A 55,116-nucleotide genomic window follows, 5' to 3' on the forward strand; every position below is an offset into this window, starting at 1 on the left:
GGTGCCCGCCCTGCGCGGGGTCTGGAGCCGCGGCGCCCGGGTGGCGTGAGGCGCCGGCGGGGATCAGCCAAGACCGGTCTGCCAGGCAGCGAACGGGGAAAGCGCCCGCCCGCCTGGGCGCGGGCGTGCGCTGCCCGGCTGCGCCGGGCGGGGCGGGGCGGGGCTCAGCCCGCGCGGTAGAACATGTAGCGGCCGGGCTGGATGCCCTCGGGGCCTGCGATTTCCTCGAAACCCGCGAGCGGCTGGCCCGAAACGATGATCCCGCCCGGCGCCATCACTTTCGCGATTGCGGGCGACAGCGCGGCGGCCTCGGCCACGTCCTTTTCCTTCACGCCGAAACCGAAGTCGTAATGTGCGAGCGCGATCCGGTGGCCGGAAGCGGCAAGGCGGTCGAGCATCGGCCGCGCTTCGCCCTGTAAAAAGTCCTGCTCGGGCGGCACGCAGGAGGGGTGGCATTGCAGCACCCGGTCGATCACCCAGACGCGGCGGTCCGGCAGGATTTCGCGCAGGTGGTCGTAGCTGCGGCCGTTGCCAAGCCCCATGTCCAGCGCGTCGCCCGCGATGGCGGCGCTTTCCCTTGCGGCCCAGTTCAGCCCGTCGCGCTGGGCGGTGAGCCGCCGCAGCATGGACTCGAGACGGCTCATGCGCTCATCCTTTCGTCATAGATCCAAGCCTCGCCCGGACCGGCCAGCAGCCGCGCGGCCAGGGCCCCGGTGAATTCCCAGACCGCATCGTCCTGCGCCAGGTGGTGGGTGAGCAGCCCGTAAGGCTCGCCATTGTCGGCCTCGCCCAGGCGGCGGTCGCGCAGCTGGCGGGTGACCTGGCGGATCAGGTCTTCCGGCGGCAGCAGGCCGCGCCCGGCGTGCCAGGCGATGGGGTCGAGATGCGCGTTCACCCTGAGCAGCCCCGGCGCGGGCTTGGCAGCGCTGCGCGGCGTGAAGGTGGAGATCGCGGTAAAGCCGGCGCCCGCAAGCCAGGGCAGCATCTGCGCATCGAGCCGGTTCCAGGGCGGCACGAACATCGGCCGCAGGCTGGCGCCGAACAGGTCCTGCAAGCGGGTCAGGCCGCGCTCTGCCTCCTCCAGCAGCACGTCCAGCGGGCGGTGGGGGCCGAACTCGGCCTTCTTCTCGCCCGCGGGGGCGTGGTTCTGATGCGCCCAGCCATGCACCACCGGGATCAGCTGGGGGGTTTCGGCGGTGAACCGGGCGAGATCGGGTGTGGCCCCCTGCGGGATGACCGCCAGATGCACGGGCAGGTCCAGCGTCTGCGACAGCGCGGCGAGCCGGTCCAGCTCGGGTGATTGCGCCATCGCGTCATCGTCGCGCCACCACAGGGGCAGGGTCTTCCCTGCCGCCTGCCATTGCGCCAGCTCCTTATCCAGCTCGCTCCAGTCTGGTGTCATGCACATCCCCCCAGAAGTCCCGCAGCAATCTCCACCGTCCGGGCAGCGCCGTCAAACTGGAAACCGCCCGAAGGCCGCCCTGGGGCTTGCATGGCCGCCTTGAGCGCAGCGCATAGGTGATGGGGGGTGAGTTCCGCCGCTTTCACCACGGCGATCCCGTCCAGCGGAGCAAGGCTCTGCGCGCGCAGCGATTGTTCGGTTTCGCCGCCGGCATCGAAGGGCACCAGCACCGCAGGGGTGCCCGACTGCAACAGGTCGAGCGCGGTGTTGTAGCCGCACATGCTGACCGAGGCGGCAGCACCTTCCAGCATCTGGCGGAAATCGGGGCGCGCGGGCTCCAGGATGGCGGGGGAGGGGCGCTCGCTGAGCGCCTTGATCCTCGCCGCCGCATCGCTGCCGCCGACCAGCAGCCGCCAGCGGTGGTCCGGCATCAGCCGGGCGGCCTGCTGCGCGCAGGCAAACAGCGCATCGCCCACACCGCCGCCGCCGGCGCTCACCAGGATCTCACCCTTGCCCGCGCCTTCAGGGTGCGGCGCGGCAGGCGCAGGCGCGACATAGCCGGTGTAGTGCAGCTTCTCCGCCAGCAGGGGAGAGACCGGCCAGCTTGCCTCCAGCCGGGTGGCGGCAGGGTCGGAATGCACCAGCACCGCGTCGTAATGCGCGGCGATCACCGCATCGGCGGCCTCGGCCTTTTGCGGCTTGGAGGGCGGGGCGAGGATGTCGCGCACCGAGGCCAGAACCACCAGCCGGCGCGGCAGGGTGCCCGCGGCCTCCAGCAGTGCCAGGAATTCCGGCGCGAGGGAGCGGCGGCCGAAGGGGTAGAGCTCGGTGATCAGCACATCAGGCTGCATGTCTTCAAGGGCCGCGCAAAGTGCTGTGCGGCGGCGGGCGAGGTATGCCCCATCGGCCAGTGCTCCGCTCTCGCCCAGGAGCCGCGTGAACGCCACCCCATCCGAGCGCAGCGGCGGCAGCTGCACCAGATCAACGCCGGTGCTGTCGAGCTGCGGCGCCGGGAAGCCGCCGGAGGCGACGCGCACGGCATGGCCCTCGGCGGCAAAGGCGCGGCCGAAGGTCAGTGCCCGCGACAGGTGCCCGGTGCCGAGGAGGTGGGTGACGGCGATCAGCACCTTCATGCCGCATCTTCCTTGCGCAGGAGCCGGACCGGCTCCTCCCAGGGGGTGAGGCTGCGGTCCGCGATTTCCACCACGAACAGACGGTTGCGCTTGATACGAAAGGGCGCGGGGCCTGCGAAATCCCAGCCGTAAGCACGCGCCAGGATCATCCGCATGATGCCGATATGGCAGACCGCGACCGTGTCCTGCGTAAGGCCCGCGAGCCAGGGTTCGATGCGCGCCCAGACCTCTGCCGGGCTCTCGCCGCCGGGCGGGCGGTAGTCCCAGCCCCAATCCTCGATATCGCGAAAGCCGCTTTGCGGTTCGGCTTTCAGATCGCGGCCGTGCAGGCCCTCCCACTCGCCCCAATTCATCTCGGTCAGCTCCGGTGCTGTGTGCGGCGCGCGGCCTGCGACCAGCCGCGCGGTTTCCGCCGCGCGCAGGAGCGGGCTGGACCAGAGCGCGGCTTTGTCCCAGGGGGCGGGGAGGACGTAGCCTGCGAGCTCGGCCCGAGCGCCGCCGTCCAGCGGGATGTCGCTGCGGCCCTGGATGCGGCCCGCGCGGTTCCAGGCGGTATGGCCGTGGCGCAGGAGGGCAAGTCGGATCATCGGGAGGTCTCCAGAAGCGGGGTGACAGTCTGCCAGAAGCGGCGCGCGGCCGCGGGGAGGAGGTGGGTGTTTGCGATGAAGGCGCGGGCGGCGGTGCTGCGTTCCCTGCGCAGCTCCGGGCTCGCGATCAGGGCCGAGGCCATTGCGGCCAGCGCTGCGGGGCCGTCCTCGGGCGCGGGGTAGCGGCCAGGCAGCAGCACGTCGCGCACGCCGGGCCGGTCCTGCGCCACCACCGGCAGCCCATGCGCCTGCGCCTCCAGGTAGACCATACCGAACGCCTCGTTCACGCCGGGCCACAGAAAGAGGCTCGCGCGGTTGTAGGCAGCGGCGAGATCTTCGCGCGAAAGCTGGCCGAGGAAACGCACGCGGTCCCCGAAGGGCGCCATCAGGGCCTCCACTCCGGCGCGCGCGGGGCCGCCGCCTGCGATTTCCAGCTTCCAGTCTCCCGGGATACGCGCCAGCGTTTCGGCGATCAGCCGGTAGGAGGCCAGCTTGTCCCCCGCCCGCATCATGCCTGCCGCCAGCATCGGGCCGTTCAGGGTTGAAGGCGCAGGCAAGGCAGCGAGCGGCAGGAAGGGCGGCAGATGCGCCACGGCCTGCGCGCCGCACCGGTCGCGCTCCAGCGCGAAGCGGTCCTGTTCCGTAAAATAGAAAACCGCCGCGGCGGCATCCGCGGCGTCATGCGCGGCCTCGGCGAACCCGGCCCAGGGGCCGGTTAGGCGCTTCTTCGCGCGGGTCGACTCGATCTGCACGTAAGGGAGGCCGCGGGCGCGGGCGACGGCGGGGCCGATCAGGTCGGGGGCCTTGTAGTAGTTGTGGTAGGTGATCCAGAGGTCGGCGGCGGGCAGCTCCGCGGTCAGCCGCGCCACCTCCGCCGCGGCCTGGGCGCGCAAGCCGGCCTGCCGCGCCGCATCGCCCGCCTTGTCGTAGATCCTGAGTTCCGAGGCCAGCAGCACCTGCGCGCCGCTGGCGGTGAGCATCCCGGCAAGGGCGCGCGCCATCTCGCGGTCGCCGGAGGGCACCGGGTGATGCGGCGGCTTCATCGGCGCGTAGAAGGCAACCCGCTTTCCCTCCCCGGCGGACATGGCGCGTCAGCCTTGCCCGATGAGCGCGTTCAGCCGCAGCGACAGCTGCGCGATGCCGGGCGCCATGCCGAAGCCGCTGCGCAGCCGCTTCAGCGCGGCTGCGGCCATCGCGTCCAGCGCGCGCGGGTGGCGTGTCGCGTAGAGCAGGCTTTCGGCCAGTGCTTCGGGCGCGTCTTCGCTCAGCAGGCCGTGCCGGCCGTGGGTGATGAACTCGGGGATGGCGGAGACCGGGGTGGAGAGCACCGGCAGGGCTTGCGAGGCCGCCTCCATCAGCACGTTCGGCAGCCCGTCGCGGTCACCGTCCGAGGCCACCCGGCTTGGCAGCACAAACAGGTCGGCAGCGCGCATCGCGTCGATCACCTCGGGCTGGTCGCAGGCGCCGCGCCAGGTGATGCGATGGGCGATGCCCGCATCCTCGGCCATGCCTTCGAGCAGCTCGCTCATGCCGCCGCCGCCGATATGTGTCCAGTGCCAGTCCAGACCTTCGGGCAGCAGCGCGAGCGCCGCGATCAGCCGGTCGAAGCCCTTCTTTTCCACCAGCCGGCCGACCGACAGGAAGCGCATCGGATCCTGCGGCTGCCGGGGCGCGCGCGCAGGCGGCGCCGGGAAGCGGGAGAGGTCGAGCCCGTGGTAGACCAGATCGATCCGGGCGGGATCGCCCGCCAACTCCTGCAGGTGCTTGGCGCCAAAGCCGGTGCAGGTGGCCCCGAAGGCGGCGCCGTGACCGCTGGCCGAGAGCTTCTCGCGGATCTCCCAGTCCGGCGAGGTCCAGATGTCCTTGGCATGGGCCGAGAAGCTCCACGGCAGGCCGCGCATGATCGCGGCATAGCGCGCCACCGAGGACGGCGTGTGCAGGAAATGCGCATAGAGCCCAAGCACTTCAGCGGGCATCTCGGCGGCCAGAACACAGGCCTGGCCGAAGCGGCGGATGCGGTTCGGGGTGGCATCGCGGCGCAGGTCGGCGCGCCAGATGCGCCAGGCCTCGCCGTACCCCGGCATAGACTGCGCCGCGGCGCGGGCGCGCCAGACCCTTTCGGGTTCTTCGTAGAGGTATTCCGGCAGGTAATGCACCCGCGCCTGCAGCTGGTCGTGCAGCGGATGGCGCTTGATGTCGGTGGGGTGGCGCAGCGACCAGATCTCAAAGGCATGGCCGGCCGCCTCGAGCGCCACCAGCTCCTGCGCGATGAAGGTCTCCGACAGGCGCGGCCAGCCCTTGACCACCACTGCGAGCGGCGGGCGGCGGGCGCTCATGGCAGGGCCTCGCGCCGCGGCTGGGTGGCGAGCAGCGTCTCGATCCGTCCGGTCACGTAGTCGAGCCCGTCCAGCAGCCCTTCGGAACCGGCAGCCGAGGGCGGCGCCTGATGCGCCAGCGCGCGGATTGCCCGGGCCATCGCCTCCGGCGTCCAGCCGTCGCGGGCCTCGTCCAGCATCGCGGTCAGCCCCAGCTGCTCGGCCCGGCTGGCGCGGATCCACTGCTCCAGCCGCGGCGTGGTGCGCGGCACGATAACCGCAGGCTTGTCGAAGGAGAGCACCTCGCAGAACGTGTTGTAGCCGCCCATGCAGACCACGCCTTGAGCGCCGGCAAACAAGGTCTCGATTTGGGAATCAAAGCCTACCGCGGTGACCCGCCCGCCGAGCCGCGCCACCCGGGCCTCGAAGTCCTCGCGGGTCTCGCCCGACAGGAACGGCCCGTAGACCAACAGCGCGCGGGGTTTGAGATCCGGATCCGCCTCATAGGCCGACAGCGCCAGGTCCACCATCATCGCCCCGTCGCCGCCGCCACCGGGGGTGACGAGGATATAGGGCTGCGCGGGCGGGTCGCCCGCCGGGCCCAGCTCGCGGCGCAAATACCCGGTCCAGTGCATCCGCGCCTGCACCTCGGGCGGCAGCGGCAGACCGGCGGCGGGGTCGTAGATGCCGCGCTGGCCGTAGACCCAGATCTCGCCGTAGAAATCGCGGGTCGCCGCCACAGCGCCCTTGCGCTCCCACTCGGCGGCCAGCACCGCCGGCTCGTCCAGCACGTCGCGCAGGCCCAGCACCATCCGGCAATGTCCGCGTGCCTTCAGCCCCTCCAGCGCCGGGATCAGCTCGCCGCGGAAGCCCGTCGGCTCCTTGTCGGCGATCAGCACATCGGGGGCGAACTGTTCCACTGTGGAGCAGATCAGCGCCGCGCGCAGCTCGGTGGTTTCCTCGATGCTCATGCCCATGGTGCGCGACGCATAGGAGCCGTCGGCGCGCTTGATCACACCGGGCAGGCGCACATGGTCGACGCGGTTCGGGAAGGAGAAGCGCCCGGCCACCGGCGATCCGGTCAGGATCAGCGCCGAGGCATGCGGGTTGGCGGCGGTGATCGCGCCCGCCAGCGCCCGCGAGCGGCGCAGGTGGCCCAGCCCGAAAGTGTCGTGGCTATAGAGCAGGATGCGGGGCCCGCGCGCCCGCGGAGCGGCTGCCGGGGTCGAAGTGCCAGTGTCGGTCATCAAGAAACCTGATCGGATGAGAGGGCAGTGCGGCGCAGCAGGCGGGCAGAGGAGCGGACAGGGACCCGGACAGGCGCGCGGGCCTGCAAACGGGCAGGCAGCCTTGTGCCGGCGGTTGCGCCCGGGCGCTTGCTCCTGTGCTCGGCCATTGTCCGCCTCGAATTCTGCGGGCCCGGGCCGGCATCGGCGCGGGCGTTGTCGGTGGGTCGTGCTGCTGCCTGCCGCAGCCATGGGCTCCAAGACCGCGTGATCCAGCGGCTGGCGCCCGGCAGACGGCGTCCAGGCGTGTATAGCTTCTGCCCCGCGCGCTGGCAATCGCCGGCGCCTGCGCGGCAGCGCACATGAATTTGCGCACGCGCTATTTGCGCAACGCCCGCAGCATGGTCTAATTTGACACAGGTTTCCAAACGGATAGGCCCCCATGCTGCATGTTCTCCTCCGGCTTCTGCTTTGCGCCGCGCTTGCCATGGGTCTTGCCGCTCGCGCCGGCGCACAAGAAAATGATCCCGCCGGAGCCGAGGCGCTGGCGCAGGCGATCGAACAGGCAGCGGCGCGCGGCACCGGGGTGATCGTGCTGGACACTTCCGGCCGGGTGCTGGCGGCGCCGCCGGAGACGCCCCCTGCAACGCAGCAGCCAGCCGCCGCCGCCGCCGGCACAGAGGCCGGTGCGGGCGGCGGCGCGATGGAGCAGCCCTCGGTGCTGATGCGGGCGCAATCGCGGATCCGCACTTTCCGCAGCGAGCTTACCAGCCGCCTGGAGGCGCTGCCCTACTCGCTGTTCGAAATGCGCTACATTCTGCGGCAGACCAGCCCGGACGGGCGCATCATGACCTATGTTGAAGTGGTCGGCTGGAATGTGCTGTTCCTGTTGGCGGGGCGCTGGCTGTCGGTGCAGGTCTACGGCAAGCGCATCGCCAAGCGCCATGTGGTGGCGCGCATCAAGGAAGATCCGAAAGGCTACCGCGAAAAGATGCCCTTCCTGGTGTTCCGCTTCCTAATGGGGGTGGGGGCAACGCTGTTTGCGATGATCTTTGCACTGGCGCTGTCCTATCTGCTGTTCGGCCCCTCCGGCGACAGCTCGGTGGAGCTGACGGTGGCCGCGGTCTATACTGCCTACTTCCTGGCCAGCACCGTGTCGGATCTGTGGCGCATGGTGCTGTCGCCCTATCTGACGCAATACCGTATTCCGGTGTTTTCCGACCGGGACGCGCGGCGGCTCTACCTCTGGGCCTCGGCGCTCGCGGCCTATGACATCTGCGCGGTGCTGTTTGCCACCTGGGTCGGCGATTTCGGGCTGAACTACAACGTCTACGCACTGCTCTACGGGCTGCTGGCGCTGGTCGGCACACTGGGCAACCTTCTGATGGTGCTGGTCAACGGCCGCGCGATCTCCAATGCGATCCGGGCCGGGCGGAACCTCTCGGACTGCGCCTGGCTGCTGCGGGTGCTGTCGCTGGCCTGGGCACCGGTTGTGATGGCTTACATGGTTTTCGGCTGGCTGAAGCTCGCTTTCGACCTGGTGCTGGAGGCCGAGGTGCCGGTGCCGGTGATGGCGGGCAGCTACCTGGTGCTGACCTCGATCCTGGTGGTCTACGGCGTGATCGGCTACGCGATCGAGCGCTACTTCGCCCGCCGCCCCGCCGCCAAGGCTGACGTGCCGGACGCGGAAGCAGGGGAGGCCGGGGCGCTGGATAGCGGGTTGGAAGAGGCGGACACCCCGCCGCCGCCCCGCCACCCGATCGCCAGCTACGAGGACCTCGCCCGCCGCCTTGCGGGCATCCTCGCCTTCGTGGCGGGGGCCTATGCGCTGCTGGTGGTCTGGAACCCCGAGGCCGCCTGGATGAAAACTGCCGCCGCCGAACGCGCCATCGACGTTACCGTGATCCTGTTCATCGGTTACACGGTCTACCACCTGTTCCGGATCTGGATCGACAGCAAGATCGACGAGGAGGGCGGCGACTTGCCCGCGGGCGAACTCGGCGACGAAGGCGGCGCGGGCGGGGCCAGCCGCCTGGCGACGCTCTTGCCGCTGTTCCGGGGCGCGATCCTCGCCGTGGTGCTGGTGTCGATCGTGCTGATCGTGCTGCTCGAGCTGGGCGTCAACGTAAGCCCCCTGTTTGCCGGCGCGGGCGTTGTCGGGCTCGCCGTCGGCTTCGGCTCGCAGGCGCTGGTGCGCGACATCTTCTCGGGCGCCTTCTTCCTGATCGACGACGCCTTCCGCAAGGGCGAATACATCGACATCGGCGACGTCAAGGGCACGGTGGAAAAGATCTCGGTCCGCTCGTTCCAGCTGCGCCACCACCTCGGCGCGCTGCACACCATCCCCTTCGGCGAGATTAAGGTGCTGACCAACTACTCCCGCGACTGGGTGATGATGAAGCTGCCGCTGCGGGTCACCTATGACACCGATGTGGAGAAGGTGCGCAAGCTGATCAAGAATCTGGGCCAGGAGCTGCTCGACGATCCGGTGATCGGCGCCAATTTCATCCAGCCCCTAAAGTCGCAGGGGGTGATCGAAATGCAGGATTCGGCGATGATCATCCGGGTGAAATTCATGACCAAGCCGGGCGATCAATGGCTGGTGCGCAAACGGGTTTACCAGGAAATCCGCGAGCTCTTTGCCCGCGAGGGCATCAAGTTTGCGCACCGCGAAGTGACGGTGCGGCTGGCCGCCGACCAGGCGGAGGACGCCACGCCCGAGCAGAAACGGCTTGCCACCGGCGCGGTGCAGGCGGCAATCGACGAGGATGCGTTCGACCTCGACGGCAGCGGCGAGCGCGAGGCCTGACCCGCACCGCTCCCGCCCCCGCCCGGCCCGCTGACGCGCACCGCGCGGCGTTGGGCCTGGCGCCGCGCTCACGCGCGGCGGCGCCTGTGGCCACTTCCCGGAAGACCAAATCGCCGGAGGCTTCTTCTGGCCGAAAATATCCCGGGGGAATTGGCCGCAGGCCAAGGGGGCAGTGCCCCACTGTCCAGTCCGGCCGGGCGGAGCGCTGCCGCAGGCGAAGGCCGGTCCGCGCGGCCCCGCGCCGGTTTGCGACGGCAAGCGGGCAGCCCCGATTTCCTCTTGCCAGAAATATCCCGGGGGGAATTGGCCGCCAGGCCAAGGGGGGGCAGCGCCCCCGCTACCCGTCCCACTCCGGCGCAGCGCTGCCGCAGGCGGCGGCGGGCCGCGACCAGTGCATCCCGGTGCCTGTGAGGGCGAGCGGCGGGCGCAGGCGGCGGCCGGGACCCCAGGAGGTGTCTTCCACAGCATCGGCGTAGTCGGCAGGAGCGGCTCCGTCGATCTCCGGCCCCTCGGGGCGGGCATCCAGCGCCGAAAGCTCTTCAGCAGTGCGGGCGAGCGAGAGCCGGGCAGCCGGAACCGGCGCGCCGCCGGCGGCTGCGGACAGCGCCGAGAGCACCGCCGCGGCCATCAGCCAGCCGGTGGCGTGGTCCAGCGCCTGCACGGGAAGCGGCACCGGGCGGTCCGCGCCCGCCCAGGCGCGACCCGTGTCGGCAATGCCGCAGCTCATCTGCACCAGGCTGTCGAAGCCGCGGCGGCCTGCCCAGGGGCCAGTCCAGCCGTAGGCGTCGAGCGTGACCTCCACCGCATCCGGAGCGATCCGGCGGCGTGTGTCCTCCCCGTAGCCCAGCCCTTCCAGCGCGCCGGGGCGGTAGCCGTGCACCAGCACGTCGGCCTGCGCCAGCAGCGCCTCGAAGCAGGCGCGGTCCTGCGTTGCGGTGAGATCCAGCGCTGCCATGCGCTTGCCGAGGGAGATGTCGGGGATCACGCCGGGCTCGTCCCAGCCGGGCGGGTCGATGCGCAGCACTTCGGCGCCGAAACCCGCCAAGGTGCGGGTGGAGACCGGCCCGGCCAGCACCCGGGTGAGGTCCAGCACCCGCAGGCCCGCCAGCGGCCGGGCGGCGGTCGCCTGCGGCCGGTCGCGCAGGAGGAGGGCGCGGGGGCTGTCCCAGTGGATCAGCGGCTCGGCCGCGGCCGCCTCGCCTTGCGGATGTGCCAGCCACTGTGCGCGGCTGCGCAGGGCGGCAGCGGCGCCGCCTTCGGCCACGATGGCGGCCTCCAGCGCGTCCGCGTGCCAGCGGCGTGCCGCTTCGGTAACGGCGGCGGGCTCGGGTGCGCAGTCCAGCACCCGCAGCGCGGCCGTCCGGTGGGCGGGCAGGTTGGTATGCAGGCGGATGCTGCCATCGGTGGTCTCGTAGACGCCCGCCAGAGGGTCCCAGGGGCCGGGCATCCGCCAGCCTTCGGGGCGGAAGCTGAAGCCGAACCAGAGCGCGGCGAGGCGCCGGTCCACCGTCACCTCCGGCACTTCCGCAACCAGGTTCAGCGCCCGCATCAGCCGGGCCAGCTCCAGCCCCGCCGCGGCAACGGAGCGCTCTGCCAGCGCGCTCACTGCGAAGGCGCTGGGCAGGCGGCCCTCGCCAATCACCTGATAGGCGTCCGGCGCGGGCAAGGCAGACAGATGCGTCATTGCTGGTAGGGGTCGAGGCTGTCGCGCAGCCCGTCGCCGAGGAAGTTGAACGCCAGCACCACGATCACAATCGGAAGCATCGGGATTGCGGTCCAGGGGTAGATCTCGATCGAGGCGAGGTTCTGGGCATCGTTCAGCATCACCCCCCAGCTCACCGCAGGCGCGCGCAGGCCAAGGCCGAGGAAGGAGAGCGCGGTTTCCCCCAGAATCATCGCCGGGATCGACAGCGCGGCGGAAGCGATCAGGTGGCTCATGAAGTTGGGCAGGAGGTGCTTGCGGATCACCCGGCCCGAGGAGGCCCCCATCATTTCGGCCGCGCGCACGAACTCTTCCTCACGCAGGGACAGGAACTTGGCCCGTACCGCGCGCGCGAGCCCGGGCCAGTCCAGAATGCCGAGGATGATTGAGATGATGAAGAACACCGCCACCGGCGACCAGTTCGACGGCACCGCCGCCGAGAGCGCCAGCCACAGCGGCAGCTCGGGCAGGGAGCGTAGGATCTCGATCACGCGGTTGATCACCCAGTCGGTCTTGCCCCCCAGATACCCTGCCAGTGCGCCGAAGAAAATGCCGAGCACGAAGGACACGGTAATGCCGATGAGACCCACGGTCAGCGACAGCTGCGCGCCATAGAGGATGCGGCTGAACACGTCGCGGCCGAGCCGGTCGGAGCCCCAGAGGAAGATCGGGCTGCCGTCGGGGGAGCAAAACAGATGCGTGTCCGAGGGGATCAGCCCGGCGAGCTGGTACTCGCTGCCCTCACAGAAGAACTTGAGCCGCTGCGGGTTCTCCAGATCGGGCTTGAACACCCACTGGAAGGTCTCAAGGTCCGCTTCCGAGGTCATCGGGTAGATATAGGGGCCGATGAAGGCGCCCTCGTGGAAGAAGTTGACCGACTGCGGTGGCGAGAACAGGTGCTCGCTGTGGCGCTGGTTCGGCCCGTAGGGGGCAATGAAACCCGCAACCGGCAGGAGGAGGTAGCAGGTCAGCAGGAAGATGCCGGAGATCAGCCCAAGCCGGTGGCTGCGGAACTTGCGCCAGACCAAGAGCCAGTTCGGCGCGTCGAGATCTTTGCGCTCCAGCTCGCGCAGCGCCGCCTCGGGATCATAGGGCGCATCGTCCACATAGCGTCCGTCGGGCAGCCTGTTCATGCGCGCCGCCCTTCATAGCGGATGCGCGGGTCAAGCAGCATCAGCAGCACGTCCGAGACCATCGTGCCGATCAGCGTCAGAAGGGCCACGAACATCAGCACAAAGCCTGAAAGGAACATGTCCTGCGTCTTCAGCGCGGTGAGCAGGGTGGGGCCGATGGTCTGCAGCCCCAGCACCACCGAGACCAGAACCGAGCCCGAGATCATCGCAGGCAGCAGGTTGCCGATGTCTGCGACAAAGGGGTTGAAGGCCACCCGCAGCGGGTATTTCGTCAGCATCCGCGACGGGCTCAGCCCCTTGGCAATGGCGGTCTCCACATAAGGCTTGCCCAGTTCGTCCAGCATATTGGCCCTCAGCCGCTGCATCATCGCCGAGGCGCCGGCGGTGCCGATCACGAAGGTGGGCACGATCAGGTGGGTGAGGATCGACTTCATCTTCTCCCAGTTCATCGCCACGCCTTCGAACTGCGGGTCCATCAGCCCGCCGATCGGCAGGTCGAACCAGCGGTGGCCGTAGTAGAACAGGATCAGCGCCAGCAGGAAGTTGGGCGTCGCAAGGCCGAGGTAACCGACAAAGGCGGTGGTGTAATCGACCCAGGTGCGCGAGCGCGCCGCCGCGATCACCCCGAGCGGCAGCGCCACCACATAGACAAAAAGCACCGCCGCCAGGTTCACCAGCACGGTAAGCCAGAGACTGTCGCCGACGATCTCCGCCACCGGGCGGTCGAATTCGAAGGACCAGCCGAAATTGCCCTGGATCATGCCGGAAAACCCGTGCGGGCCGGGCATGAAGCCCATCCAGATCATGTATTGCTGCCACAGGGGCTTATCGAGCGCATATTCGCGGCGCAGGAATTCGGCCTTGTCGACGCCTGCGGACTGCCCCGAGGCCCTGAGTTCGGCGATCTGGTTCGACAGGTAGTCGCCGGGCGGCAGGTTGATGATGACGAAGACCAGCACCGAAACCGCCAGGAGCGTCAGCAGCATGGTGCCAAAGCGGTAGAGGGTGTAGCGCAGGATCTCCATCAGCCGTCGCCGTCCTCGAAGAAAAACTCGTCCGGCCGGTAGATGCCGAAATGCGCTCCCGGATCCCAGGCCCAGAGGCCTTCCTTGGGCACATTGCGCAGGCGGTTGCTGACCACCACCGGCTGCGGCGCGGCGGCGACGATGCCGATGGCATAGACCTGGTCGGCGTGGATCTCCAGCATCTGCCGCCAGACCGCGGCTCGGGCCTCGTCGGTGGTGGCGTTGTTCCACTCCTCGTTGAGCCGCATCAGCTCCTGCGCCGGTTCCATGTCGGGCGGCTCGCCCGCGGCGCCGCCGGTCTGGTAGTACTGGCCCCATTTCGGCCAGGACAGGAACACCTGATCGGTCGGCGCCAGGTAGATCGGCGAGGTATAGGCCTGCGGCAGCCCGTTGTCCCAGCCGTACCAGGCCGAGGCCATGGTGGTGCCGGAGAACACCCGGTTGCGCAGGATGTCGCGGTCCAGGGGCCGCATCACCAGCTTGACCCCGACGTCGCGCCAGTCGTCGGTGATGATCTGCAGCGCGTTCTCGACCTCCTCGCGCTCACCCGCGGTCTCGATGATCAGCTCCATCTTGCGCCCGTCCGGCAGGCGGCGGATGCCGTAGGCGTCGCGCTCGGCCAGCCCCGCTTCGTCCAGCAGGCGGTTGGCTTGTTCCGGGTCGAAGCTGGCCCAGGCATCGCGCAGGGCCGGGTCGAAGAGCGCGCTTTGCTCCAGCACGGTCATCGCGCCGGGTTCCGCAAGATCGAAATACAGCGCCCGGTTGATGGCCTTGCGGTTGATCGCCAGCGACAGCGCCCGGCGCACCCGCACGTCGCGCAACAGCGCGCGCCAGACCGGATCGTTGGAATTGAGGTTGGGGTAGATCGCGATCTGCGAGGCGGCACCGCTCTTCCACAGGTAGGTGGTGTAGCCGGCCCCGTCCTTCTCCCCCTTGCGCAGGATCGGAATGTCGCGGAAACCCAGCCCCCGGGCCTGCAGGTCGGTCTCGCCTGCGTTGGACTTGGCCGCGACCAGCCCGGGCGCCACGATCTCCATCTCCACCGTGTCGATATAGGGCAGCTGCACGCCGCGGCTGTCGATGCGGTGGAAATAGGGGTTGCGCACGAAATTGTGGCGGATGCGCTTGCCGGGGGAAGCGTTGATCCAGGGTTGCAGCGTGGGCAGCGCGTGATTGTCGAACTTGTACATGTTGTCGTACTTGTTGTGCAGCGCGGCCCAGCTTTTCACGCGGGTGTACTCGACCTCCTCGGCCAGGGTTTCGGGCGCGGCGTAATCGGCGTGGAACTGCTTGAGATAGGCAGAAGGCCGGTAGATGAAGGGCGGCCGGGCTTGGGCCAGCAGATGCAGGAAGCCGGGGTTGGGGTCCTCCCACTCGTAGATCACTGTGGCGGCGTCCGGGAAGCTCGCCTGCGGCAGTTTGCCGTTCACATGCATGAAATCGGGCGGGCCGACCGGGCTCAGAAGCGGGTTGTTGGCGACATCTTTCCACCAGTACTCGAAATCGGCCGAGGTGAAGGGCGAGCCATCGGACCATCGGTGGCCGGGGCGCAGCTTCAGCGTGTAGCGGCGGTTGTTCTCGTTCTCGAAGTCCAGCAGGATGTCGGGCTTGAGCTGAAAGCCCTCGTCATAACCCGCGAGCCTTGCATAGCCGTAAACCACCATCTGGCGGATGTCCTTGGAGCGGGTGACCATGGTGTTGAGTGTGCCGCCCTGCACGCCGAATTCGCGGCCCTTGGCCGCCAGGTCGACCACCAACGGCACCTCGGGCAGGCGTTTCTCGACCGGCGGCATATAGCCCGCCTTCACCTCGGTCGCCCAGAAGCTGCTTTCCTGCGGCTCCGGGCTCTGCGCGGCGGCGGCGAGGGGCGCCAGGCAGCAGGCGGCCAGAATGGGCAGAGACTTGGCCAGGAGTGTCTTGGGGAAATCAAGCATGGCAACGTACCTTGTGGCCGGGTTCCAGGTGCCGCAGGTTCACCAGCGGCGGGGCCTCGGCGCCGGTGAAGCGGAACTGCTCGGGCCAGCATTCGGGTGCGCCCGCGCCTTGCGCCACCAGTTTCAGGTCGATGGGCCGGGCCGGGTCCGGCTCCGGCTGGGCCGCGATCAGCGCCTTGGTGTAGGGGTGCTGGGGGTTGTAGAACAGGGTTTCCGGCGGCGCCTGCTCGACGATCAGCCCGCGCCGCATCACCGCCACCTCATCGGCGATGCGCGCCACCACCGCCAGATCGTGGCTGATGAACAGATAGGACAGGTTCTGCCGGTCGCGGATCTCTTCCAGGAGCCGCAGGATCTGCTCCTGCACCGATACATCAAGGGCCGAGGTGGGTTCGTCGCAGACGATCAGCGAGGGCTCCAGCATCAGCGCCCGCGCAATCGACAGCCGCTGCCGCTGGCCGCCGGAGAAGGCATGCGGGTAGCGTTTCAGCATGTCCGGCGGCAGCCCCACCAGCCGCAGCATCTCGGCTGCCTTCTCGCGGCGTTCGGCGCGGGTGCCGATGCCGTGGATCTCCAGGGGCTCCACCATCGTGTTCTGGATCCGCATCCGCGGCGACAGCGAGGAATAGGGATCCTGGAACACCATCTGCGCCTGGCGCTGGAAGGCGGTGCGCTGGGCGCGGTCCATCGCGTGCACCGCTACCGGCTCCGCGCCCTTCTCCGGCCGGAACAGGATTTCGCCGCCTTCATCCGGCGGCTCCGCTCCCAGCGCGATGCGCGCCGCGGTGGTCTTGCCCGAGCCGCTTTCGCCGACGATGGCCAGCGTCTCCCCGCGCGACAGGCGCAGGTCAATGCCGCGGCAGGCGTGGATGCGCACCGGTGCCTGCCAGCCCTTGCCGGCTCTCAGCGTATAGGTCTTGGAAACCGCTTTCATCTCCAGGATCACGTCTTCGCGGCCGGGCGGCACGCCGACCACGGCCTCGTCCGGGATCTCGGGCGCGGCGTCGAACAGCGCCTTGGTATAGGGGTGCGCCGGGGCGCTCAGCAGCGCCTCGGTGCTGCCCGCCTCCATCACCCGGCCCCTGTGCATCACCACCACCTGCTCGGCCATGTTGGCAACCACGCCAAGGTCGTGGGTGACCAGGATCATCGCCATGCCGGTTTCGCGCTGCAGCTCCTTCATCAGACCCAGAACCTGCGCCTGGGTGGTGACATCGAGCGCGGTGGTCGGCTCGTCCGCGATCAGCAGCGCCGGGCGGGCCACCATTGCCATCGCGATCATCGCGCGCTGCCGCATGCCGCCGGAGAGCTCGAAGGGGTAGGATTTGTAGATGCTCTCGGGGTCCGGGAAGCCGACCCGCTCGAAACACTCCAGCACTATCTTGCGCGCCGCCTGGCCGCGCTTGCCGCCGTGCAGCCGCAGCACTTCCACCACCTGGTTGCCGATCCGGTGCAGCGGTGACAGCGAGCGCATCGGCTCCTGGAAGATCATCGAGATGGTGTTGCCGCGGATGTCGCGCAGCTGGCGCTCGTCCACTTGCAGCAGGTCCAGCTTGTCGCCATGCCGCTCCAGCAGCGCGCGCCCCGAGCGGATCTGCGCCGTGCGCGGCAGGATGCGCAGCACCGCGCGGCAGGAGATCGTCTTGCCCGAGCCGCTCTCGCCCACCAGCGCCAGGGTTTCGCCCGGCTGCACGGCAAAGCTCACATCGCGGACGACCGGGTCGTCCTTGCCGAAGCCGATGCTGAGATTTTCGACAGACAGCAGCGGGCGCATTCAGCCCCGCCCGCCCGCCGGATGCGCGGCGCACATGATCCGTTGGCTCCCCTGATTTTTGCATCACCTTCGCGCGGGGCGGGTTCATTAGTCAAACCCCAATTGGACAGAGGCCGGTGGCGAAAGGGAAATTTGATGCCGGATTGCTGGCAGAGAGGGGTGCGGGCCGTCACATTCACGTGACGCTCCGGGAGACTTTGGGCGTGCCGTATTTGCCGTCTTGGCCGGGGCGGGCAGGAGCAGTAGGAAGAAAAGGCAACAGAAGGCGAGGGGCGGCCGATGGCGCAAAAACCTGTTCTGCACCGGGACAACCCGGAGGCCGAGCCGCTGGTCGGCAACATCAAGGTGACGCGCGGGGATTGGCTTAACGTCGCCATGGACGTGCTGATCTCGGACGGGGTGGAGCAGGTGAAGGTGCTGGCGCTGGCCGAGCGGATGCAGGTCTCGCGCTCCTCCTTCTACTGGTATTTCAAATCGCGCCAGGACTTGCTGGACGCGCTGCTGAAAACATGGGAGCAGACCAATACCGCGGGCATGGTGGCCCAGGCCGAGGCGCCGGCCGCGACCGTCACCGGCGCAGTGCTGAACGTCTTCCGCTGCATCGCCAACCCGGCACTTTTCAACACGGCGCTGGATTTCGCGGTGCGCGACTGGTCGCGCCGCTCGGGCAAGGTGCGCAGCCTGATGGACCGCTCCGACGCCCGCCGGGTGGCGGCGCTGACCGCGATGTTCGCCCGCTACGGCTGCCCCGAGCGCGAAGCGGTGACGCGGGCCAAGGTGCTCTACTACATGCAGCTCGGCTACGACATGGCAGAGCCGAACGAAAGCTACACCCACCGGCTGGAGATGACGCCGGAATACCTGAAGGTCTTCACCGGCCAGGAGCCGCAGCCGCAGGAGATGGCCGAGTTCACCGAGTTCACCCGCCGCCACTGGGACGTTTGACCCGGGAGGCTTTTCCGACCGGAGAGCACGTCTTCGCCTGCCGCGAACAACAAGCCGCGCATCGCCGCCGCGCGCGGAGGCGATCCCAACGGAAATGGCTGGCAATTTATGTCCGCCAAGTCCGTACGACTTTTCGAGGTACCGCCCAGCCGCAGCCAAATCGCCACCGCGTGGGGGCGCGGCGGCGATGCGCGGCGGCCTTCGCCCTTGTTCCGCGCCGGGGGCAGTCCGTAGCGGGCAAAAAGAGGGGCCGCGTGCTGCGGCCCCTGAATAAGCGCTTGCTCTGTCTATGCTCAGATCGCGGAGAGCTGCGTCCCGGCCTCAGCCCGCACCTTGCGCGCCGCTTCCAGCCGCACCGGGCCGTAGCCGCGGATCTCCATCGGCGCTTTCAGAACCGCCAGGCAGGCGTCGTGCTTCTGGGCGCTGTAACCCTTGGCGACCTTCTCCAGCGCGGCCTCGTACCAGGCCAGCAGGTCGCGGTGCAGCCGCGCTTCCTCGTGGTAGCCGAAGATGTTGAAGGCGCTGCCGCGCAGGCGCTTGCCCTTCGCCATCAGGTTCAGCGCCGGACGCAGCCAGGCCCCGAAGGCGCGTTTCTTCGGCCGCCCTCGGGCGTCCTTCTTCCAGTTCAGGAGCGGCGGGGCGAGGTGGTATTTCACCGTGAAATCGCCCTCGAACTCGTGGTCGATCTGATGCGCAAAGGCCGCGCTGGTGAGCAGCCGGGCGACTTCGTACTCGTCCTTGTAGGCCATCAGCTTGAACAGCGAGCGCGCGGCGGCCGCGGTCAGCTCCTCTTGCGCCGGGCCGGGCAGCGCCTTGCGGAACCGCTCCAGTGCGGCGGTGTAACGCTCGGAATAATCCATGTCCTGATAGCCGGTGAGGAAGGTGGCGCGGCGGCCGATCAGCGCGTCCAGCGTCTCGGTCTTCTCCGGCTCCTCCTCGTAGAACTCCGCCACCAGTTTCGGGTCGGCCGCCATCGCGCGGCCGACGGCAAAGGCCAGCCGGTTCTTTTCGATCGCCACTCCATTGAGCTCGATCGCCTGATCGAGCGCGCCCGCGCTCACCGGCACCAGCCCCTTCTGCCAGGCAAAGCCCAGCATCATCACGTTGGCCAGCACCGCATCGCCCATCAGCGTCTCCGCCGCCTCGTTGGCGTTGAAACCCGAGAGGTTCTCCGCCCCGACCGCTTCGGCGATGGTCTTCTCGCGCACGCCGGCCATCAGGTCGGCATCGCGGCGCAGCACCAAATCGCCCGTGGGCATCTCGGCCCGGTTCAGAACCACCTTGGTGCCGTGGTGGTAGTGGACAGAAGCCTTTGGCGCCGAGCTCACCACCACGTCGCAGCCGATCACCGCATCCGCGGCGGCCTCGCCGATGCGGACCTGGTTGAGGCTCTCGGGGCTGGCCGACAGGCGGATGTAGCTGAGCACAGTGCCGAACTTCTGCGCAAAGCCGGTGAAGTCCAGCACGCTCGACCCCTTGCCCTCCAGATGAGCTGCCATGGTGATCAGCGCACCCACAGTGACGACCCCGGTGCCGCCGACGCCGGTGACCAGCAGATCGAAGGGCTCCTTCAGCGACGGCAGCTCGGGCGCGGGCAGCTTGGCGGTCAGTTTCGCCGCATCCAGCCCCGCCCGCTGCGTCTTGCGCCGCGTGGCGCCCTCGACGGTGACGAAGCTGGGGCAGAAGCCGTTCAGGCAGGAGAAATCCTTGTTGCAGGTCGACAGGTTGATCTTGCGCTTGCGGCCGAAGGGCGTCTCTTTCGGTTCCACGCTCAGGCAGTTGGATTCCACCGAGCAGTCGCCGCAGCCCTCGCAGACCAGCTCGTTGATGAAGGCAAAGCGCTTCGGGTCCTCCATCTTGCCGCGCTTGCGGCGGCGGCGCTTCTCGGTGGCGCAGGTCTGCTCGTAGATCAGCACCGAGACGCCCTCCACCTCGCGCAGCTCCCGCTGCACCGTGTCCAGATCGGCGCGGTCGTGGAAGCTGGTGCCGGAGGGGAACTCGCTGCGGCGGAACTTGCCGATCTCGTCGGAGACCAGCGCGATCCGCTCCACCCCCTCGGCGCGGCAGGTCTGGGCGATGCCATGCACCGAAACGGGGCCGTCCACCGGCTGGCCGCCGGTCATCGCCACCGCATCGTTGTAGAGGATCTTGTAGGTGATGTGGGTGCCCGCCGCGACCGCCTGCCGGATCGCCAATGACCCGGAGTGATACCAGGTGCCCTCGCCGAGGTTCTGGAACACATGCTTGCCGCCGTTGAACTGCGAGGCCGCGGTCCAGGGCACGCCTTCGCCGCCCATCTGCGCATAGCCTGCGGTCTCCCGGTCCATCCAGCTTGCCATCACGTGGCAGCCGATGCCGGAAAACGCCTTGGAGCCCTCGGGCAGCTTGGTCGAGGTGTTATGCGGGCAGCCCGAGCAGAAATAGGGCGTGCGGGTGGCACCGGGCACGTTCAGCACCTTGGGCGGCGCTGCGGACAGCGCCGCTGCCTTGGCGGGCAGGTTTTCCTCCGGGAAGAACTTGTCCAGCCGCGCCGCCACGATGGGCGCGAGCAGCAGCGGGCTCAGCTCGCCGGTCCAGGGGATCAGCGGAGCGCCCTGGCTGTCGTATTTGCCCACCATCTTCTCCGGCTTGCTGCCGGGCCAGTCGTAGAAGTTCTCCTTGAACTGGCTCTCGATGATGCCGCGCTTTTCTTCGACGACCAGCACTTCCTGCTTGCCCTTCACGAATTTCAGCGCATCGGAGCGGTCCAGCGGCCAGACCATGCCGACCTTGTAAATGTCGATCTTCAGGCGGCGGCAGGCGGCCTCGTCCAGGCCCAGCAGGCGCAGCGCCTCCATCAGGTCGAGATGCCCCTTGCCGGTGGAGACGAAGCCGAAGCGCGCGTCCTTGATGTCATAGATCCGCTTGTCGATCGGGTTTGCCTCGGCAAAGGCGCGCACGGCGTCCAGCTTGGCCTGGATGCGGGTCTCGATCTCGGGCGAGGGCAGGTCGGCGCGGCGGATATGCAGCCCGCCCGGATACTCCGGCAGCTTGGGATAGATGAATTCACGGTCCGGCTGCAATTCAACCGAGCGCGCGCTTTCCACGGTTTCCGACACCGCCTTGAAGCCGACCCAGGTGCCGGAGTAGCGCGACAGCGCAAAGGCGTATTCGCCAAAGGCCAGGTATTCCGACACATCGGCCGGGTTCAGCACCGGCATGAACCAGGACATGAAGGCGACGTCGGACTGATGCGGCATCGAGGAGCTGACGCAACCGTGGTCATCGCCCGCCACCACCAGCACGCCGCCCCTCCTGGAGGACCCATAAGCGTTGCCGTGCTTCAGCGCATCGCCGGAGCGGTCGACGCCCGGGCCCTTGCCGTACCACATGGAAAACACGCCCTCGACCTCGCAATGCGGGTCCAGCACGGCCTGCTGCGCCCCCAGAACGGCGGTGGCGCCCAGATCCTCGTTCACCGCGGGCATGAACTTGATGCGGTTCTCCTGCATCCGTTTTTCCGCCCGCCAGAATTCCAGGTCCACGCCGCCCAGCGGCGAGCCGCGGTAGCCGGAGACGAAGCCCGCGGTGTTCAGTCCGGCCTCGCGGTCGCGGCGGGCCTGGTCCAGCATGATGCGGGCCAGCGCTTGGGTGCCGGTCAGGAACACCCGGCCCGTGGTCATCTCGTAACGGTCGTCCAGCTTGTAGCTGCGGAAATCGTGGCTCAGCTCGGTCATCGCGAAGGACTCCTTGCGCGCTATCTCGGGTTTTCGGAAAGATAATCCCCCGGCGCTGGAAATAATTGCCCCATTTTGCTGGCGTACTGGCGGTTTGTGGCTAGTTTATCCGATGCATGCTCCTCAATCGGAAAAAACACCCGCAAAATGAACCTCGACGACCGCGACCGCCGCATTCTCGCCCTCCTGCAGGAGGACTGCCGCATCACCAATGCCGAGCTGGCCGAGGCCGCGGGCATGTCGCCCTCGGCCCTGTGGCGCCGGGTGCGCGCGCTCGAAGACGCGGGCGTCATCCGCCGCTACAGCGCGGTGGTGGACCCGGCCGAGCTGGGTCTGCAGTTCCACGCCATCGTGCATGTGCACCTGACCCGGCACGACCCGGACAAGCTGGTGGAGTTCATCCGCGCGGTGGAAAACAGCCCGCTGGTGCAGGACTGCTACGCCACCACCGGCCAGGCCGACTATCACCTGCGGGTGCTGGCCCCCGATCTCGAGGCCTACAACCGTTTCCTCGAAGGCTTTTTGTTCCGCCTGCCTGCCGTCGCCAGCGCCCAGACCAACGTGGTCCTGCGCAGCATCAAGCACGGCAGCCCGCTGGTGCCCTGGTAATGCGCCTGCGGCGCATGCCTCCGGCGGGAGTATTTTTGGCAAGATGACAGAGCAGCGCCCGCTTTGTCATCTTGCTTGAAATACTCCGGGGGTTTGGGGGCTGGCCCCCAATTGAGGTTGCGTTTGGGGGCTGGCCCCCAAAAAGGCCTGCGGCAGGTCACATGGCCGCGAAACGCACCCAGGCGGCTGCCATCGCGAGATAGGTGAACTGGTGCAGCGCCTGGTCGGCGCCCATCGCCTGCCAGAACATCGCCTGTTGCGGCGTGAGCTTCTTCATCTCCGAATAGCGCGCCTTTCCGAAGTCGATGTGGAAATGTGCCACCCATTCCAAGACCGCCAGCACCAGGATGAACAAAACCGGCGCGCCGAACAGCGCAAAGACCAGCGCCGAGCCGATCACATGCACGCCCGCGTGCTGGGCGCGCCCGGCGTGGGCATAGCGGCAGCGCCCCGACAGCATCTTCGGTGTTTGCAGAAAGAAGTCGGCAAACATGTGCTTGATCTGCAGAAGGCAGAGCAGGAGCAGGACGGATCCGACGTATTCGGGCAAACCTTGTGACCTCCGGAGCGGCAGTTTGCTGGAACCTTACGGATTTTTGCCGGTGTGGCAAATGCTCCGCCCCGCCGGTGCCGCAACGGGACACGCAACGCACAAGGGGTCCGCGCGGGCCATTGCCTGTCATGGGCAAAGCGCGCTACCCATGGGGCAGCCCGACCCGCAGCTGCCAGACTGGAGCTTTCCCATAGAACGCTCGCTGTTCCGTTTCATCTGGAAATACTCCAAACGCGACCAGCTGGTCCTGCTGGTGGTGACCGCCTGCCTGTTCCCGCTCTTGTATCTGACGCTGGAGCTGCCCAAGCGCATCATCAACGATGCCATCGGCGCCGAGAGCGACGTGATCACCGTGCTCGGCTACAGCTTCGACCAGCTCACCTTCCTGTGGCTCCTGTGCGGCGCCTTCCTGGTCTCGGTTCTGTGCCACGGGCTGCTGAAGATGCGCATCAACACCATGAAGGGGGTGCTGGCGGAGCGCATGCTGCGCCGCTTCCGCTATCAGCTGATCGGCCGGGTCATCCGCTTCCCGCAGCCCTATTTCGAGCGCGTGAGCCAGGGTGAACTGGTCGCCATGATCACTTCCGAATCCGAGCCGATGGGCGGGCTGATGGGCGATATGGTGAGCCAGCCGGTGCTGCAGGCCGGTCAGATGCTGACCATCCTGTTCTTCCTGTTCATGCAGAATATCTGGTTCGGCCTCGCGGCGATTGCGCTGATCCCCTTGCAGGGCTGGCTGATTCCGATGCTGCAGCGCCAGATCAACCAGCTCAACAAGGTGCGGATCAAGGAGGTGCGGGTGCTGGCGACCGAAATCGGCGAGAGCGCGGCCGGCGCCTCCACCCTGCGCACCAACGGCGGCTGGCGCTACCGGATGGCGGTAATCACCGAGCGGCTGGGGCGGCTCTATGACATCCGCTTCCAGATCTACCAGAAAAAATTCTTCATGAAGTTTCTCAACAACTTCATCACCCAGCTGACGCCCTTCTTCTTCTACGCGGTGGGCGGCTACCTGGTGCTGCGGGGCCAGGTCTCGCTGGGGGCGCTGGTGGCGGCGCTGGCGGCCTACAAGGACCTTGCCGCTCCTTGGAAGGAGCTGCTGACCTACTACAACCAGACCCAGGACATGTCGCTGCGCTGGGACGTGATCCTGGAGCGGTTCGCGCCGCCCGGCATGGTGGACGAGGCGCGGATGCAGGGCGAGCCGGAGGAGATGCTGCGCCTCAAGGGCGACATCGAGCTCAACGACGTCTCGGTGCGCGACGGCGACGGCAACCTGGTGCTGGAAAACCTCACCGCGGCCTTCCCGGCCGGCAAGGTGATCGGCATCGCGGCGCCTTCGGAAGAGGACCGCCGCGCCTTGGCCGAACTTCTGACCCGCGAAACCCTGCCCGCAGCCGGCGATGTGACCATCGCGGGGCATGACATCCGCAGCCTGCACCAGAGCGTGCTGGCCGCGCGCATCGGCCATGCCAGCTCGCGCCCGGTGCTGTTCCAGGGTTCCTTCGGCGACAACGTGATGATGCCGGTCCGCACAAGACCGCAGGGGGAGGGCAGCGACGTGCCGCGGATTCAGGCGGCGAAGCTGGCAGGCAACAGCCCGGATCCCTATGACGCGCCCTGGCTCGACCCCGGGATTGCCGGGTTCGAGAGCGAGGCGGAGCTGCGCGCCTGGTGGCTCAAGCTGGTGGAGGGGATCGGCTCCGATACCGCGCTGTTCCGCCGCGCGGTGGAGCAGCATTTTGACCCCGCCGACCACGCCGAACTGGCCGAGCGGCTGGTGGAGCTGCGCCCCGCCATGCAGGAAGCGGTGCGCGAGGCCGGGCTGGAGGCCTATGTGCATTTCCTCGACCCCGGCAGCTACAACCCGGCGCTGCCGGTGGCGGAGAACCTCTTGTTTGCCGCCTCGCGCACCGCGCTTACCGAGGAGGTGATCCGCGAGCAGGAGGAGTTCCTCGACCGCCTGAAGGAACTGGGGCTCGACCAGGCACTGATCGCGCTGACCCGCGACGTGGTGGAGATGCTGCGCCAGATCTTCGGCATCGACGGCACCGGCCACCCGCTGTTCCGCAAGCTGGGCCTGGAAGTGATCGCTTATGAAAACGCCCTGGCGCTGGTCGAGAAGACCGGCTCGGGCGACGCTGCCACGCTCACCCGCGAGGAAATGGCGCAGCTCCTGGTGGTGCCCTTCACGATCTCCGCCGAACAAATCGGCCCCGCCTTCGAGGACAGCATGAAGGAGCGCATCCTCGGCTTCCGCCGCGACCATGCGCCGGGGCTTCTGAAGACGCTGAGCGGAGTGTTCGAACCCTTCGATCAGGACAGTTTCGCGCCCGGGCTGACGGTGCTGGAAAACGCGCTCTTCGGCAAGCTGTCGGACACCGCCGGGGCCAAGGCGGACGATGTGCGCTCGCTGGTTTCCGACCTGATGATCCGCGAGGGGTTGCGCGGCCAGGTGGTGGAGCTGATCTTCGAGCTGCCGGTGGCGGTGGGCGGCCAGGGGCTGCCTGCGAGCTTTGCCGAGCCGCTGGCCTTCTCCCGCGCGACCATCAAGCGGCCGGATATCCTGATCCTCGATACCGCGATGGCGAGCTACGACCTGGAAACCCGGATCGCGGTGCACAAGAACCTGCGCAAGCTCTTGCCCGACACCATGCTGATCTACCTCGGCTCCAGCTTCCAGGACCCGGATGTGTTCGACGCCTTCTTCGAGCTGCGCCAGGGGCGGCTGGTGAGCGGCGAGGGCGAGGCGGCCGCGGCGGCGGATGGGGCAGCCAGCCAGGACCTCGCGCGCAAGCTCAGGGCGCTGGAGCAGACCGAGCTGTTCTCGGGCTTGAACCGGCGCCAGCTGCGGCTGCTCGCGTTTGGCGCGCGCTGGTACAAGGCCGGGGCCGGCAAGGTGGTGTTCCGCAAGGACGATGCCGCCACCGACGGCGCCTATATGATCCTCAAGGGCGAGGCCGGGCTCTACTTGCCGCAGGAAGGGCAGGAGGACAGGCTGATCGCCACGGTTGGTCCGGGCCGCCTGGTGGGCGAGCTGGGCCTGATCCGGCAGGAGCCGCGCTCGCTCAGCATGGTGGCGGCAAGCGACCTCAGCTGCCTGCGCATCGGCGAGGAGGAATTCCTCGCTGTGGTCGAAAATGACGCCTCCACCGCCTTCAAGCTGTTGCAGGTGGTGGCGGGCTATGTGTCGACCTGATCCGGGAGCAGGTTCCATCGTGCAAGCAAGCAAAACCAGACACCAACAGGGAAAAGTGACATGAAACTGCTGCGATACCGCGCCAGGGACGGGGTGCGCCCCGGGCTGCTGGATGCCTCGGGCGCGCTGCGCGATCTCTCCGCGCACGTCGCCGATATCACCGGCGCCACGCTGGACGATGCCACGCTGGCAAGACTGGCCGCACTCGACCCGGAGACGCTGCCCCGGGCCGCGGGGACTCCCAGCCTGGCGCCCTGCGTCGGCAGCCCGGGCAAGTTCCTCGGCATCGGCCTCAACTACTCCGACCACGCCGCCGAGGCCGGCATGGCGGTGCCGGAGCACCCGATCCTGTTCCTGAAGGCGACGTCCTCGATCGCAGGGCCGGATGACGACGTGGTGCTGCCGCGCGGTTCGGTTGCGGCGGACTGGGAGGTGGAGCTGGGCGTGGTGATCGGCCGCGCCGCCAAATACGTCTCCGAGGCGGAAGCGCTGGAGCATGTGGCGGGCTACTGCGTGATCAACGACGTGTCAGAGCGCGACTTCCAGACCAAGCTCACCGGGCAATGGACCAAGGGCAAGAGCTGCGACACCTTCGGCCCCATCGGCCCCTGGCTCGTCACCCGCGATGCGGTGCCGGACCCGCAAGCGCTGCGGCTTACCTGCGACGTGAACGGGGAGCGGCGGCAGACCGGATCGACCAGCACCATGGTGTTCACCGTGGCGCAGATCATCTCGCATCTGAGCCAGCTGATGACGCTGCACCCGGGCGACGTGATCGCCACCGGCACGCCGCCGGGGGTGGGTATGGGAATGAAGCCGGAGCCGGTCTACCTCAAGCCCGGCGACGTGATGCGCCTGGAGATCGAGGGCCTCGGCGTGCAGACCCAGACGGTGCGCGCCGAAGACTGAAACGGCGCATGTGCAGGCGGCAGGGGGGAGGCTCCCGCCCGCGCCCCGGCAATCGAAGATAGCCCCGCCGCGGTTGGGCCGTGCGCCGCGCCGGAGGCGGCTGGCCGAGGCGCGCCTGCGCCGGCTGCAGCTTTTGCGGCGCAGGCTTCGCCGCGGGAAAACCGGCCGCGTCCATTCCAGACCATTTGCAGTTCGGGGTGCTAATGGCTGGCAGATGTCCTGCGGAAAGGAGGTCGGCCGGGCCGGAGAAGTCCGCGGAGCTCTGATGCGGCGCCATGGCGCCCCCCTCAGATTGTTCACTTGGGTAACCGGCGCAGCAAAAAAATGGCGATGCGCGGCGGCCTGCGCCGGGGAGCAACAATACCGGGACAACAACGCCCGTGCGGATCTGCGATTTCCGGCCGCCCGGCTCATTTCCAGCCGCCCGGCTCCATGCAAACCGCACCGGCCTGAAGCGGCCGGCTTCCCCCGCGCCAGCCCCCGTGCCGGGCGGCGCCTTGGCGCGTTGGCGACGACGCACTGTCCTCCGCTACAAGTCCGGAGCAGCTTGTCCGGGCAAACAGCGGCCGGAACACTCCCGCCCGCGTCCCGGCAATGCAAGATTGCCATGCCGCGGTTGGGCCGGGCGCCGCGCCCTGGCGCGGCGCCCGGCCCAAGGCCGCCAGCGGTGCACTGGCAAGGCCAGTGGATCGCGCGGGCGCGGGAGCCTCCCGCTGCTGTCATGCCGCACTGGCCTGCCGGGACCGGGAGGCCAGGTTTCGCGCTGCACCCGGGCGCAGCCAGACGGAGCGGGGCCGCGCGGGCCGTGGCAGTCAGGCCCGTCAGTCCGCCAGAAGGGGCGCACCGCCGGTGAAGGCGTTACCGCCTGCGTAGTCGCAGGGGGCCTCCTGCATGTTGAGGTGCAGGTCCTGGCCTTTGAAGGGATGCGCGCGGGCCAGGTCTTCGTCCACCTCGATGCCAAGGCCCGGGGCCTCAGGCGGGGTGACGAAGCCCTTTTCGACCCGGATCGAGCCCTTGATGAGCTGGTCGTGGAACGGCGTTTCGATGGATTCCAGCAACAGGATGTTGGGGATCGAAGCGGCGAGGTGAATGTTCGCCGCCCATTCCACCGGCCCGGCATAGAGATGCGGCGCCACTTGCGCGTTGAAGACCTCGGCGATGGCGGCCACCTTCTTCATCTCCCAGATGCCGCCCGCGCGGCCCAGGGCAGGCTGCAGGATTTCCGCCGCGCCTGCGCGCAGAACCGCGGCGAACTCGGACTTGGTGGTCAGGCGCTCGCCCGTCGCCACCGGAATACGGACGCTGCGGGCCACACGGGCCATGTCCTCGATATTGTCGGGCGGCGTGGGCTCTTCGAACCAGAGCGGCGAGTATGGCTCCAGCGCCTGGCCCAGCCGGATCGCGCCCGCGGTGCTGAACTGGCCGTGGGTGCCGAAGAGGAGGTCTGCGCGGTCGCCCGCCGCCTCCCGGATCGCCTTGCAAAAGGCGACCGACTGGGTGATGTCCGACATCGCGGGCATATGGCCGCCGCGCAGCGTGTAGGGGCCTGCCGGGTCGAACTTCAGCGCGGTGAAGCCTTCGCTCACCTTCTGCGCTGCCGCCTCCGCCGCCATTTCGGGGGAGTTCCAGAAGGCGGTGATATCATGCTGCGGCAGCGGGTAGAGGTAGGTGTAGGCGCGGATTCGCTCGTTCATCCGCCCGCCGATCAGCGCGTGCACCGGGCGGTTCCGGTCCTTGCCCAGAATGTCCCAGCAGGCGATCTCCAGCCCCGAAAACGCGCCCATGACGGTGAGATCCGGGCGCTGAGTGAAGCCCGAGGAATAGGCGCGGCGGAACATCAGCTCGATGTTTTCCGGGTTCTCCCCCGCCATGTGGCGCTCGAAGACGTCGCGGATCACATGAGTCATCGCCTCAGGACCTACCGAGGCGCCATAACATTCGCCCCAGCCGGTGATGCCGGTGTCGGTGGTCACCTTCACCAGGATCCAGTAGCGCCCGCCCCAGCCCGGCGCCGGCGGCGCGGTGACGATGACGTCGAGGTCTTGCAGTTTCATGGGCTATCGCTCCGTTGCCGCGTCGAACACGGCCAGTTCCTTGTTGATTTCCTCGACCGCCGGCTGCGGGGCAAAGAAAGTGACGTCGGCCTCGCCGCCGCCTTCCATCATCACCTCGATCTCGAAATGCGCGGGCGCGCCGCCGAAAGCGCCGTCGATGCGCCAGCGGCGGCTCTCTTGCGAGCCGAGCCCGGGCAGGACGGCAGCCACCGCTTCCGCCAGCCCTTCGGGCAGGCCGAAGCGGGGATTGTTGGCCAGCCGGGTCAGGAAGGGGCCGATCTCTTCCGTGGCGAAAAGCATCGACGTGTCCGAGCTGGCCGAGGCGGGTTTCACCGCCTCCGGTTTGAAAAGATCGAGCAGGAAGCGCAGCATGGCTCAGGCCCCCTTGGCGTCCGGTCCGGCGAACAGGATCACGTTGCGCCGGGCGGCGCCGGTCTTGGTGTCGGCGATCGCCTCGTTGATCTGTTCGAGGCGCCAGCGGCCGGAGATCAGCTCGTCCAGTTTCAGGCGGCCCTGCTGGTAGAGGTCGACCATCCAGGGAATGTCGCGCTGGATTACCACGTCGCCCATCTTGGAGCCGATCAGCCCCTGGCCCGCGGCCGCCAGCACCACAGGTTCATAGCTGGCCTTGGCGCCGGAGTGCGGCATTCCGATCATCACGGCGCGGCCGCCGCGGGCGAGGTAGCGCGGCGCCTGCTCATAGGCCGGGATGGCGCCGACGGTCACAAGCACCGCATCGGCACCGCGGCCGTCCAGAGCCTTTTGCGCCGCCTTCCAGGGCTTTTCTTCCGAGGCCAGCACCCCATGGGTGGCGCCGAATTCGCGCGCGGCCTCCAGCTTCTCCGCGCTCATGTCGACGGCGACGATGCGGCGGGCACCGGCGATGCGGGCGCCCTGGATTGCATTGAGCCCGACGCCGCCCGCTCCGATCACCACTACGTCCTGACCGGGGCGCACCCCGGCGGCATTGACCGCGGCGCCGACGCCGGTGATCACCCCGCAGGAGATCAGCGCGGCGGCGTCCTTGGCCATATCCGCGGGGATCTTCACGATCTGGCGCTGGTCCACCACGACCTTCTCGGCAAAGGCGCCGCAGGCCATCGCCTGCTCCAGCAGGCCTCCGTCCGCGGTGCGCAGCGGGCAATTCACGCCATCATAAGGCGTTTCGCAGATCACCGGCCGGCCGGAGGCGCAGGAGGGGCAGCTGCCGCAGCTGCGGATCAGGGTGACCACGACGCTGTCGCCCCCGGCGAAGCCCTGCACGCCCGCGCCAAGGCCGGTGACGACGCCCGCGGCCTCGTGCCCGTAGACGGCCGGCAGATGCCCGCCCCAGGCGCCCTCGGCAAAGGAGATGTCGCTGTGGCAGATCGCCACCGCGTCCAGCGTCACCTCGACCTCACCGGTTCCGGGCGGGGCCAATTGTACTTCTTCGATCTCCAGCGGAGCCCCGAACGCGCGGCAGACGGCCGCCTTGATGGTCTGCATGAACACCTCCCTGTTTCACGGCAGGGTGGCGCGGCGGGCGCGCGGCCGCAAGCAGGAAACCGGCGCAAGTGCGGCGCTTTCCTGCAACTCAGTGCTGGCTGCCTCCGGCGGGGCGGCTCAGCCGCCGCCGGTTGCGAGCTGCTGTGCCCGGGCGGCGAAAGCCTGCGCCTCCTGCGGCGCCAGCCCCAGCTGCCGGGCAGGGTCGAAGAGGGCGTCCGTGTCGAGATCCGGATGGACCTGCTGCGTCAGCTCCTTCAATGAGGCGCCGGTGGCGGCGGCCTCCCGGCAGAGGCGCTTGACCTCGGCCTGCGCGTCGGGGCGCGGCATGGCGGCGGCGAGGGCAAAGCTCAGGGCCTCGGCATGGATCAGACCGTGCTGACTGTCGAGCGCGGCCGCCATGGCCGCAGGGCGCGGTTGCAGATCTGCGCATAGCTTGCGCGCCGCGCGGGCGGCGGCGGCGGCTCCCAGCACGATCTGCGGCAGGCACATCCATTCGGTGAACCAGGCCGCCCCGTCGCGCTGGTGCTGCTGCATCGCCGCGCCCTGCAACGTGGCCATCAGCCCTGCGCCCTGCCGCGCCAGCGCCGTGAGCGTCGCAGGGACAACCGGGTTCTGCTTCTGCGGCATGGTGGAAGACGCCCCCGCGCCGCCCAGCGAGATTTCCCCGATGCCGGTCTGTGCAAGAAGGGTGCAGTCCTCGCCCAGCTTGCCAAGCGCCAGCCCCGCGCGCACCAGCCAGTCCGCGATGCGCAAGACAGCCGTGCGGTCGGTGTGCCAGCTGCGGCCCGGATCGGAGAGCGCCAGCCCCTTGGCCAGCGCAGCGCGCAGCTCCGCCGCCTTCGGTCCCAGAGCTCCGGAGGTCCCGGCGGCACCGGAGAGCGACACCAAGAGGCAGGATGTGCGCAGGGCGGGCAACTCCTGCAAGAGCGCGAGCAGGGGCGCGCCCCAGCCCGCAGCAACCGCGCCAAAGCTGGTGGGGGTGGCGTGCTGGCCGTAGGTGCGGCCGGGCATCGGCAGGCTGGCGTGGGACTCGGCCAGCACTCCTAGCGCGCCCGCCGTGGCGGTGAGATCACCCTCCACCAGAGTGAGCGCCTGGCGCAGACGCAGCATCAGCGCGCTGTCCATGATGTCCTGCGAGGTGGCGCCCCAATGCACGTACTGCGCATGTTCCGGCGCGTTCATCTCGGCGCGCAGGGCGGCCACCAGCCCCGGCACCGGCACCCCGTTCTGCGTCCCGGGTGCCTTCAGCACACCGGGATCGATGGCAACTTCCATCACCGCCCGGCCGATCGCCGCGGCGCTCTCCTGCGGGATCACCCCGGCGGCCCCTTGCGCTTTCGCCAGCGCCCCCTCGACCAGCAGCATGGCACGCAGTTCGGCTCCGTCGGAGAACAGCCGCCCCGCCTCGCCGCAATCGAAGAGGCCGCCATAAAGCTGGCTGTCGAAAAGTGATCCTGCCATCAGAGGTCCTTCACTATCTGTGTGATCAGCGCGGCCAGCCCCTCCGGGTCCGCGAAGAAAGGGGAATGCGACGCGCGGAAGTCATGCACCATATGGGGCGGCAGCCCAGCCGCCATCTGCGCCTGGTATCCGGGCGGGATCACCCGGTCTTGCACGCAGCGGATATAAGCCTTGGGCACGCTGGCAAAACTTGTGCCAAGCGTGATGGGCGTATCCTGCGGGCGGATTGGCTGCGGGCAAATGTGCTCCAGCGCATAGGCCGCGGTCTCCGGCGGGCAGTCGTGGTAGAACAGCTCCGGCGCAGTCTCCGGCCGGAAGCTGTAGGCGGTGGCGGCAGGGTTCTTCTCCGTCGCGCCGCCGAGGGTCTGCTGCGGGCCTGCCTTGCGCATGCCGATCAGCGACGTCCCGTCCTTCGGCACATAGGCGCAGAGGTAGATCAGCCCGCGCATCGCGCCCGGGTCCAGCTCGGCCGCGGCGGAGACCGGGAAGCCGCCCCAGGAATGGCCGAGCACGATGGTCTGAGGCGTGGAGGCCGCGCGCACCGCCTCGGCGGTTTCGGCCAGCGTGACAGAGGCCGGATCGCGCCCGTCCCCGTGACCGGGCAGGTCGATGGCGCGGGCGCTCAAGCCACGCGCCGCCAGCGCCGGGATCAGGTCGCGCCAGCACCAGGCGCCGTGGCAGGAGCCGTGAATCAGAAGCAGGTCAGCCAATGTGCCCGGTCTCCTTCAGGAACTGGGTGAGCCGGGCCGCAAACACCTCCGGCTGCTCAACGCAGGGCAGGTGGCCTGCCCGGCGGATCAGGTGGAACTGGCTGCCCGGGATCAGCTCGGCGGTCTCGCGCACGAGATCGGCGGGCGTGGCGCCATCCTCGCTGCCTGCGATGGCGAGGCAGGGCAAGCGCAGACCGCTGGTGGGCGTGTAGAAATCGGTGCCCGCGATGGCGGCGCAGCAGCCGGCATAGCCCGCAGGCGGCTGGCGCAGGAGCATGTTGCGCCAGAGCGTCAGTTCAGGCCGTTCCAGGAAGGCACGGGAGAACCAGCGCCGCATCACCGCATCGGCCAGCGCCTCCATGCCGCCTTCCTGCACCTGGGCAATGCGCTCCTGCCACATCGCAGGCGTGCCGATCTTGGCGGCGGTGTTGGAGAGCACCAGCGCCCGCACCTGGTCGAGCCGCTTAACCGCCAGCCCTTGCGCGATCATGCCGCCGATCGAGAGCCCTGCGAAGACGCAGTCGCGCACCGCTAAGCGGTCCAGCAAACGCTCCGCATCCCGCACCAGCGCGCCCATGGAATAGGGCGCGGGCGGACAGTCGGAGAGCCCATGGCCGCGCAGGTCATAGCGGATGATGCGCAGGCCCGGGGGCAGCGCCGCCACCACCGCGTCCCAGATGCGCAGATCGGTGCCGAGCGAGTTGGCAAAGACCAGCGGCGCGCCCTTGGGGTCACCGTCGATACGGTAGTGGAGAAGGACATCGCCCAGGTCTGCGATCTGCATGAATGGCCTCGCTGATTTGCTTTGGCGCGCACTCTACCCGCGCTGCCGCCGGGAGGCAAAGCCTGCGGCCGGCCGCAGGCGGGGCCAATTTTCTTCAAGTAAGAAAATTGGCCGGAAAAATTCTCAATTTTCCGGCGCCGGATCGCGGACGTGGGGGATCAGAGGGGGCGGGAGAGCGCTTCGGAAAACAGCGCGGGATCGACGTTGCCGCCGGTGGCCACCGCGAGCACCGCCTCGCCCTCGAAGGCGTCGGGATGAAACAGCGCCGCCGCCAGCGCCACCGCACCGCCCGGTTCCAGCACGATCTTCAGCCGCAGAAACGCGAGCGCCACCGCGCGCATGGCTTCCTCGTCGCTCACCGCCAGCCCCGGTCCGCAGAGCCGCTGCAGCACCGGGAAGGTCAAATCGCCCGGCGCGGGCGTGAGGATCGCGTCGCAGATCGAGCCGGAAGGCTGCGCGTTCCGGCGGATCTCCCCCGCCGCCAGCGAACGCGCCGCATCGTCGAAGCCCTGAGGTTCGGCGGGGCGCACCCGCAGGCCGGGCGCGTGCGCCTCCAGGGCCAGCGCCACCCCGGCCGAGAGCCCGCCGCCGCCGCAGCAGATCGCGACATCGCCGGTCGTGACGCCTTCGGCCGCGGCCTGGGCGGCGATCTCCAGCCCGGTAGTTCCCTGGCCCGCGATCACCTCCGCATCGTCATAGGGTTTGATCAGCGTCAGCCCGCGCGCCTCGCCGTGCTCTGCGCCCACCGCCTCGCGGCTCTCGCCGCCAGCGCGGTCGTAAAGCACCACTTCGGCCCCCAGCGCGCGGGTGTTTTCGATCTTCAGCCGCGGTGCGTCTTTCGGCATCACAATGACCGCAGGCGCGCCATGCGCCCGCGCCGCCGCGGCGACGCCTTGGGCGTGGTTGCCGCTGGAATAGGCGATCACCCCGCGCGCCCGCGCCTCAGGGCTGAGTGCAGAGACCGCCGCCCAGCCGCCGCGGAACTTGAACGACCCCGTGTGCTGCAGGCATTCCGCCTTGACCAGCACCCGGCGGCCCGCGATCGCGTCCAGGAAGGGCGAGGACAGGAGCGGGGTCTGCCGGGCATGGCCCTTGAGCCGCTTTGCGGCGGCTTCGATCATGGCTAGCGAGGTCATCGGGCGGTTTCCAATACAGAACGGATGAGGGCGAGGGCTTCGGGTTCGTCCAGGAAGGGCACATGACCGCGGCGCGGCACCTCGGCAGCCTTCAGAGCGGGCAGGCGGCGCTGCATTTCGGCGAAGGTCCCGGGGTCGAGGATGTCGGAATTGGCCCCGCGCAGCGCGCCGCAGGGCAGGCCGGAAAGCGCCTCGAACAGCGGCCAGAGGTCCGGCGGCGGCCCGGCCTCAGCCTGGGCCAGAAGCGCGTCGCGCAACTTTGGATCATAGCGCAGGGCGAGCCCGTCCGGGTTCTCGTCGTAGAAGGCCTGCGCCTCCTCCAGCCAGCGCGCCGGGGCTACGTCCGGGAAGGCCGGAGTCATCAGCGCCTGCAGCGTGGCGGCGGCCTGGGCGTGGGTCTTCGCCGCGGGCTTGCGGCCGACGTATTCGATGATGCGGGCGATGCCTCCGGGGGCGATCACCGGCCCCACATCGTTCAGCACCACTGCCGAGAGCCGGGCCTTCGCGGTGGCGGCCAGGGTCATCGCCACCAGCCCGCCACGCGAGGTGCCGAGGACAGCGGCCTGCGCGAGGTCCAGGTGGTCCAATAGCTCCACCGCATCCTGCGCCTCGCGCAGCACATTGTAGGTGAGGAAATCCTCGGCGTATTGGGACGCACCGCGGCCGCGGGCGTCCAGGGTGATCAGCCGGCAGCCCTTCGCGTGCGGTGCGAAATAGCGGAAATCGCGGCTGTCGCGGGTGAGCCCCGCAAGGCAGAGGAGCGGCTGGGCATCCCCGCCCGCTGCCCCGCTGTCGGTATAGAACAGCCGCAGCCCGTCCGAGGTCTGAAAATAGGGCATGCCGTGCTTATCCCTGTGCAAGGTCCGGAATGGCGGTGAGATCCTTGAGCACATGCTGAGGGCGCCAGGGCAGGCGGTCGACCGGCTCCTGCGCCCGGTTCACCCAGGCGGTGGTGAATCCGTAGCCGGTGGCGCCTGCCGCATCCCAGCCGTTGGAGGAGACGAACAGCACCTGCTCCGGCGCGCAGCCAAAGCGCTGGCCGACCAGGTCATAGACCCGCGAGTCCGGCTTGAAGATGCCGACGCTTTCCACCGAGAGCACATCGTCCAAAAGATCGCCGATCCCGGCCGACTGCACTGCGCCGTCGAGCATGGCGGGCGAGCCGTTCGACAGGATCGCGGTGTTGAGCCCGGCCTGTTTCAGGCTGCTCAGCATCTGCGGCACCTCGGGGAAGGCCTCCAGCTGCCAGTAAAGGTCCAGCAGCCGCTGGCGCAGGGCGGCGTCTCCGTCCAGCCCTTCGGCTTCCAGCGCCCAGTCGAGCCCCTCCTGCGTGACCTGCCAGAAATCCGCATGGGCGCCGGTGATCGCGCGCAGCCAGGTGTATTGCAGCTGCTTCAGCCGCCAATACGAAGACAGCGCCTGCCAGCGGCCGAGCGCGGCGGCAAACTGCGGTTCGGCGGCGGCTTGGCGGGCGGCGGCGGCAACGTCGAACAGCGTGCCGTAGGCATCGAAGATGCAGGTGGTGATGGGCATGCGCGGTATCCTCCCTGTCCAGCGTGTCTGGCGTGTCCGGTCGTTTCGGCGCCTGGGGTGCTGGCGCGGTTCTCCCCGCGGCAGGCTAAGCGAAAACCGCGCGCGGGCGCCAGCGGCAATCCGCGCCTGCGTGCGGCAGTGGAAATCCGCGCCTGCGGGCGCTGGGGGCAATCGGGTTTACATCCGGGCCATGTTCTATAGGCTGCACCGTTTCTGAACCCGAAGCAAAACCGATTGGAGGTCTTATGACCGGGGTAAAAAACGGCGATACCGTGCGCATCCACTACACGGGCAAACTGACGGACGGCACCGTCTTTGACAGCTCCGAAGGGCGCGATCCGCTGGAATTCACCGTTGGTTCCGGCCAAGTGATCGCGGGCATGGACGCCGGGCTGCAGGGCATGGAGCCTGGCGAGAAGAAGACGCTCAGCATCGATTGCGCCGACGCCTACGGCCCGGCCGATCCGAACGCGCGCCAGGCCATCCCGCGTGAAGGCATCCCGGCCGAGATCCCGCTGGAAATCGGCACCCAGCTGCAGATGCAGAGCCCTGAGGGCCAGGTGCTGCCGGTCACCGTGGCCGAAGTCACTGAAGAGACCGTGACGCTGGACGCCAACCACTTCCTGGCGGGCAAAGACCTGGTTTTCGACATCGAGCTGGTCTCGGTCGCCTGAAACGGTCCGCGGGCCGGTCCCGCCTTTGCCGCCGCGCAATCCCTGGGGAGGCGCGGCCAGAGCGGGATGGCGCGGCGCGCAAAAAAAGGCGGCGGGGTGCTGCCGCCCGGCGGACGGCGCCCTCCCGCCGGAGGCCGCCGCCGCCCGTTGGGCCGGGCAGCGCGGCAAGCCGCGGTCCGGTCCGGTGAGGCGCTGCCGGTCAGCGGCGCGGGCGTTGCCTTTGGGTGGCCGGTTGGCAATGAAGGCGCTGAAGCGCTGCCCTTTGTCCTTGCTCCTCTTGAGGCGGGAGCCCTTCCCCGCGCAGGGCGAGCCGTAATTTCTGCCACCCCCTCGAGACGGTTGCGGTGGCCGGATGGTCCTGCGACACTCTTTTGGATGACGCTCCAGATCCTCTCCGCTGACAGCCTTGCGCGCGACCTTCGGGCCATGGGTATCTCGCCTGGGGACGGGCTGTTCGTTCATGCCTCGGCGCGGGCGATCGGCCCGGCGGCCGGTGGCGCGCGCAGCATCATCAAGGCTTTGCTGGATTCGGTTGGGCAAAACGGCCTAGTCGGAATGCCAGCCTTTTCGCTGGACGCATATTTTCCGTCTCACGTCGAAGCAGATACTCTCTCCACCGGTGAGATCGCCGCCATCGAACGCGCCGTCCCGGGCTTTGATCCCCTGCGGTCCCCGGCCTCCGGCATGGGAATCATTGCAGAGACGTTCCGGACCTGGCCGGGGACCGTGCGCAGCGGGCATCCGGCGGTATCCGTCTGTCTGAACGGCAGAGATGCGCAGTCGTACGCGGCGCCCCATTCCCTGGCCTGGGCCACAGGACAGGAGACGCCGCTCGGCCGCCTGGCGCACCGGAAGAATATGAAGCTTCTGCTGATCGGCGTGGGGTGGAATAGGTGCTCGGCGCTGCACACCGCCGAAACCCTTGCGCGGTACCGGCGGACCAAACTGCGCCGGTTCAAGACTGGTCCCGGCAGCGCGGAATGGATCGAGACACCGGATGTGGCCGACGATCTGGGGCGGCTCTTTCCTGCGGCCGGCGCGGCCTTTGAGGCCACCGGGCAAGTCGCCAGCGGAACCCTGGGGCAGGCGGTCTGCAAGATCTGCCCTCTTGGGGCATTGGTGGCCTTCGCGTCCGGCTGGATCAGTGACGCCAACAGGGACAGCGGTGATCGCCACTGACTGCCGGGGCGCGCTGGCACGGCCCGGCAAGGCCGTAAGCAAGAGGGCGCGCGGAGCCCCCGCCATTTGCAGTGCGTGGAGCAGCCGGACGATCGGCCCGCGCGGGCCGGCAATGCGCGGTCTTTCTCGGTTCTTGAGAATTCCGATAAGGATTGGGTGCTGCCATCGCGTTGAGTTCGAAGGATCTTCCCGCCCGCCGCCCCCGGGCACAGAAAAGGGAGCCCGAAGGCGCCCTTTCGAAACGGTGCGATTCAGCGGCGGACGCTCAGAGATGCTCCTGCTGCGGCATGCCCAGCACGTGGAAGCCGCCGTCGACGCGGATAACCTCGCCTGTGGTGCAGCGGCCGGCGTCGGAGGCAAGGTAGACCGCGGTGCCGCCCACGGCTTCGAGCGTTGCGTTGTCGCGCAGCGGCGCGTTCTGGGCGGTGTGCTTGAAGGTCTTGCGCGCGCCGCCAATCGCCGCGCCCGCCAGGGTCTTCATCGGCCCGGGCGAGATCGCGTTCACCCGGATGCCGTCGGGGCCGAGGTCGTTGGCGAGGTAGCGGGTCGCCGATTCCAGCGCCGCCTTGGCCACGCCCATCACGTTGTAGTTCGGCACCACCCGGTTCGAGCCCTGGTAGGTCAGCGTCATCAGGCTGCCGCCCTTCTCCTGCATCAGCGGGTAGGCGCGGCGCGCCACGTCGATGAAGGAATAGGCCGAGATGTCCATGGAGTTCTTGAAGTTGGCGCGGGAGGTGTTGAGGAACCGCCCGGTCAGCTCGGACTTGTCGGAATAGGCAATAGCGTGCACCACAAAGTCGATGCTGTCCCAGCGCGCCGCGAGCTCACCAAAGGCGGTGTCGAGCGAGGCATCGTCAGTCACGTCCGCGTCCACCATGAAGTCGGAGCCGACGCTGGCGGCAAGCGGTTCCAGCCGTTTGCCGAAAGCCTCGCCCTGGTAGGTGAAGGCCAGCTCGGCGCCCGCCTCATGCATCGCCTTGGCGATGCCCCAGGCGATGGAGCGGTCGTTGGCGACACCCATGATCAGGCCGCGCTTTCCGGTGAGAATTCCAGCCATTCCGGCGTTACCCCTTGTACTTGCTCAAAACCATCGAGCCATTGGTGCCGCCAAAGCCGAAACTGTTGGTCATCACCGAATCGAGACCGGCGTTCTCCACCAGCCCGGTTGCGATTTCGCCGGGCTCGATGCCTTCGGCGAGGGTGTCGACGTTGATCGACGGTGCGATGAAATCCTGATCCAGCATCAGCAGGCAGAAGATCGCCTCCAGCGCGCCGGCCGCGCCCTGGGCATGGCCTGTCATCGACTTGGTCGACGACACCGGCGGCACCTGACCGGTGCCGAAGACGCGGCGCGCGGCCTCGATCTCACCCACGTCGCCGACGGGCGTCGAGGTGCCATGCGCGTTGATGTAGCTGACCTTGCGGCTTTCGGGCACGGTCTGCAGCGCCAGGCGCATCGCGCGCTCGCCGCCTTCGCCCGAGGGCGCCACCATGTCGTGCCCGTCCGAGGTCGCGGCAAAGCCGGTCACTTCGGCATAGATCTTGGCACCGCGCGCCAAGGCGTGCTCCAGATCCTCCAGCACCACGATGCCGCCGCCGCCGGAGATCACGAAACCGTCGCGGTCCTGGTCGAAGGCGCGGGAGGCCTTCTCCGGCGTGTCATTGTACTTCGAGGACATCGCGCCCATGGCGTCGAACAGGCAGGAGAGGGTCCAGTCCAGCTCCTCGCCGCCGCCGGCAAACATCACGTCCTGCTTGCCCATCATGATCTGTTCCGCAGCATTGCCGATGCAGTGCAGCGAGGTCGAGCAGGCCGAGGTGATCGAGTAGTTAATGCCCTTGATCTTGAAGGCGGTCGCAAGGTTCGCCGAGATCGTGGAGGACATGCATTTCGGCACCGCGAAGGGTCCGATACGCTTGGTCGCGCCGGTTTTCAGCACCACCTGATGCGCTGCCAGCATGGCGCTGGTGGACGGCCCGCCGGAGCCTGCCACCAGGCCGGTGCGCTCGTTCACCACTTGGTCCTCGCCAAGGCCCGCATCCGCAATTGCCTGGCTCATCGCGATATGCGCATAGGCCGCACCCGGCCCCATGAAGCGCAGGGTCCGTTTGTCCACGTGCTGGGCCACGTCGATCTTGAGGGTGCCGGCCACCTGGCTGCGGAAGCCGTGCTCCGCCATTTCCGGGCTGGCCTCGATGCCGGATCTGCCGGCTTTCAGAGAGGCGAGAACCTCTTCGGCATTGTTCCCGATGGAGGAGACGATCCCCAATCCGGTGACGACGACGCGACGCATGTGCGCTCTCCTGTTTCCTGAAATGTGAATGCGGCGGCGGCCTGTCAGCTTACGGTCAGTTTTCCGACAGCGCCACTTTCATGTCCTTGACCTGGTAGATCACCTCACCGTCCGCTTCCACGATGCCATCGGCCACACCCATGGTCAGGCGGCGGGTCTGCACGGCCTTGGTGAAGTTGACCCGGTAGGTCAGCATCTTGCGGTCCGGGCGCACCATGCCGGTGAGCTTCACTTCGCCCACGCCAAGCGCATAGCCGCGCCCCTGCCAGCCGCGCCAGCCGAGGTTGAAGCCGGTCAGCTGCCACAACCCGTCGAGGCCGAGGCAGCCGGGCATGATCGGGTTGCCGGGGAAGTGGCAGTCGAAGAACCACAGGTCCGGCTTGATGTCGAATTCCGCGATCACGTGGCCTTTGCCGTGCTCGCCGCCATCCCCGCTGATATCGGTGATGCGGTCCATCATCAGCATCGGCGGCTCGGGCAGCTGGGCGTTGCCGGGTCCGAACAGCTCGCCCCTCGCGCATTTCAGCAAATCGTCTTTGTCAAAGCTGCTCGGGTAGTCGGCCATTCGGGCGCATCTCCTGCTGGGGTCCGGTGCGGATACGGGGATCCGGAGTGATTATCTGGTTCCCTGTAACACCCGGTCCGAGGGTCCTGCAAGGGCAGGTGGCGCTGGTTGCAGCACTGAGTGTGCCATAGCTGCGAATGAATTTCATTTGAAAATCCGGGCCCGCTGGCCCTATATATACGGTCAGCAACGCGAGGCAGGAATTGCTTATGACGCCAAACAGCGAAGATACGGCTACCCGCTGGCTGACCGAGGCCGGCCTGCGCCCGACCCGGCAGCGGGTGGCGCTGGCCGAGCTGCTGGTCGGCGACGGCAAGCACCGCCATATCACCGCCGAAAGCCTGTTCGAGGCCGCCAAGGCCAAGGGGGCCGCGGTGTCGCTGGCCACCGTCTACAACACTCTGCGCGCCTTCTGCGAGGCGGGTGTGCTGCAGGAAATCCCGCTCGACGGGTCGAAAAGTTACTTTGACACCAACACCCACGACCATCCGCACTTCTTTTGGGAAGACGAAAACCGGGTCAGCGACGCGCCGGCGCAGGATCTGGTGATCCACAAGCTGCCCGAGGCGCCGGAGGGGATGGAGATCGCCTCAGTCGACGTGGTGATCCGCCTGCGCAAGCGCTGAGCGCAGGCCGGGCAGCCTCTGCCGCAGCACCTCCCGTGCCTGCCGCGCCGGCGCGGCGGCGGGCAGGTCGGCGTGGGTTGCGAGAATCACCGGCTCCCGCGCCGCTTCATCTCTCACCGCCACCGCCCTCAGCGGCTTCCCGTCATAGCTGAACCCGCCCGGCGGCAGGCTGTAGCTCAGCCCCGCGCCTTCGCCATTGGCGGCGAGGCTGCGCAAAAGCTCCAGCGTCTCCGCCCGGTGCGCGATCCGCGGCACCAGCCCTTGCGCCTTGAACAGCCCGAGCATGTGCTGCACCGACAGCCCCTCTTGCGACAGCACCAGCGGATGCGCGGCCAGCTCCGCCAGACTCACCCCGGCCCGGGCTGCCAGCGGATGGCCGGGCGGCACCAGCGCATGGGGCGCGATGCGCTCCAGCTCCATCCGGTCAAACCCGGCGTCCAGCCCCAGGTCGTAGGTCAGCGCCAGATCCGCCTCGCCCCGGCTCAGCGCGCCGATCAGCGCCTCGAAGCCGCAGGCGCGCCAGCTCACTGCGGTGCCGGGCAGGGCCTCCCGCAGCGCCTTCAGCGCCGGGGCCAGCAGGAATGGGGCGAGATCGCTGAAACAGGCCAGCACCAGCGGTTGCCTGCCGTCTGCCGCGCCGTCGGGGTCCTCCAGCCGCGCCGCCTGGTCGAGCAGCGCCTGCGCGCGTGCCGCAAAGGCCCGCCCCTGCGGCGTCAGCGCAAGCGCCGCGCCCCGGCGGCGCAGGAACAGCGCATGGCCCAGCCGGTCCTCGATCCGGGAGAGCGCGGCGGACAGCGCAGGCTGGCTCACGTGCAGCGCTTCGGCCGCGGCCGACAAGCTGCCATGGCGGGCCACGGCGCAGACATATTCGTAGTGGCGCAGGGTAAGGTATAACATGGTAAGAAGGGTATATTAGCAAGATATGATTTGAAACTATGCCCACCGCCGGGGCAGGAATGGCGCAACGCATTTGCAACAACCGCCAGCGGAGGCCGCCCATGGTTCACCCCCTCATCACCCAGCAGCACGTCGAAGACTTCCAGCGCGACGGCGTGGTGCTGATCCGCGGGCTGTTTGCCGGTCAGGTAGAGACCCTGCGCGCCGGTATCGCCGCCAACATGGCGCAGCCGGGCCCCTATGCCTCCAACAACGAGAAGGCGGGGCAGACCGGGCGGTTCTTTGATGATTACTGCAACTGGACCCGAATCCCGGAGTTCGCGCAGGCCATCGAGGCCTCGCCGGTCGCGCAGGTGGCAGCGGATCTGATGCAATCCTCGACCGTGCAGATGTTCCACGATCACGTGCTGGTGAAGGAGCCTGGCACCTCGATGCCGACGCCCTGGCACCAGGACGGGCCTTATTACTTCGTCGATGGGCAGCAGACCATCAGCTTCTGGTCGCCCCTCGACGCGGTGGAGGAGGCAACCCTGCGCTGCGTCGCAGGCTCGCACCGCTGGGAGAAGGAAGTGCTGCCGACCCGCTGGGTGTCGGAAGAAGGCTTCTTTGCCGACGAAGGCCAGTACATGCCGGCTCCCGACCCGGAGGCTGAGGGCATGGAGATCCGCGAATATGCGATGCAGCCGGGCGATGCGGTGGCCTTCAACTTCCGCACCCTGCACGGGGCGCGCGGCAACACCAGCAGCACCCGCCGCCGGGCGTTCTCCTTGCGGCTGGTGGGCGATGATGCGCGTTATGTCGAGCGCCCGGGCCCGACCTCGCCGCCGTTTCCCGGTCACGGGATGGCGCCGGGCCAGCGCCTGCGCGAGGACTGGTTCCCGCTGCTCCTGCAGCGCTGAGCGCAGGGTCAGGCGGGCTTCGCCATCTTTCCCAAGTGTGCCCAGAGGGTCGCGGCCCAATCCGCCGCGGCCGGGTCATCGCCCGGATCGCAAACAAACTCCTGCCCGCGGGAGGCAATCCGCAAGCGGTTGCCCTCCTGCCAGCGCTCCGGTTTGCCGTGATAGCTGAGCCCGTGCCGCACCAGCCACTCCGGCACCTGCCAGAGCGAGGGGCTGGCGCTGGGCACGGTCATCCGCAGGGCAGCGGAGGCATTGCGCGCGAGTCGGCCTTCGCCCAGCCAGAGCGCGTTGTTGGCGAGGTTTTCCGGCCGGTCCGTATGCGGATGCGGTCCGGGCAGCCCGAAATGGCGCCACCGGCCGGGCGCGCCCTCCGCACCCGGGTGGAGCAGCTCCGTGATGCGCATCATAGCAAAGATCCGGTGATGCGCGCGGGCATCGGGGTCTTCGCGCGGCGCGGAGAAATCCCGGAACAGCCCGAAGAAGACAAACACATCGCCCGGCCCCGCGCCCTGGTTGACCAGATGCGCCTGCGCCGCGCCCTGCTGGCCCAGCACCGCAAGGCCGGGTTCCCAGGGGATCTGCGGGTCGTGATGCGCCGGGGTCTCAGTGGTGATCCCGCCCTTGCCGTGCTGCGCGGCCAGCGGACCGAGCGGGCCTGCGGCGGGGTGGCTGAGATCGGCAAAGCAAAAAGGCTCCCCCATCGCGCCCGGAATCGGCAGGCTGACCGGCACGCTGCCGATGATGGGGGACGGGCCGCCGCCGGAGGAGCTGTCGAAACCCTTGCGGGAGAAGATAATCTTCATGGGTTCTCTTGGGTGACAGGGTTCTGTTTGCCGGAAGCATCAGGGGTGCGGGGTTGGGCGGCAAGGGGAGGGGGCGCTGCCCCCTCGGCCCTCGCGGGCCTCACCCCCGGGATATTTGCGGCCAGAAGAATCTGCGGGCGGCTGGTTGTGCCGATGGGGGTATAGGGGGGGCGCTGCCCCCTCGGCCCTCGCGGGCCTCACCCCCGGGATATTTTCAGCCAGAAGAAGCTGCGGGCAGCGGGGCGGGCCAAGCCGGAGTGCCAGGCGCCCGCCGGGGGCTCAGGTCTTGAGGTCGCGGCGGATGCCCATGTTCTCGGCGTTGGAGAAGGAGCAGGTCTTGCAGATGTCGAACTGCTTCAGGAAGCCGCGCTTGCGGGCGCGGGCGGCCTCGTCCGAACGGTAGGCGGCGAGAAAGCCGTCGCGCTCCACGTTGGGGAGCTGGATCACCTGGTCGTAGTCGATGCAGCACAGGCCGAGATCGCCGTTCCAGAACACCACCGACTGGAACAACGGCACCGTGCAGAGCGCGTGGCTGGTGTGGCGGGGGTGGCGGCGCAGCTCCTTGGCGCGCGGCAGGAAATGGGCAAATTCGCGTTTCTGGTCGGCGGAGGTGTAGGAGCCGATCGAGAAGGTCTTGAAGCGCACCCGGTCGAAGCCTGCCTCGCGCGCCCATGTCTCCATCTCCTCCATCTGCGGTTCGGAGTAGCTGGTGAGCAAGGTCTGCAGCACCGTGATGGGGGTCTTGCGGCCCATTTCCTGCTTCAGGCGCAGGAAGGCTTCGATGTTTTCCTTCACGGCGTCGAAGTCGGAATTGACCCTGTAGGCCTCCTGCGCCTGCTTGGAGAAGCCGTCGAGGCAGAGGTTCACGCGGCCGAGGCCCGAGCGGATCAGCCGTTCGCTCATCCCGGGCGTGAGACGGGTGGCGTTGGTTGAGAGATAGGTGTCGTGTCCGTTGTCATGCGCATAAGCGATGAAGTCGGGCAGGTCGCGGTGCAGCGTCGGCTCGCCCGAGAAGCTGAAGTAGATCGCGGGCTTTTCCTTCTGGTCCTTGAAGTCGTCGATGACCTTGCGGAACACAGGCGGCTTCATCATGCCGCGCTTGCGCTTCATCGCGAAGGTCACCGGACAGACCGGGCAGCGCAGGTTGCAGCTGTTGGTGGCGTCGATGATGATGATCTTGGGCGGGCGGCGGAAGAAGGCGAGCGGCAGGAACCGGGCCAAGCGGTGCAGCAAGCGCTCGGCCAGGCGGGGCGGGTGGTCGGGCAGGTCGGGCAGGCCGGCCTCTGTCTCCGCGGGGCGCAGCTGCGGAGCGGGGGCGAGGTCTTTCATGCGGGTGTCCTCCCTGGGCTGGTCCGGCCGGAACTGGCCTGTCGCGGTAGAGCTTAGCCTGCGGGCGGGGGCGATCAACCGCAGCGCTGGTAACGCTGCGTGAGCTTTGCGTGAAAGCGCGGCGGCGGGAGGGCGAGCCGGGCGGGCGTGGTCCGGCTCAGAACCACTGCCCCGGCTCCATCAGGCCGAGGTCCAGAAGCTGGCGCGACTGCCACTCGAAGGGTGCCGAATTGTGCCAGCGGAAGGTTTCGATCCCGAAGGTGGAGCCCGGATTGCGCTTCAGCGCCTTGGCGGTGCGGAAGGAGCAGACAGCGGCGGTCAGATTGTGGTGCCAGGGGCATTCATAAGTGTTGTACTCGGGCGCGTTGAAGGTGTGGTTCTCCAAGAGCCGCAGCCCCGGTTTGGCCCGGAACAGCGCCACCCGGTCGATCTTTCGGCTGGGCTTTGGAATGTGCTCCTCGAAGCGCCAGCGCACACCGCCGAAAAAATCCATCTGCCGCGGCAGCGGCGCGCCGGTTTCCGGGTCGGGGCGGGACTGCGCGTAATAGCCAGAACGGTCCAGGTATGCGTTCTTGAGCGACACTGCGCCGGGGTCCGCCCCGAGGTCGCCCGCGTAGAGGTCGATCACATAGGTAAGCATCGCATCGCGCCGCTCCTCAGCGTGGAAGGCCAGCATCTCGCCGACGCTGCGGGTCTCGCAGAACGGGTAGAACAGGTATTCAGCGTTGTAACAGTAGTAGAGCCAGCACCCCGGCCGCGCTGCCGCGATTACGGCGTTGACCGCCTGCATCGCCGCCGCCGGCGCGCTGCTGTCGAAACTGATCCGGTGGACGCGCGCTGCAGTCTCCGCCTCCAGCGCGAAACTTTCGGGCATCAGCACCGCGACCGTCCGGAATCCCCGCTCCAGGTGGTGGCGCAAGGTGGAGGCGATCTCGACCTCGTCCTCGGCCAGGATCAGCGCCACCGGGCCGGTTTCCAGCAGGGCTCTGCCGCGCTTCAGGAAGTCGTCGAGCGACGGATACCGCATGCCTGCCTGCCCCTGCATTTGCCGGCCCTCGCTGGCCTTTGCCGCCAAAATCGGGTAATCCGGCGCTGATTGCAAGCGGCGCCAATTGCCTGTAAGGCCCGCCGCTGATCCGCACACAGGTGAAGGCAGACCCCCATGAGCGCTCCGAAGAAGCTGTTTATCAAGACCTACGGCTGTCAGATGAATGTCTACGACAGCGAACGCATGGCCGAGGCGCTGGGCGGCAAGGGCTATGTGGAAACGCAGACCCCCGATGACGCCGACATGATCCTGCTCAACACCTGCCACATCCGCGAAAAGGCGGCGGAGAAGGTCTATTCCGAGCTCGGCCGCTTCAAGGGGCTGAAGGCGGAGAAGCCGGACCTCAAGATCGGTGTCGCCGGCTGCGTTGCCCAGGCCGAGGGCGAGGAGATCATGCGCCGCCAGCCGCTGGTCGATCTGGTGGTCGGCCCGCAGAGCTATCACCGCCTGCCGCAGATGGAAGCCAAGGCGCGCGAGGGCGAGAAGGTGCTCGACACCGACTTCCCCGAGGACGACAAATTCGAGACGCTGAAGACCCGCGCCAAGGCCAAGCGCGGCCCCACCGCCTTCCTCACCGTGCAAGAGGGCTGCGACAAGTTCTGCGCCTTCTGCGTGGTGCCCTACACCCGCGGCGCCGAGGTCTCGCGGCCCGCGGACCGCATCCTGCGCGAGGCGCAGGAGCTGGTGGAGCGCGGCGTGCGCGAGATCACGCTCCTGGGCCAGAACGTCAACGCCTACCACGGCGCAGGCCCGGACGGCGACGTGACGCTGGCGCAGCTGATCTGGCAGCTCGACAAGATCGACGGGCTGGAGCGCATCCGCTTCACCACCTCGCACCCCAACGACATGATGGATGACCTGATCGAGGCGCATGGCACCTGTGCCAAGCTGATGCCTTACCTGCATCTGCCGGTTCAGTCGGGCTCGGACCGCATCCTGAAGCGGATGAACCGCAGCCACACCGCTGAAAGCTACATCCGCCTGATCGAGCGCATCCGCGCGGCGCGGCCCGACATCCTGATTTCCGGCGATTTCATCGTTGGCTTCCCCGAGGAGACCGAGGCCGATTTCCAGGACACGATGGCTCTGGTGGAAGAAGTGAAATACGGCACCGCCTACTCCTTCAAGTATTCCACCCGCCCCGGCACCCCGGCGGCGGAGCGGCCGCAGGTCGACCCGGCCGAGGCCGACGACCGGCTGCAGCGCCTGCAGTCCCTGCTGACCCGCCAGCAGCGCGAGGTGCAGGACAGCATGGCCGGCCGCGAAGTGGGCGTCCTGTTCGAAAAGCCGGGCCGTCTGCCGGGGCAGATGGTGGGCAAGTCCGACTACCTGCACGCGGTGCATGTGGCCGATTGCGATGCCGCCGTGGGCGATCTGCGCCGGGTGAAGATCGTCTCCTCCGGCGCCAATTCGCTGGCCGGCGAGCTGATCGCCTGAACAGGCCCTCTTGGCTGGCCCGGACGCGCGCCGGGCCGCCGCATTTCCGCTCTCCACAACCCGGCGCTCCGCCGAAGCTTCGCGGGCAGGTGAGTCCCGATTGCATCGCTTGCCGCAACAATTGAAGCCAATCTGTTCCGCTGTCCCCGAACTGCGTCTAATCTGCCCTGCGAATGCGCAATATTTTGCGGGTAAATGCTATCAATTTCAGCTACTTTGGCGCTTATGGCCTAAGCGCAAGCTGCTTCGATGGCATGTGCCCACCGGGGAACTTAGGGGAAGGAATTGGGGATTTGTTGAGATTGAAAGCGAGACAGGCGGTCGCCTTTGTGACCGCTGCTGCGGCAGCGCTGGGCATCGCCATTGCGCCCGCCGCGGCACAGGAGCCGGCCGCACAGCCGCAGCAGCGGGTGATCAAGGGCGAGCGCTACGTGCCCACCATCTGGGTTGATCCCGACGGCTGCGAGCATTGGGTGATGGATGACGGCGCCGAAGGCTTCATGACCCCGCATGTCACCCCGGACGGCAAGCCGGTCTGCCGCCGCGGCAACATCTGCGGCGTGCTGCCGACGGATCAGTTCTTTGCCACCGACAAGCACCACATCAACGCCGCCGGGCGCGCCCGCCTGCAGGAATTCTTCCGCAAGGCGCAGGGTGACAACGCCCGTGCCTTCGTGATCGCGGGCCATACCGACAGCCGCGCCTCGGACGAATACAACATCCGCCTGTCGCAGCGCCGCGCCGGTGCGGTGGCCTCGGTTGCGCGCACCACCGGCGCCCGCATCGCCGATGTGCGCGCTTACGGCGAGCGCGACCCGCGGGTGCCGAACACCAGCGCCGCCAATATGGCGCAGAACCGCCGCGTCGAAATCTACTGCCTGCGCTGAAGGGGAAAACAAGGATGAACATCGTCAAAGCCGCCGCCCTGCTGGCTGCCGCTGCCGCCCTTTCCGCCTGTTCGGAGACGCGGAATAAGACTTATGACAGCCATGTCGCTGACGGCCAGTCCCAGGACCTTTCGCGGCTGACCGCGGGCATCTGGGTCGACCCGCGCGGCTGCGAGCACTGGATCATCGACGACGGGCTGGAAGGCTATGCCGACCTGCGCCGCACGCCCGATGGAAAGCCGGTCTGCAACAGCAACCTGCCGCGCAACACCGCCACCGGGCCGTACAAGGCCGGTTCCACCTTCGCGGACCTGCTCTGACACAGCCCGTGGCCGCGCCTTGCCCGGCCACCGGTTATGCGCCCGCGGCCGCCCGTACTCCGGGCGGCCGCATTGTTTCAGCATCGTGAATTTTGCACAGCGCCCGCTTGCGCTATCGCCAAGGCGGCGGCAAACTGGAGGCACAACCCCGGACTGAGGAGATCAGCTTGGCCATCGGTGCCCTGAACGACGCGCAAGACCAGACCGCCACCCACGAAGTGCTGCTGGAGTTCCCCGACAACCGCTTGCTGATCGACCTGTGCGGCGAATACGACCGCAACCTGGCGGACATCGAACAGAAACTGGGCGTGCAGATCGTCCGCCGCGGCAACCAGCTCTCGGTAATGGGCGAGGATGCGGCCCGCGAACAGGCGGCAGGCGTGCTGGCGGCGCTCTATGACCGGCTCGAAAGCGGCCGCAGCGTGGAGACCGGCGACATCGACCGCGAGTTGCGGATGAGCCCCGAACCCGACAGTGCCGAACCAGACGGCCAGCTGCAGATGTTCCGCGGCGGCCGGGTGGAGATCAAGACCCGCAAGAAGCTTGTGGAGCCGCGCACCGAGGCGCAGAAGGCTTACGTGCAATCGCTGTTCGAGCACGAGCTCGCCTTCGGCATCGGCCCAGCGGGCACCGGCAAGACCTATCTTGCCGTCGCGGTTGGCGTCTCGATGTTCATCACCGGCCACGTCGATCGCATCATCCTTTCCCGCCCGGCGGTGGAAGCGGGCGAGAAGCTTGGCTACCTGCCCGGCGACATGAAGGACAAGGTCGATCCCTACATGCAGCCCTTGTACGATGCGCTGAACGACTTCCTGCCCGGCAAGCAGCTGGCCAAGCTGATCGAGGAAAAGCGCATCGAGATTGCGCCGCTGGCCTTCATGCGCGGCCGCACCCTGTCCAATGCCTTTGTGGTGCTGGACGAGGCCCAGAACGCCACTTCGATGCAGATGAAGATGTTCCTCACCCGCCTCGGCGAGGGCTCGCGCATGGTGATCACCGGCGACCGCACCCAGGTCGACCTGCCGCGCGGGGTGCAGTCGGGGCTGGCCGATGCCGAACGGCTGCTGAAGCCGATCGGGAAGATCAGCTTCAACTATTTCACCGCCCGCGACGTGGTGCGCCACCCGCTTGTCGCCGCCATCATCGAGGCTTATGACGCCGAGGCCAAGCCGGCCTGAGCGCCCGCGCCCCGCGCTCCAGCCTGACACTGCCGGTGTGCCGCGCGCCTGTCATCTTGCCGGAAATACTCCGGGGGTGCGGGGGCCGGCCCCCGCATCCGGAACCGATCCATGACACTCGACATCACCATCGAAGACACCCGCTGGCAGGACGCCGGGCTGGAACCGCTCGCCGAGGAAGCGATCGCCATCGTCCTCGCCCGCCACGGGCTCGACGCCGAGGCCTGCGAGATTTCGCTGCTGGCCTGCGACGATGCCCGAATCGCCGTGCTCAACGCCGAGTTCCGCGGCAAGCCCGCGCCCACCAACGTGCTGAGCTGGCCCGCGGAGGATCTGGCAGCGGCAGAGGACGGCGGCGAACCCCTGCCGCCGGAGCCTGATTTCACTGGCGAAATTCCGCTGGGCGATATCGCGCTGGCCTTTGAGACCTGCGCCCGCGAGGCGGCGGAAGCGGGCAAGCCCCTGGCCGACCACATCCGCCACCTGACCGTTCACGGGATGTTGCATCTTCTCGGCTACGATCACATCCGTGACCGGGATGCCGCCCTGATGGAAGGACTTGAGCGACTGCTACTTGGCAAACTGGGTATCCCTGACCCATATAAGGGAGAGGACGCCCCCTGAGCGGGGCATTTGGATAGGACAGATGGGCGATATAGAAGGCAGTTCTAACGCGGCGCAAAGCGCGCTGCACAGCATCAACGGCATGGCGGAAGATGACATGCCGAATCCGGAACGGACAGGCATCTGGACGCGGCTGATCGGGGCGTTCAGCCCGGACGCCCCGGAGGAGCACACGGAAGACGCGCCCCCCGCCCCGGCGGGCGACGTCCCGCCGGGCATGGGCAACCTGCGGCGGCTGCGGGTGGAGGATGTGGCCATCCCCTCGGCCGAGATCATCGCCGCGCCAGTCACCGCCGAAAAGGAAGAGCTCGCGGACATCTTCCGCGAAAGCGGCTTCACGCGGGTCCCGGTCTATGAGGGCACGCTGGACACGCCGCTTGGCTTTGCCCACCTCAAGGATTTTGCGCTTACCCATGGGTTCAACGGCGGCGGCGCCGAGTTCGACCTCGCGCAGATGCTGCGGCCGCTGCTGTTCGTGCCGCCCTCGATGCCGATCGGCGTGCTGCTCACCAAGATGCAGGCGGAGCGCCGCCACATGGCCCTGGTGATCGACGAATACGGCGGCGTCGACGGGCTGGTCACCATCGAGGACCTGATCGAACAGGTTCTGGGGGAGATCGAAGACGAGCACGACAGCGGCGAGAACCAGACCTGGTACGAGGAAAAGCCCGGCTGCTACATTGCCCAGGCCCGCACTCCCCTGGCGGAGTTCGAGGCCGAGATCGGCCGCTCGCTCACCAGCCACGATGACGTCGACGAGGAAGAGATCGACACGCTTGGCGGCCTGGTCTTCATGCTGTCCGGCCGGGTGCCGGTCCGCGGCGAGGTGATCGAACACCCCGAGGGCCCCGAGTTCGAAGTGATGGATGCCGACGCCCGCCGCATCAAACGGCTGAGGGTGCGGCTGCCGGACGCCGCTGCATGACCGCAGTGGGGCTGCGGCAGGCCGCCCGCCAGCTGCGGCTGGCGCCCGCCGCTCTCGCGCTCGGCGCCGGCGCGCTCCTGTCGCTGGCGCTGGCGCCCTGGCACGTGCTCTGGCTGGTGCCACTGGCGCTGGCGGCGGCAGGCCGGCTGGTGCTGGGGGCCGCCTCGGCGCGCGCGGCGGCGCTGGCAGGCTGGCTGTACGGGCTGGGCTATTTCAGCTTTGGCCTGTCCTGGATCATCGAACCCTTTCAGATCGACCCGGAACGCCACGCCTGGATGGCGCCGTTTGCGCTGGTGCTGCTGGCGGCGGGGCTGGCGCTCTACTGGGGGCTGGCCTTTGGCCTTGCGGCGCGTTTTGCCCGCGGCGCCTGGCGGCTGCCCGCGCTGGCGGCGGCCTGGGGGCTGGCGGAATTTGCCCGCGCCTATCTGCTTACCGGCTTTCCCTGGGCGGCCTTCGGCCAGTTCTGGATCGATACGCCCGCAGCGGGCCTTCTGGCCTGGACCGGCCCGCACGGGCTGGCGTTTCTGACGCTCGCCGCCTGCTTGCCGCTGGCGCTGCTGCCGCAACGTCCGCTGGCGGCGCTGCTGCCCGGCGCGCTGTCGGGCGCGCTGGTGCTGGCGCTGCCCGCACCCGCGCTGCCGCCAGACACCGCCACGACAGTGCGAATCGTTCAGCCCAATGCGCCGCAGGACCAGAAATGGGACCCGGAACAGCGCTGGGAGTTCGTGCGGCGGATGATCGCGTTCTCCGCCGAAGGCCCGCGCCCGGACCTCATCGTCTGGCCGGAAACCGCCGTGCCGCAGCTGCTGAACCATGCCGAGGAAACCCTCGCCGTCATTGCCGAAGCTGCCCAGGGCACGCCGGTGCTGCTCGGCATTCAGCGCGCGGCAGCGGGGCGCTATTATAATTCTGCGGTGCTGATCGACGAGACCGGCGCGGTGCAGGGCACCTACGACAAGGCGCATCTGGTGCCTTTCGGGGAATATGTCCCCTTCGGTGACCTGATGGCCCGCTTCGGCATCCACGGTTTCGCGACCCAAGCGGGCGCTGGCTATGCCGCGGGGGAGGGCGCGCAGCTCTTGCCGCTGCCGGGCGGCATGGCCCTGCCGCTGATCTGCTACGAGGCTGTTTTTCCCCAGGATTTGCGTCCCGGAACACGGCCTGCGATGCTGGTGCAGATTACCAATGACGCTTGGTTCGGCACCCGCTCCGGCCCCTATCAGCACCTGGTGCAGGCGCGGATGCGCGCGATCGAGCAGGGCCTTCCGATGCTGCGCGCCGCCAACACCGGCGTCTCCGCCGTTATCACTCCGGACGGGGCTCTGCGCGAAAGCCTCGCGCTGGGCGAGGCCGGCTATTTCGACGCGGCCCTGCCCGGGGCGCTGCCCGCGACGCTCTACGGCCGCACCGGCGACTGGCCTGCTTTCGCGCTCTGCCTGCTTGCCGGAGTTTTTTCGCTGTTGGGCGCCAGGAGGCTTGCGCCGCGCTCATAACGGGTTAACTGTTTACCGATAATGATTGACCCGCGCGGTGCCTGCGCGTACTGCGTCCTGATCCCTGTCACAACGGCTTCCTGGCGTGACATGGCAGAAACCAATGGAGCACACCTTTCATGACCCGTAAGAACTATACCTTCACCTCGGAATCGGTTTCCGAGGGCCACCCGGACAAGGTCTGCGACCGCATTTCCGATGCGGTGCTGGACGCCTTCCTCGCGGAAGAGCCGGAAGCCCGCGTCGCGGCAGAGACCTTCGCCACCACCAACCGCGTGGTGATCGGGGGAGAGGTGGGCCTGTCCGACCAGGACAAGCTGCACGACTACATGGGCCGGATCGAGGATATCGCCCGCGCCTGCATCAAGGACATCGGCTACGAGCAGGACAAGTTCCACCACGCCACCGTGGAGGTGACCAACCTGCTGCACGAGCAGTCGGCCCATATCGCTCAAGGCGTGGACGCCTCCGAGGGCAAGGAAGAGGGCGCCGGCGACCAGGGCATCATGTTCGGCTTTGCCACCAACGAAACACCGGCGCTGATGCCCGCGCCGATCCAGTACAGCCACGCGATCCTGCGCCGCCTCGCCGAGGTGCGCAAGAACGGCACCGAGCCGGTGCTGGGCCCGGATGCCAAATCGCAGCTCTCGGTGGTTTATGAGGGCGGCAAGCCGGTGCGGGTCAGCTCGATCGTGCTGTCGACCCAGCACCTGGACGAGACCCTGACCAGCGCCGACATCCGCGCCCTGGTGGAGCCCTATATCCGCGAAACCCTGCCCGAGGGCTGGCTGACCGAGGCCACCAAGTGGCATGTGAACCCGACCGGCCGCTTCGTGATCGGCGGCCCCGATGGCGACGCGGGCCTCACCGGCCGCAAGATCATCGTCGACACCTACGGCGGCGCGGCCCCGCACGGCGGCGGCGCGTTCTCCGGCAAGGATCCGACCAAGGTGGACCGCTCCGCGGCCTACGCCGCGCGCTACCTCGCCAAGAACGTGGTGGCGGCGGGCATGGCCGAGAAATGCACCATCCAGCTCTCCTACGCGATCGGCGTTGCCAAGCCGCTGTCGATCTATGCTGAGACCCACGGCACCGGCGAGGTCTCCGCGGCGGCGATCGAAAAGGCGATCGACCAAGTGATGGACCTCACTCCGCGCGGCATCCGCTCGCATCTGGAGCTGAACAAGCCGATCTACCAGCGCACCGCGGCCTACGGCCACTTCGGCCGCGAGCCTGAAGCCGACGGCGGCTTCAGCTGGGAGCGCACCGACTTGGCCGAGGCGCTGAAGAAGGCGGTCTGATCCAGAGGCACCGGATCTGATCCTGGCAAGGGGCGGCCCGCCGGGCGCGCCCCTTTTTGCTGACCGCCCGGTTGACCGCGCGGACGCTGCCTTGGCAACGCGCAGGGGCTTCGGGGAGGCGCTCCCGCCCGCCTGCCGGTCCGCCTTTCCGGGCGCGCCGGCGCCGGTTGGGCCGGGCGCCGCGCCTGGCGGCGCGGCGGAACCGGTCAGCGGGGCTGACCGGTTGTTTTGCGCGCGAAACATCACGTCAGGCAGGCTGACCTGTCCACCCGCCGCGGCGCTCCCGGCTTGACCCGCCGCGCGTCCTGCGGCAGAGGAGCGGCCAGCCTAGCAAAACTGACCGGAACAGGAGGCCAGACGCATGTCCGGCGACCAGAAGCCCCGTAGCGGCAAGCCCAGCCCAGATGACCAGACCGGCGCCCAGCCGGGCACCCCGCAGGATGACCAGTCCGGCGTCCAATCCGCCCGGGCCAATGCGGCTGACAAGCACGCGAGCGGTGCGC

Annotated in this window: 49 protein-coding genes and 1 riboswitch (2 of these 50 cut by a window edge); of the genes, 19 read left to right on the forward strand and 30 right to left on the reverse strand. The window is 68.2% G+C overall.

The genetic code is table 11. The annotated features are described in order from the left end of the window. Positions 1 to 49, forward strand: the end of a protein-coding gene (locus tag ACOHX0_RS01345; protein ID WP_420674821.1) for an alpha-D-ribose 1-methylphosphonate 5-triphosphate diphosphatase. Its footprint begins 1,094 nt before the window's first position; the window shows 49 of its 1,143 coding nt (coding positions 1,095–1,143); the start codon falls outside the window, past its left edge; it ends in the stop codon at positions 47 to 49. A gap of 115 nt (positions 50 to 164) precedes the next feature. Here the strand turns inward: ACOHX0_RS01345 and ACOHX0_RS01350 are convergent, their stop codons facing one another. The 7 genes from ACOHX0_RS01350 to ACOHX0_RS01380 are packed head-to-tail and all read right to left on the reverse strand — an operon-like array spanning position 165 to position 6,684. Further along, entirely contained in the window at positions 165 to 644 is a 480-nt protein-coding gene (locus tag ACOHX0_RS01350; RefSeq protein WP_420674822.1) for a class I SAM-dependent methyltransferase, read from the reverse strand. Then, positions 641 to 1,402 (reverse strand): polysaccharide deacetylase family protein, encoded by a 762-nt coding sequence (locus ACOHX0_RS01355; RefSeq protein WP_420674823.1) that lies wholly within the window; start codon positions 1,400 to 1,402, stop codon positions 641 to 643. Before ACOHX0_RS01355 ends, ACOHX0_RS01350 begins: the two co-directional genes overlap by 4 nt. Continuing rightward, on the reverse strand, positions 1,399 to 2,535 hold the full coding sequence (locus ACOHX0_RS01360) for a glycosyltransferase family protein (protein ID WP_420674824.1): 1,137 nt from the start codon (positions 2,533 to 2,535) through the stop codon (positions 1,399 to 1,401). Before ACOHX0_RS01360 ends, ACOHX0_RS01355 begins: the two co-directional genes overlap by 4 nt. Then, positions 2,532 to 3,122, reverse strand: coding sequence for a histidine phosphatase family protein (locus ACOHX0_RS01365; protein WP_420674825.1), 591 nt, complete (start codon positions 3,120 to 3,122; stop codon positions 2,532 to 2,534). Before ACOHX0_RS01365 ends, ACOHX0_RS01360 begins: the two co-directional genes overlap by 4 nt. Further along, entirely contained in the window at positions 3,119 to 4,207 is a 1,089-nt protein-coding gene (locus ACOHX0_RS01370) for a glycosyltransferase family 4 protein (RefSeq protein WP_420674826.1), read from the reverse strand. Before ACOHX0_RS01370 ends, ACOHX0_RS01365 begins: the two co-directional genes overlap by 4 nt. 6 nt (positions 4,208 to 4,213) lie before the next feature. Next, complete coding sequence (locus ACOHX0_RS01375) at positions 4,214 to 5,458, reverse strand: glycosyltransferase (RefSeq protein ID WP_420674827.1); 1,245 nt, start codon at positions 5,456 to 5,458, stop codon at positions 4,214 to 4,216. Further along, positions 5,455 to 6,684, reverse strand: a complete 1,230-nt coding sequence (locus ACOHX0_RS01380; protein WP_420674828.1) for a glycosyltransferase family protein — start codon at positions 6,682 to 6,684, stop codon at positions 5,455 to 5,457. Before ACOHX0_RS01380 ends, ACOHX0_RS01375 begins: the two co-directional genes overlap by 4 nt. A 421-nt stretch (positions 6,685 to 7,105) precedes the next feature. Here ACOHX0_RS01380 and ACOHX0_RS01385 point away from each other — a divergent pair, with 421 nt between their 5' ends. After that, positions 7,106 to 9,472 (forward strand): mechanosensitive ion channel family protein, encoded by a 2,367-nt coding sequence (locus ACOHX0_RS01385; RefSeq protein ID WP_420674829.1) that lies wholly within the window; start codon positions 7,106 to 7,108, stop codon positions 9,470 to 9,472. A 337-nt stretch (positions 9,473 to 9,809) separates the two neighbouring features. Here the strand turns inward: ACOHX0_RS01385 and ACOHX0_RS01390 are convergent, their stop codons facing one another. From ACOHX0_RS01390 to ACOHX0_RS01410, 5 genes are read right to left on the reverse strand one after another with little or no spacing between them, the layout of a single operon-like run. Then, the gene (locus tag ACOHX0_RS01390; RefSeq protein ID WP_420674830.1) at positions 9,810 to 11,156 is read right to left on the reverse strand and encodes a CoA transferase; all 1,347 of its coding nucleotides are present in this window, start codon (positions 11,154 to 11,156) and stop codon (positions 9,810 to 9,812) included. Then, positions 11,153 to 12,307 (reverse strand): ABC transporter permease, encoded by a 1,155-nt coding sequence (locus ACOHX0_RS01395; protein ID WP_420674831.1) that lies wholly within the window; start codon positions 12,305 to 12,307, stop codon positions 11,153 to 11,155. The genes ACOHX0_RS01390 and ACOHX0_RS01395 overlap by 4 nt, the downstream gene beginning before the upstream one ends. Next, positions 12,304 to 13,332, reverse strand: coding sequence for an ABC transporter permease (locus ACOHX0_RS01400; RefSeq protein WP_420674832.1), 1,029 nt, complete (start codon positions 13,330 to 13,332; stop codon positions 12,304 to 12,306). Before ACOHX0_RS01400 ends, ACOHX0_RS01395 begins: the two co-directional genes overlap by 4 nt. Beyond that, complete coding sequence (locus ACOHX0_RS01405; RefSeq protein WP_420674833.1) at positions 13,332 to 15,266, reverse strand: ABC transporter substrate-binding protein; 1,935 nt, start codon at positions 15,264 to 15,266, stop codon at positions 13,332 to 13,334. Before ACOHX0_RS01405 ends, ACOHX0_RS01400 begins: the two co-directional genes overlap by 1 nt. Next, the gene (locus ACOHX0_RS01410) at positions 15,259 to 17,040 is read right to left on the reverse strand and encodes an ABC transporter ATP-binding protein (protein WP_420674834.1); all 1,782 of its coding nucleotides are present in this window, start codon (positions 17,038 to 17,040) and stop codon (positions 15,259 to 15,261) included. The genes ACOHX0_RS01405 and ACOHX0_RS01410 overlap by 8 nt, the downstream gene beginning before the upstream one ends. Before the next feature lie 279 nt (positions 17,041 to 17,319). Between ACOHX0_RS01410 and ACOHX0_RS01415 the strand changes: the two genes are divergently transcribed. Further along, positions 17,320 to 17,985, forward strand: coding sequence for a TetR/AcrR family transcriptional regulator (locus ACOHX0_RS01415; protein WP_420674835.1), 666 nt, complete (start codon positions 17,320 to 17,322; stop codon positions 17,983 to 17,985). 293 nt (positions 17,986 to 18,278) lie between these two features. Here the strand turns inward: ACOHX0_RS01415 and ACOHX0_RS01420 are convergent, their stop codons facing one another. Next, positions 18,279 to 21,701 carry an indolepyruvate ferredoxin oxidoreductase family protein gene (locus ACOHX0_RS01420; RefSeq protein WP_420674836.1) on the reverse strand — a complete coding sequence of 1,141 codons (3,423 nt, stop codon included), beginning with the start codon at positions 21,699 to 21,701 and terminating at the stop codon, positions 18,279 to 18,281. Between the two features lie 147 nt (positions 21,702 to 21,848). On the opposite strand from ACOHX0_RS01420, the gene ACOHX0_RS01425 reads away from it, so the two are divergent. Next, positions 21,849 to 22,310: an Lrp/AsnC family transcriptional regulator gene (locus ACOHX0_RS01425; RefSeq protein WP_420674837.1), complete on the forward strand. Its 462-nt coding sequence runs from the start codon at positions 21,849 to 21,851 to the stop codon at positions 22,308 to 22,310. 157 nt (positions 22,311 to 22,467) lie between these two features. Here the strand turns inward: ACOHX0_RS01425 and ACOHX0_RS01430 are convergent, their stop codons facing one another. Then, positions 22,468 to 22,860, reverse strand: coding sequence for a DUF3307 domain-containing protein (locus tag ACOHX0_RS01430; protein ID WP_420674838.1), 393 nt, complete (start codon positions 22,858 to 22,860; stop codon positions 22,468 to 22,470). 151 nt (positions 22,861 to 23,011) lie between these two features. Between ACOHX0_RS01430 and ACOHX0_RS01435 the strand changes: the two genes are divergently transcribed. Together ACOHX0_RS01435 and ACOHX0_RS01440 are read left to right on the forward strand one after the other, a co-directional pair. Continuing rightward, positions 23,012 to 26,062: a cyclic nucleotide-binding domain-containing protein gene (locus ACOHX0_RS01435; RefSeq protein WP_420674839.1), complete on the forward strand. Its 3,051-nt coding sequence runs from the start codon at positions 23,012 to 23,014 to the stop codon at positions 26,060 to 26,062. 60 nt (positions 26,063 to 26,122) lie between these two features. Next, positions 26,123 to 26,971, forward strand: a complete 849-nt coding sequence (locus tag ACOHX0_RS01440; protein WP_420674840.1) for a fumarylacetoacetate hydrolase family protein — start codon at positions 26,123 to 26,125, stop codon at positions 26,969 to 26,971. A gap of 821 nt (positions 26,972 to 27,792) precedes the next feature. Here ACOHX0_RS01440 and ACOHX0_RS01445 read toward each other — a convergent pair. The 9 genes from ACOHX0_RS01445 to ACOHX0_RS01485 all read right to left on the reverse strand — a co-directional run bounded on the left by ACOHX0_RS01445 (position 27,793) and on the right by ACOHX0_RS01485 (position 36,134). Next, positions 27,793 to 29,025 (reverse strand): mandelate racemase/muconate lactonizing enzyme family protein, encoded by a 1,233-nt coding sequence (locus ACOHX0_RS01445; protein WP_420674841.1) that lies wholly within the window; start codon positions 29,023 to 29,025, stop codon positions 27,793 to 27,795. Positions 29,026 to 29,028: 3 nt separating this feature from the next. Next, the gene (locus ACOHX0_RS01450) at positions 29,029 to 29,397 is read right to left on the reverse strand and encodes a hypothetical protein (protein WP_420674843.1); all 369 of its coding nucleotides are present in this window, start codon (positions 29,395 to 29,397) and stop codon (positions 29,029 to 29,031) included. A 3-nt stretch (positions 29,398 to 29,400) separates the two neighbouring features. Continuing rightward, the gene (locus ACOHX0_RS01455) at positions 29,401 to 30,510 is read right to left on the reverse strand and encodes a Zn-dependent alcohol dehydrogenase (RefSeq protein WP_420674844.1); all 1,110 of its coding nucleotides are present in this window, start codon (positions 30,508 to 30,510) and stop codon (positions 29,401 to 29,403) included. A gap of 117 nt (positions 30,511 to 30,627) precedes the next feature. Next, positions 30,628 to 31,971, reverse strand: a complete 1,344-nt coding sequence (locus ACOHX0_RS01460; protein WP_420674845.1) for a class-II fumarase/aspartase family protein — start codon at positions 31,969 to 31,971, stop codon at positions 30,628 to 30,630. Continuing rightward, entirely contained in the window at positions 31,971 to 32,681 is a 711-nt protein-coding gene (locus ACOHX0_RS01465; protein ID WP_420674846.1) for an alpha/beta fold hydrolase, read from the reverse strand. Before ACOHX0_RS01465 ends, ACOHX0_RS01460 begins: the two co-directional genes overlap by 1 nt. Further along, positions 32,674 to 33,465, reverse strand: a complete 792-nt coding sequence (pcaD, locus tag ACOHX0_RS01470) for a 3-oxoadipate enol-lactonase (RefSeq protein ID WP_420674847.1) — start codon at positions 33,463 to 33,465, stop codon at positions 32,674 to 32,676. The genes ACOHX0_RS01465 and pcaD overlap by 8 nt, the downstream gene beginning before the upstream one ends. Before the next feature lie 158 nt (positions 33,466 to 33,623). Then, a complete protein-coding gene (locus ACOHX0_RS01475) occupies positions 33,624 to 34,601 on the reverse strand; it encodes a threonine ammonia-lyase (protein ID WP_420674848.1) in 978 nt (325 codons plus the stop codon). Next, the gene (locus tag ACOHX0_RS01480) at positions 34,598 to 35,440 is read right to left on the reverse strand and encodes an alpha/beta fold hydrolase (RefSeq protein ID WP_420674849.1); all 843 of its coding nucleotides are present in this window, start codon (positions 35,438 to 35,440) and stop codon (positions 34,598 to 34,600) included. Before ACOHX0_RS01480 ends, ACOHX0_RS01475 begins: the two co-directional genes overlap by 4 nt. Positions 35,441 to 35,447: 7 nt before the next feature. After that, a complete protein-coding gene (locus ACOHX0_RS01485) occupies positions 35,448 to 36,134 on the reverse strand; it encodes a haloacid dehalogenase type II (protein ID WP_420674850.1) in 687 nt (228 codons plus the stop codon). 245 nt (positions 36,135 to 36,379) lie between these two features. On the opposite strand from ACOHX0_RS01485, the gene ACOHX0_RS01490 reads away from it, so the two are divergent. Beyond that, positions 36,380 to 36,808, forward strand: a complete 429-nt coding sequence (locus tag ACOHX0_RS01490; RefSeq protein ID WP_420674851.1) for an FKBP-type peptidyl-prolyl cis-trans isomerase — start codon at positions 36,380 to 36,382, stop codon at positions 36,806 to 36,808. 375 nt (positions 36,809 to 37,183) lie between these two features. Beyond that, complete coding sequence (locus ACOHX0_RS01495; RefSeq protein WP_420674852.1) at positions 37,184 to 37,987, forward strand: AAC(3) family N-acetyltransferase; 804 nt, start codon at positions 37,184 to 37,186, stop codon at positions 37,985 to 37,987. Positions 37,988 to 38,252: 265 nt separating this feature from the next. On the opposite strand, the gene ACOHX0_RS01500 is transcribed toward ACOHX0_RS01495, so the two are convergent. The 3 genes from ACOHX0_RS01500 to fabA are packed head-to-tail and all read right to left on the reverse strand — an operon-like array spanning position 38,253 to position 40,846. After that, the gene (locus ACOHX0_RS01500) at positions 38,253 to 39,044 is read right to left on the reverse strand and encodes an enoyl-ACP reductase FabI (protein WP_420674853.1); all 792 of its coding nucleotides are present in this window, start codon (positions 39,042 to 39,044) and stop codon (positions 38,253 to 38,255) included. A gap of 7 nt (positions 39,045 to 39,051) precedes the next feature. Further along, a complete protein-coding gene (gene fabB, locus ACOHX0_RS01505; RefSeq protein WP_420674854.1) occupies positions 39,052 to 40,281 on the reverse strand; it encodes a beta-ketoacyl-ACP synthase I in 1,230 nt (409 codons plus the stop codon). Positions 40,282 to 40,336: 55 nt separating this feature from the next. Then, complete coding sequence (fabA, locus tag ACOHX0_RS01510; protein WP_420674855.1) at positions 40,337 to 40,846, reverse strand: bifunctional 3-hydroxydecanoyl-ACP dehydratase/trans-2-decenoyl-ACP isomerase; 510 nt, start codon at positions 40,844 to 40,846, stop codon at positions 40,337 to 40,339. Between the two features lie 209 nt (positions 40,847 to 41,055). Here fabA and irrA point away from each other — a divergent pair, with 209 nt between their 5' ends. Beyond that, positions 41,056 to 41,472 carry an iron response transcriptional regulator IrrA gene (gene irrA / locus ACOHX0_RS01515; protein WP_420674856.1) on the forward strand — a complete coding sequence of 139 codons (417 nt, stop codon included), beginning with the start codon at positions 41,056 to 41,058 and terminating at the stop codon, positions 41,470 to 41,472. Here the strand turns inward: irrA and ACOHX0_RS01520 are convergent. Then, positions 41,437 to 42,369 carry a LysR family transcriptional regulator gene (locus ACOHX0_RS01520; RefSeq protein ID WP_420674857.1) on the reverse strand — a complete coding sequence of 311 codons (933 nt, stop codon included), beginning with the start codon at positions 42,367 to 42,369 and terminating at the stop codon, positions 41,437 to 41,439. The genes irrA and ACOHX0_RS01520 overlap by 36 nt on opposite strands. 101 nt (positions 42,370 to 42,470) lie before the next feature. Here ACOHX0_RS01520 and ACOHX0_RS01525 point away from each other — a divergent pair, with 101 nt between their 5' ends. Then, the gene (locus ACOHX0_RS01525) at positions 42,471 to 43,268 is read left to right on the forward strand and encodes a phytanoyl-CoA dioxygenase family protein (protein ID WP_420674858.1); all 798 of its coding nucleotides are present in this window, start codon (positions 42,471 to 42,473) and stop codon (positions 43,266 to 43,268) included. A gap of 8 nt (positions 43,269 to 43,276) precedes the next feature. Here the strand turns inward: ACOHX0_RS01525 and ACOHX0_RS01530 are convergent, their stop codons facing one another. From ACOHX0_RS01530 to ACOHX0_RS01540, 3 genes are all read right to left on the reverse strand, one after another. Further along, on the reverse strand, positions 43,277 to 44,071 hold the full coding sequence (locus ACOHX0_RS01530) for an Nmad3 family putative nucleotide modification protein (protein WP_420674860.1): 795 nt from the start codon (positions 44,069 to 44,071) through the stop codon (positions 43,277 to 43,279). Positions 44,072 to 44,350: 279 nt separating this feature from the next. Then, the gene (locus ACOHX0_RS01535) at positions 44,351 to 45,400 is read right to left on the reverse strand and encodes a radical SAM/SPASM domain-containing protein (RefSeq protein WP_420674861.1); all 1,050 of its coding nucleotides are present in this window, start codon (positions 45,398 to 45,400) and stop codon (positions 44,351 to 44,353) included. Between the two features lie 157 nt (positions 45,401 to 45,557). Next, entirely contained in the window at positions 45,558 to 46,427 is an 870-nt protein-coding gene (locus tag ACOHX0_RS01540; RefSeq protein ID WP_420674862.1) for a glycosyltransferase family 2 protein, read from the reverse strand. Positions 46,428 to 46,562: 135 nt separating this feature from the next. On the opposite strand from ACOHX0_RS01540, the gene miaB reads away from it, so the two are divergent. The 9 genes from miaB to trmB all read left to right on the forward strand — a co-directional run. Beyond that, on the forward strand, positions 46,563 to 47,885 hold the full coding sequence (miaB, locus tag ACOHX0_RS01545; RefSeq protein ID WP_420674863.1) for a tRNA (N6-isopentenyl adenosine(37)-C2)-methylthiotransferase MiaB: 1,323 nt from the start codon (positions 46,563 to 46,565) through the stop codon (positions 47,883 to 47,885). A 302-nt stretch (positions 47,886 to 48,187) separates the two neighbouring features. Beyond that, a complete protein-coding gene (locus ACOHX0_RS01550; RefSeq protein ID WP_420674864.1) occupies positions 48,188 to 48,772 on the forward strand; it encodes an OmpA family protein in 585 nt (194 codons plus the stop codon). 14 nt (positions 48,773 to 48,786) lie between these two features. Further along, a complete protein-coding gene (locus tag ACOHX0_RS01555; protein WP_420674865.1) occupies positions 48,787 to 49,092 on the forward strand; it encodes a hypothetical protein in 306 nt (101 codons plus the stop codon). Between the two features lie 167 nt (positions 49,093 to 49,259). Beyond that, a complete protein-coding gene (locus ACOHX0_RS01560) occupies positions 49,260 to 50,270 on the forward strand; it encodes a PhoH family protein (protein ID WP_420674866.1) in 1,011 nt (336 codons plus the stop codon). Positions 50,271 to 50,381: 111 nt separating this feature from the next. Then, entirely contained in the window at positions 50,382 to 50,894 is a 513-nt protein-coding gene (gene ybeY, locus ACOHX0_RS01565; protein WP_420674867.1) for an rRNA maturation RNase YbeY, read from the forward strand. Between the two features lie 22 nt (positions 50,895 to 50,916). Beyond that, positions 50,917 to 51,819 (forward strand): transporter associated domain-containing protein, encoded by a 903-nt coding sequence (locus ACOHX0_RS01570; RefSeq protein WP_420674868.1) that lies wholly within the window; start codon positions 50,917 to 50,919, stop codon positions 51,817 to 51,819. Further along, positions 51,816 to 53,312, forward strand: a complete 1,497-nt coding sequence (gene lnt / locus ACOHX0_RS01575; protein ID WP_420674869.1) for an apolipoprotein N-acyltransferase — start codon at positions 51,816 to 51,818, stop codon at positions 53,310 to 53,312. Before ACOHX0_RS01570 ends, lnt begins: the two co-directional genes overlap by 4 nt. Positions 53,313 to 53,373: 61 nt before the next feature. Next, positions 53,374 to 53,423, forward strand: a riboswitch (SAM-SAH riboswitch). 8 nt (positions 53,424 to 53,431) lie between these two features. After that, positions 53,432 to 54,613, forward strand: a complete 1,182-nt coding sequence (metK, locus tag ACOHX0_RS01580) for a methionine adenosyltransferase (protein ID WP_420674870.1) — start codon at positions 53,432 to 53,434, stop codon at positions 54,611 to 54,613. Positions 54,614 to 54,974: 361 nt separating this feature from the next. Next, on the forward strand, positions 54,975 to 55,116 hold the 5' end (the start) of the coding sequence (gene trmB, locus ACOHX0_RS01585) for a tRNA (guanosine(46)-N7)-methyltransferase TrmB (RefSeq protein ID WP_420674871.1). Its footprint extends 695 nt past the window's final position; 142 of the gene's 837 nt are visible here — the first part of the coding sequence; the start codon lies at positions 54,975 to 54,977; its stop codon lies off the right edge, out of view.

It is taken from the genome of Cribrihabitans pelagius (assembly GCF_048820915.1).
In the GTDB taxonomy this organism is placed as follows: domain Bacteria; phylum Pseudomonadota; class Alphaproteobacteria; order Rhodobacterales; family Rhodobacteraceae; genus Cribrihabitans_A; species Cribrihabitans_A pelagius.

What these genes read in the sequence shown, in the direction of transcription:
- ACOHX0_RS01350 (WP_420674822.1), bottom strand. Translation starts at nt 644, where the DNA reads ATGAGCCGTCTCGAGTCCATGCTGCGGCGGCTCACCGCCCAGCGCGAC.
- ACOHX0_RS01355 (WP_420674823.1), bottom strand. Translation starts at nt 1,402, where the DNA reads ATGACACCAGACTGGAGCGAGCTGGATAAGGAGCTGGCGCAATGGCAG.
- ACOHX0_RS01360 (WP_420674824.1), bottom strand. Translation starts at nt 2,535, where the DNA reads ATGAAGGTGCTGATCGCCGTCACCCACCTCCTCGGCACCGGGCACCTG.
- ACOHX0_RS01365 (WP_420674825.1), bottom strand. Translation starts at nt 3,122, where the DNA reads ATGATCCGACTTGCCCTCCTGCGCCACGGCCATACCGCCTGGAACCGC.
- ACOHX0_RS01370 (WP_420674826.1), bottom strand. Translation starts at nt 4,207, where the DNA reads ATGTCCGCCGGGGAGGGAAAGCGGGTTGCCTTCTACGCGCCGATGAAG.
- ACOHX0_RS01375 (WP_420674827.1), bottom strand. Translation starts at nt 5,458, where the DNA reads ATGAGCGCCCGCCGCCCGCCGCTCGCAGTGGTGGTCAAGGGCTGGCCG.
- ACOHX0_RS01380 (WP_420674828.1), bottom strand. Translation starts at nt 6,684, where the DNA reads ATGACCGACACTGGCACTTCGACCCCGGCAGCCGCTCCGCGGGCGCGC.
- ACOHX0_RS01385 (WP_420674829.1), top strand. Translation starts at nt 7,106, where the DNA reads ATGCTGCATGTTCTCCTCCGGCTTCTGCTTTGCGCCGCGCTTGCCATG.
- ACOHX0_RS01390 (WP_420674830.1), bottom strand. Translation starts at nt 11,156, where the DNA reads ATGACGCATCTGTCTGCCTTGCCCGCGCCGGACGCCTATCAGGTGATT.
- ACOHX0_RS01395 (WP_420674831.1), bottom strand. Translation starts at nt 12,307, where the DNA reads ATGAACAGGCTGCCCGACGGACGCTATGTGGACGATGCGCCCTATGAT.
- ACOHX0_RS01400 (WP_420674832.1), bottom strand. Translation starts at nt 13,332, where the DNA reads ATGGAGATCCTGCGCTACACCCTCTACCGCTTTGGCACCATGCTGCTG.
- ACOHX0_RS01405 (WP_420674833.1), bottom strand. Translation starts at nt 15,266, where the DNA reads ATGCTTGATTTCCCCAAGACACTCCTGGCCAAGTCTCTGCCCATTCTG.
- ACOHX0_RS01410 (WP_420674834.1), bottom strand. Translation starts at nt 17,040, where the DNA reads ATGCGCCCGCTGCTGTCTGTCGAAAATCTCAGCATCGGCTTCGGCAAG.
- ACOHX0_RS01415 (WP_420674835.1), top strand. Translation starts at nt 17,320, where the DNA reads ATGGCGCAAAAACCTGTTCTGCACCGGGACAACCCGGAGGCCGAGCCG.
- ACOHX0_RS01420 (WP_420674836.1), bottom strand. Translation starts at nt 21,701, where the DNA reads ATGACCGAGCTGAGCCACGATTTCCGCAGCTACAAGCTGGACGACCGT.
- ACOHX0_RS01425 (WP_420674837.1), top strand. Translation starts at nt 21,849, where the DNA reads ATGAACCTCGACGACCGCGACCGCCGCATTCTCGCCCTCCTGCAGGAG.
- ACOHX0_RS01435 (WP_420674839.1), top strand. Translation starts at nt 23,012, where the DNA reads ATGGGGCAGCCCGACCCGCAGCTGCCAGACTGGAGCTTTCCCATAGAA.
- ACOHX0_RS01440 (WP_420674840.1), top strand. Translation starts at nt 26,123, where the DNA reads ATGAAACTGCTGCGATACCGCGCCAGGGACGGGGTGCGCCCCGGGCTG.
- ACOHX0_RS01445 (WP_420674841.1), bottom strand. Translation starts at nt 29,025, where the DNA reads ATGAAACTGCAAGACCTCGACGTCATCGTCACCGCGCCGCCGGCGCCG.
- ACOHX0_RS01450 (WP_420674843.1), bottom strand. Translation starts at nt 29,397, where the DNA reads ATGCTGCGCTTCCTGCTCGATCTTTTCAAACCGGAGGCGGTGAAACCC.
- ACOHX0_RS01455 (WP_420674844.1), bottom strand. Translation starts at nt 30,510, where the DNA reads ATGCAGACCATCAAGGCGGCCGTCTGCCGCGCGTTCGGGGCTCCGCTG.
- ACOHX0_RS01460 (WP_420674845.1), bottom strand. Translation starts at nt 31,971, where the DNA reads ATGGCAGGATCACTTTTCGACAGCCAGCTTTATGGCGGCCTCTTCGAT.
- pcaD (WP_420674847.1), bottom strand. Translation starts at nt 33,465, where the DNA reads ATGCAGATCGCAGACCTGGGCGATGTCCTTCTCCACTACCGTATCGAC.
- ACOHX0_RS01475 (WP_420674848.1), bottom strand. Translation starts at nt 34,601, where the DNA reads ATGACCTCGCTAGCCATGATCGAAGCCGCCGCAAAGCGGCTCAAGGGC.
- ACOHX0_RS01480 (WP_420674849.1), bottom strand. Translation starts at nt 35,440, where the DNA reads ATGCCCTATTTTCAGACCTCGGACGGGCTGCGGCTGTTCTATACCGAC.
- ACOHX0_RS01485 (WP_420674850.1), bottom strand. Translation starts at nt 36,134, where the DNA reads ATGCCCATCACCACCTGCATCTTCGATGCCTACGGCACGCTGTTCGAC.
- ACOHX0_RS01490 (WP_420674851.1), top strand. Translation starts at nt 36,380, where the DNA reads ATGACCGGGGTAAAAAACGGCGATACCGTGCGCATCCACTACACGGGC.
- ACOHX0_RS01495 (WP_420674852.1), top strand. Translation starts at nt 37,184, where the DNA reads ATGACGCTCCAGATCCTCTCCGCTGACAGCCTTGCGCGCGACCTTCGG.
- ACOHX0_RS01500 (WP_420674853.1), bottom strand. Translation starts at nt 39,044, where the DNA reads ATGGCTGGAATTCTCACCGGAAAGCGCGGCCTGATCATGGGTGTCGCC.
- fabB (WP_420674854.1), bottom strand. Translation starts at nt 40,281, where the DNA reads ATGCGTCGCGTCGTCGTCACCGGATTGGGGATCGTCTCCTCCATCGGG.
- fabA (WP_420674855.1), bottom strand. Translation starts at nt 40,846, where the DNA reads ATGGCCGACTACCCGAGCAGCTTTGACAAAGACGATTTGCTGAAATGC.
- irrA (WP_420674856.1), top strand. Translation starts at nt 41,056, where the DNA reads ATGACGCCAAACAGCGAAGATACGGCTACCCGCTGGCTGACCGAGGCC.
- ACOHX0_RS01520 (WP_420674857.1), bottom strand. Translation starts at nt 42,369, where the DNA reads ATGTTATACCTTACCCTGCGCCACTACGAATATGTCTGCGCCGTGGCC.
- ACOHX0_RS01525 (WP_420674858.1), top strand. Translation starts at nt 42,471, where the DNA reads ATGGTTCACCCCCTCATCACCCAGCAGCACGTCGAAGACTTCCAGCGC.
- ACOHX0_RS01530 (WP_420674860.1), bottom strand. Translation starts at nt 44,071, where the DNA reads ATGAAGATTATCTTCTCCCGCAAGGGTTTCGACAGCTCCTCCGGCGGC.
- ACOHX0_RS01535 (WP_420674861.1), bottom strand. Translation starts at nt 45,400, where the DNA reads ATGAAAGACCTCGCCCCCGCTCCGCAGCTGCGCCCCGCGGAGACAGAG.
- ACOHX0_RS01540 (WP_420674862.1), bottom strand. Translation starts at nt 46,427, where the DNA reads ATGCGGTATCCGTCGCTCGACGACTTCCTGAAGCGCGGCAGAGCCCTG.
- miaB (WP_420674863.1), top strand. Translation starts at nt 46,563, where the DNA reads ATGAGCGCTCCGAAGAAGCTGTTTATCAAGACCTACGGCTGTCAGATG.
- ACOHX0_RS01555 (WP_420674865.1), top strand. Translation starts at nt 48,787, where the DNA reads ATGAACATCGTCAAAGCCGCCGCCCTGCTGGCTGCCGCTGCCGCCCTT.
- ybeY (WP_420674867.1), top strand. Translation starts at nt 50,382, where the DNA reads ATGACACTCGACATCACCATCGAAGACACCCGCTGGCAGGACGCCGGG.
- ACOHX0_RS01570 (WP_420674868.1), top strand. Translation starts at nt 50,917, where the DNA reads ATGGGCGATATAGAAGGCAGTTCTAACGCGGCGCAAAGCGCGCTGCAC.
- lnt (WP_420674869.1), top strand. Translation starts at nt 51,816, where the DNA reads ATGACCGCAGTGGGGCTGCGGCAGGCCGCCCGCCAGCTGCGGCTGGCG.
- metK (WP_420674870.1), top strand. Translation starts at nt 53,432, where the DNA reads ATGACCCGTAAGAACTATACCTTCACCTCGGAATCGGTTTCCGAGGGC.